The organism is Arthrobacter sp. NPDC093125, assembly GCF_044754225.1.
Lineage (GTDB): Bacteria > Actinomycetota > Actinomycetes > Actinomycetales > Micrococcaceae > Arthrobacter.
In genome coordinates this window covers 1-56,806 of record NZ_JBIVOQ010000002.1, presented here as the reverse complement: position 1 = coordinate 56,806, position 56,806 = coordinate 1, and the positions used below count along the sequence as shown (strand labels likewise).

Genomic DNA, 56,806 nt, shown 5'->3' with positions numbered 1-56,806 from the left:
GACGCGGCTGCCCGGGACATCACGGTTGCCGTGGTGCTTGACCGGGTTCCTGCCGCCGCAGAGGAGGAAGTCAGCACCGATCTGCGGGCCATGCTGTCCCGTGAGGGGCTCGGCGGCGCCCAGCTTTTCATCGTTCCGGAAGTCGCCCTTGACTCCCTGGGCATGCTGCCGGCTGCCGCCGTCGAACCGCTGAAGACCTGGCTGGGAAATCTCGCCGCCGACGCCGCGGCGCGGGCCGACATTGCCCTGCGAACTCTCAACGGGACCGTGAAAGCACTAGGGCAGCGTGTGTGGTCCGCTGCTGAAGCCGCCAGCGGGCAGAGACGGGCCGCCGCGCTGCTTGCCGGTGATGCCCGGAGCGCATATGAGGACGCAGTGTCCCGGATTCTCGATGCCACCAGGGACGGCGCACTCCTGAGGGGCGAAGTGCTGGCCCGCTGGCAGGACTTCGTGGGCACCGGCGAATTCTACCGCAGCGTCGAACAGAACATCGGCCGGTTCAGGGACCGGATGGGCGCGTTTTTCCGGGGAGAGCCCGCCCCCGCCGTCAAGGTGGAAACGGCGATCGAAACGGGGCTGCAGGCGGTCATCATGGACGAAGCGGCGAACGCCGCCGAGGACACAGACCAGCGCTGGCGATCCAACCCGGCCGGTAGGCAGCTGCTCGGCACCGATGATCTCTCCGGAACAGCCCCGGGGTTTGCCGATGACGTTGCCGCCGAAATCCGGGCGTGGCAGGGGAGCCTGATGGAACTGATCCGTACCGAAGGGCAGGGCAAGCGCACCCAGGCCAGATTGCTGTCCTTCGGCATCAACGGTTTGGGCGCGGCCCTCATGATTGTGGTGTTTTCTGCGACGGCGGGCCTGACCGGACTGGAGATCGGCGTGGCAGGCGGCACCGCCGTCGTTGGTCAGAGGCTGCTTGAAGCCTTCTTTGGCGAGGACGCTGTGCGGCGGCTCGCGCAGACCGCCCGTGAGGACCTCCATGCCCGGTGCCAGAAACTGCTGCAGGGCGAGCAGGAGCGGTTCCTGGAACGGCTGGACTTTGATGAAGGCCCGTCGCCCGACGCGCTGGCGGACCATGCGAGGTCGCTGGCCCGGCTGGCGGACGCCGCATGAGCCGCCACAGCCTGGCCCGGGCAGCAACCCGACTGGGAACCAGGCTCGAGGCGCTTAACTCAGCCCGGGAGCTGGCCGAAGGCGTGCTGCCGGGAGAGGCTCTGGACCAGGTCTTCCAGGTCCTGGACCGGGCGAGTGCACGGAGGTCACTGTCCGCGGACCACACTGTGGTGGGTTTTTTCGGTGCCACAGGCAGCGGCAAGTCAACGCTCTTCAACGCGGTCAACGGAGCCGAAATAGCGACGGCGGCGGCGCGGCGGCCCACGACGTCGGAACCCCTGGCCAGCGTCTGGGGAGCAGAGGGCAGCGAGGCACTCCTTGACTGGCTGGAGGTGCGCCAGCGGCACCATGCCGATCCCGTGCCTGGATTCGCAGACGAATCCAGCGGGCTGATCCTGCTGGACCTGCCGGACTTCGATTCGACCAGGTTGGCCAACCGGGAGACGGTGCAGCGGCTCGTTGGGATGGTGGACGTCCTTGTCTGGGTGCTGGATCCGCAGAAGTACGCTGACGCAGCCGTGCACCAGGACTTCCTGGCCCCGCTGGCCTCCCATGGCGCGGTCACGCTGGTGGTACTGAACCAGATTGACAGGCTGCCCGCGGCCGATGTGCCGCTCGTCCTGGAGTCACTGAAGGGAATCCTCGCGCAGGACGGCCTGGGCAAAGTCCAGGTCATCGGCGCTTCGGCGCTTACCGGTACGGGCGTTGACGCTGTCCGCGCTGCAATCCGCCAGGTGGTCGCGCAGCGGGCGGCCCTTTCCTTGCGCCTCTCCGCGGATGTCTCCAGGGCTGCGGCCCTGCTGCATGAGGTCTCCGGTGACGGGGAGGCTGCGGGGGTGAAAGGAAACGCCCGGTCCCGCCTTGCTGAAGAGTTGGCCGTCGCTGCCAATGTTCCTCTGGTGGTGGATGCTGTGGGCCGGTCCTACCGGCAGGAGTCCACGCGCCGTACCGGCTGGCCGGTGACGCGGTGGCTGGTACGGTTCAGGCCGGACCCGCTCAGGCGGCTGAACCTGCGCAGCAGCGCCAGCCCGGAGGTGAACAGAACCTCCCTGCCCGCGGCGGGGGCGCCGGAACGTGCCCGTACGGACGCCGCCGTCCGGGACTTTGCAGACACCGCGAGCGACGGCGCGCCCGGGCCGTGGCGGGCGTCGATCCGCAGTGCCGCCCGGCAGGGCCGGGACCGGCTCCCGGACGCCCTGGACCAGGCCATCGCGGGCACAGACCTGAAGGCCGGAAGGAAATCCTGGTGGTGGGGGCTGTTCAACGTGGTCCAGTGGCTGGCGCTGCTGACCGCGGTGGGCGGCCTGGTGTGGCTCGGCGTGCTCGCCGTCCTCGGTTACCTGCAGCTGCCGGTCCCGGAGGTGCCCCAGGTGGAGGGCTGGCCCATTCCCACACTCATGGTTGCCGGAGGGGCGCTGCTCGGGATACTGCTCGCCATAACCGCGAAGTTCATCACGGCGGGGGTTGCGCATGCACGCGCCACTGCCGCCCGTAAACGGCTCAAGGCGGCCGTCAGCCAGGTCGCGGGGAAACACGTCATTGAGCCCGTGGAAGCGGAAATCGGCCGGATGAAGGCCTTCAGCGAGGCATTGAAGACTGCACGCAAGTAGCAGGTGTGACGCCGTCGGTGAGGCCCCCTGGAGGCTGCTACTTGCCGGCGGGTTCGGCGACCGCGGCATCCCGGACCTTGATCATGGTGCGGAGGTTCCGCGTGGTCGTCGAGGCCTTGTACTTGGGCTTGGCGGAGAGTTTGCTGAAGGGGCTTTCCAGCGTTCCTCCAGCCGGAGCCAGCCATGCTGTCGCTTCAGGCCCCAGCCTTGTCTGCTCGACACCGTCAAGCGCCGCGGCGGCGTCGAAAAGTTCGTCAAGTGCCGCCGGGTCCGAGGCCAGGGTGAGGTACGTGTGGGTGGACTTGTCGTCGGCAGGGTACGGGCATGCGTTCACGAGCTCTGCCACGCGGTCTGCTGTCAGCACCACCACCCAGGCGTCGTAGCCGAAGGAGTCCCGAAGGCAGGCTTCGAACACGTCCTTGACGGCTGCAGGCTCCAGCTCGCTGGCCAGCACGACGTTGCCGCTGGCCAGCAGGGTCTTGACACCCGTGAAGGGGCAGTCCTGGAGGGCCTGCCTGAGGTCGGCCATCTTGATGTTGATGCCGCCGACGTTAATGCCGCGGAGGAACACTGCGTAGCTGGTCATCGGCCCAGAATACTGTGAAGGCCTGGTTTAAGAGGCGCAGGGCAGACGGCAAACGCCCTGGCCGCGGTCCTGCTAGTCGCGGTCCTGCTAGTCGTTGTTCTTGCGCAGCGCCTCTGTCAGGGCCCTGGCGGCGTTGCAGACGACTTCTGCGTGCAGGCGGCCGGGCTGGCGGGTGAGCCGCTCGATGGGGCCGGAGATCGAAACGGCCGCGATAACACGTCCGGAGGGTCCGCGGACCGGCGCGGAAACTGAGGCGACCCCAGGCTCGCGTTCGCCGAGGCTCTGACCCCAGCCCCGCCGTCGTACTCCTGCCAGGACGGTGGGTGTGAAGCGGGCGGCCTGCAGCCCCTCCAGCAGGCGGTCGTGGTCCTCCCAGGCGAGCAGGACCTGGGCCGCGGAACCGGCCTTCATGGACAGTTGGGTGCCGACAGGAATCGTGTCGCGGAGTCCGATGGGCCGTTCCGCTGAGGCAACGCAGACGCGCCAGTCGCCCTGGCGGCGGAAGATCTGGGCGCTCTCGCCGGTGGCATCGCGCAGCTGCATCAGAACCGGACCGGCGGAGGCAATGAGGCGGTCCTCGCCGGCAGCGGAGGCGAGCTCCACCAAGCGGCTGCCGAGCACGAACCTGCCCTGGATGTCGCGGCTGACCAGGCGGTGGTGAACAAGCGCCAGCGCGAGCCGGTGCACTGTGGGTCGTGCCAGCCCTGTTGCCGCAACCAGCTGTGCAAGAGTCGTGGGTCCGGCCTCAAGTGCGTCGAGCACCTGGGCGGCTTTATCAATGACACCGACTCCACTAGAATTGTCCATGTAATGATATTGCCGTCTCATTATCTGAGATGCAAATCTTTGGACTGGCTTATGACAGCAGTCTGCTGTTTCAGTGGAAACCAACAATCGACAGCAGTGAAGGGAGATGGCCATGGCGAACACATTGGCCGAGAAAGTCTGGGACGCGCACGTGGTGCGCAAGGGCGACGGCGACGGTGCCAGCGCTCAGCCTGACCTTCTCTACATCGACCTTCACCTCGTCCACGAGGTGACTTCCCCGCAGGCCTTCGAGGGCCTCCGCCTGGCCGGCCGCAAGCTGCGCCGCCCGGACCTCACCATCGCCACCGAGGACCACAACACTCCCACGCTGGACATCGACAAGCCAATTGCCGACCTGACCAGCCGCACGCAGATTCAGACCCTGCGCAACAACTGCGCCGAATTCGGTGTCCGGCTGCACTCGCTCGGCGACGCCGAGCAGGGCATCGTGCACGTGGTCGGTCCCCAGCTCGGCCTGACCCAGCCCGGCATGACCGTCGTCTGCGGCGACTCCCACACCTCCACCCATGGTGCCTTCGGTGCGCTGGCGATGGGTATCGGCACGTCCGAGGTTGAGCACGTCATGGCCACCCAGACGCTGTCGCTGAAGCCGTTCAAGACGATGGCCATCAACGTTGAGGGAACGCTGCGCCCCGGCGTCACAGCCAAGGACATTATCCTGGCCGTCATTGCCAAGATCGGCACCGGCGGTGGCCAGGGCTACGTCCTCGAGTACCGCGGCTCCGCCATCCGGGCACTGTCCATGGAAGCGCGGATGACCATCTGCAACATGTCCATCGAGGCGGGCGCCCGCGCCGGCCTGGTTGCTCCGGACGAGACCACCTACGCGTACATGAAGGGCCGCCCGCACGCGCCCGAGGGCGCCGAGTGGGATGCCGCCGTCGAGTACTGGAACACGCTGCGCAGCGACGACGACGCCGTCTTCGACGCCCAGGTGGACCTCGACGCCGACACCCTCGAGCCGTTCGTCACGTGGGGCACCAACCCCGGCCAGGGCGTCTCGCTCTCCGCCCAGGTCCCGTCGCCCAATGACTTCGGCGACGAGAACGCCAAGGCCGCCGCCGAACGCGCCCTGCAGTACATGGGGCTTGAGGCCGGCACACCGATGAAGGACATCCGGGTGGACACCGTCTTCCTGGGCTCCTGCACCAACTCCCGCATTGAGGACCTGCGTGCCGCCGCGGACATCATCCGCGGACGCGAGAAGGACCCCAAGGTCCGCATGCTCGTGGTGCCCGGCTCTGCCAGGGTCCGGCTGGAGGCCGAGGCCGAGGGTCTGGACAAGGTGTTCAAGGACTTCGGCGCGGAATGGCGCTTTGCAGGCTGCTCCATGTGCCTGGGGATGAACCCGGACCAGCTCGAGCCGGGGGAGCGCTGCGCCTCCACGTCAAACCGCAACTTCGAAGGACGCCAGGGCAAGGGCGGCCGCACCCACCTGGTATCGCCGGTGGTGGCAGCAGCGACGGCCGTGCGCGGCACGCTGAGCTCGCCGTCGGATCTTGATCCGGCACCGGAATCCGCAGCACTCCAGACCGACGCAGCCTAGGAAGACCTCATGGAAAAGTTCACCACGCACACCGGAATCGGCGTCCCGCTGCGCCAGAGCAACGTCGACACCGACCAGATCATCCCCGCTGTCTACCTCAAACGGATCACCCGCACGGGCTTTGAGGACGCGCTGTTCTCGGCCTGGCGCAAGGACCCCGCCTTCATCCTGAACCAGGAACCGTTCACCGCCGGCTCTGTCCTCGTGGCAGGCCCTGACTTCGGTACCGGCTCCTCCCGGGAACACGCGGTGTGGGCGCTGAAGGACTATGGCTTCAAAACCGTCCTGTCATCCCGGTTCGCCGATATTTTCCGCGGCAACTCCGGCAAGCAGGGACTGCTGGCCGCCGAGGTCGCCCAGGATGACATCGAGCTCATCTGGAAGACCTTGGAGAACGCTCCCGGCACCGAGGTGACCGTCGATCTCGTGTCCAAGACTGTCACGTGCGGCAACGTCGTAGCCCCGTTCTCAATTGACGACTACACGCGCTGGCGCCTGCTCGAAGGCCTGGATGACATCGGGCTGACCCTGCAGCACGAGGGAGACATCACCACCTACGAGGCCACGCGCCCGGTCTTCAAGCCGAAGACGCTGCCGGCCAAACTCTCCTAGGCTCTCCTGGGACATAGGGCGACGGCGCGCCCGGCTAAACCGGCACTAACACGGCCGGCTTAACCGGCACTGAAAGGCGCCGAAAGGCCCGCCACGGGTACAGTTAAAGCCACCGGGGCGGGCCTTTCGCATGCCCCGGCGCCGCCCGTTGCGCCGCTGGCGGAAGAGGCCGTATTTCGGTTCGGTAACGCAAGCTCATATGCTTAGCTGGTGCCTTTGTAAGGATTTGGGGGCGAGTAGTCGTGAGGAAACCGGTAAATGAGTAGTGTTCTGACAATCCGCGGAGGCGTCCCGCTAACAGGCCGAGTAACGGTCCGCGGTGCCAAGAACCTGGTGCCTAAGGCCATGGTGGCCGCACTGCTGGGCAATGAACCCTCAGTGCTCCGGAACGTTCCGGAAATCAAGGACGTCGAGGTAGTCACCAGCCTGCTTCAGCTGCACGGCGTCACTGTCGTCAAAGATCCTGTCAGCGGTGACCTCACCCTGGACCCGAAGGACGCCAAGACGGCCCCCAGCACGGCGATCGACGCCCACGCCGGCGATTCCCGCATCCCGATCCTGCTTTGCGGACCGCTGATCCACGCCATCGGCGAGGCCTTCATTCCGGACCTCGGCGGCTGCAAGATCGGCGACCGCCCCATCGACTACCACCTGGACGTGCTGCGCCAGTTCGGTGCCGTCGTGGAAAAGCGTCCCGGCGGCATCCACATCTCTGCGCCCCGGGGACTGCACGGAGCCAAGATCTCCCTGCCCTACCCGTCGGTCGGCGCCACGGAGCAGGTCCTGCTGAGCGCAACCCGCGCCGAAGGCATCACCGAACTCTCCGGCGCAGCGACCGAGCCCGAGATTGTCGACCTGATCGCCGTGCTGCAGAAGATGGGCGCCATCATCAGCGTCCAGACCGACCGCACCATCCGCATCGAGGGTGTGCGCGATCTTGGCGGCTACAACCACCGTGCACTGTCGGACCGCAATGAGTCCGCTTCATGGGCTTCGGCTGCCCTCGTGACCCGCGGCGACATCTTCGTCGAGGGCGCCTCGCAGCGCGACATGATGACCTTCCTGAACACCTTCCGCAAGGTGGGCGGCGGCATGGACATCGGCGACGACGGCATCCGGTTCTACCACCGCGGGGGCAAGCTCTCCCCGCTGGTGCTTGAGACGGACGTCCACCCCGGCTTCATGACCGACTGGCAGCAGCCGCTCGTCGTCGCGCTCACCCAGGCGGAGGGCGTGTCGATCGTGCACGAGACCGTCTACGAGAACCGCTTCGGGTTCACCGACGCCCTGATCCGCATGGGTGCTTCCATCCAGGTCCACCGCGAATGCCTGGGCAGCGTCCCGTGCCGTTTTGGCCAGCGTAACTTCCTGCACTCGGCCGTCATTTCGGGACCGATGCAGCTCAAGGGAACGGATATCGACGTCCCGGACCTGCGGGGCGGCTTCAGCCACCTCATCGCAGCCCTCGCCGCCACCGGCACTTCGCGGGTGACGGGCATCGACATCATAAACCGCGGCTATGAGCGCTTCACTGAAAAGCTGGCCGGGCTCGGCGCCGACTTCGACATCACTTCTGCGAAGTAGCGTGTCCCTGTGAAGGAATCGGCCAAGAGCCACATCACGTTTGTGATGATCGCCGCAATCGCCCGGCCCCTGCTGAACCTGATGATGAATAAAAAGTGGGCAGGGACCGAAAAGCTCCCTGCCGGCGGATTCATCGCCGCCCCCAACCACTGCACCGAGATCGACCCCATCGTGATCGGGCACCTGCTCTACAACCAGAAGCGGGCTCCGCACTTCCTCGCCAAGGCGGGCCTCTTCAAAGTGCCCGTCCTGGGCAGCGTGCTCCGCGCCGTCAAGCAGATTCCGGTGGAACGCTCGACGGCGGGGGCGAACCGCTCGCTGCAGCTCGCCAAAGAGATCGTGGCAGAGGGCGGGGCGATTGTGATCTACCCGGAGGGAACGCTGACGCGCGATCCCGACCTGTGGCCGATGAAGGGCCACACGGGCGCCGCAAGGCTCGCCCTTGAAGGCGGCATCCCGGTGGTGCCCATGGCCCACTGGGGCGCGCACGAGGTCTTCCCGCGCTACGCAAAGCGCTTCCACCTGTTCCCGCGAAAGACCTCCCGCATCCTGGTCGGTGACCCGGTGGACCTGTCCCGTTTCGAAGGCCGACCCCGGGACAAGGCCACGCTCATCGAGGCGACTGAGGTCATCATGGACGCTGTCACTGCCCTGCTGGCCGAGCTTCGCGGCGAGCAGCCGCCCGCTGCACGCTGGGACCCGACGGCGCACAACCAGACAAAGCACGGCCGCGACGTCAAGCGGGGCGGGAAATGACGCCTGGGCAGCGCCGGACCGGCTCTGCCGTGTCGGTGGCAGTCCTCGGGGCCGGATCCTGGGGGACCACGTTCGCGAAAATCCTCGCCGACGCCGCCACCGCCTCAGACGTTGACCGGCGCATCCGGATCTGGGGCCGGCGCCCGGAGGTCGTGGAGCAGGTCAACAGCCTTCACCGGAACCCCCAGTACCTGGCCGATGTCGATCTGCCTCCGAGCATTTCGGCGTCCACCGACGTCGCCGAGGTACTCTCAGGGGCCGACCTCGTGGTGCTTGCCGTACCGGCACAGTCCCTGCGGCTGCAATTGCGTGAGTGGAAAAACCTGATCGCCGGGGATGCCCTTGTGGTGTCCCTGATGAAGGGCCTCGAGCTGAGTACCGACGCGCGCATGAGCGAAGTGATCCGGGAGGAGCTGGACATCCCGGTCGGGCGCATCGCCGTCGTTTCCGGCCCCAACCTGGCGATGGAAATCGCGAGGGAGGAACCCACGGCTTCCGTTGTAGCGTGCGCCGACCCGGCGGCCGCCGGTTGGCTTGCGCGCAGCTGCACTGCCCCGTATTTCCGCCCGTACACCACCTCCGACGTCGTCGGCGTAGAAATAGGCGGCATCGTCAAGAACGTCATTGCGCTGGCCGTGGGAATCTGCGAGGGAAAGCAGATGGGGGACAACACCAAGGCTTCCGTTATCACGCGGGGCCTCGCCGAAACGTCCCGGCTGGCTCTTGCTTTGGGCGGCGAGGCGCAGACCATGGCCGGGCTGGCCGGCCTCGGGGACCTCGTTGCCACGTGTTCCTCGCCGCTGTCGCGGAACCACACCGCCGGGCGCCTCCTTGGTCAGGGCCTGACCCTGGACGAAGTGGCGGAAAAGATGACCCAAACCGCCGAAGGCATCAAGTCGGGGCACGCCGTGCACGAACTTGCCGGTAAGCTCGGAGTCGAAATGCCCATTACCGCGGCCGTGGTCGCAGTGCTGGCCGGAAAATTGCACGTTGACCAACTGGGGCCGCTACTGCTGGCCCGGGATCTGAAACCCGAAGGCGATAACTGACAGTGTCGGAAGAAAACTTGACCGCAGCGGCCAATGCCACCACGCGCAAGCCCCGCGTTGCGGTGCTTTTCGGGGGCCGTTCCAGCGAACACGCTGTCAGCTGCGTGACTGCAGCCGGCGTGCTCGGGGCGATTGACCGGACGAAGTACGACGTCATTCCCATCGGTATCGCCAAGTCCGGCCAGTGGGTCCTTGCCGGGGAGGACACGGCCCAGTGGTCGCTCTCGGCATCCTCGCTGCCCGAGGTGCCGCCGTCGGCCCAGACGGTCACGCTTGCCGAGATCGGCGGCGAGCACCAGCTCATCGTCGCCTCGCCCAACGAGGTGCCGCACGAACTCGGCACGGTTGACGTGGTCTTTCCCCTGCTGCACGGGCCGTTCGGTGAGGACGGCACCATCCAGGGGCTCCTGGAGCTTTCGGATACGCGGTACGTCGGCGCCGGTGTGCTCGCCTCGGCCGTGGGCATGGACAAACACTTCATGAAAGTGGTTTTCGAGGCGGCCGGTCTGCGGGTGGGACCGTACGTCGCAGTGACCGACCGTCAGTGGCGCAATGACCCCGAATCGGTCCGCAAGCGCGTTGACCTCCTAGGCTTCCCCGTGTTCGTCAAGCCCGCACGCGCCGGCTCATCCATGGGCATCTCCAAGGTCGATTCCCTCGATGACCTTGACGCCGCCATTGAAGCCGCCCGCGAACACGACCCCAAGCTCGTGATCGAGGCCGGCATCGTGGGCCGCGAAATTGAGTGCGCGGTACTTGAAGGCCGCGGTTCCGATGCGCCGCGGACCTCCTTGCCCGGCGAAATCACCGTCGCCGAGGGCGACCACGAGTTCTATGACTTCAACGCCAAGTACGTTGACGACGCCGCTGCGCTGAGCTGTCCGGCCGACATGCCCGAGGAAGCCATCGCCCGGGTCCGCGAGCTCGCCGCCGTGGCATTCGACGCTGTGGGTGCCGAGGGCCTGAGCCGGGTCGACTTTTTCTACACACCCGACGGCGCAGTCATCATCAACGAGATCAACACGATGCCCGGCTTCACCCCGAAGAGCATGTACCCGCAGATGTGGGCGGCCTCTGGCCTGAGCTACCCGGACCTGATCGACGAACTGATCCAGCTGGCACTGACCCGCAAGACCGGCCTGCGCTAGGGACCCTGCCGGCACCCTAACCTCGCTCCGCTTCGGCCAGGGAACCCTGCCGGCGTGGGCCAGCGGGACGTGCCTACTTGCTGGTCGGCAGGTCCTGAAGCTCCTCCTGGCCCACGCAGTTGCGGCTCGCGGGGATTTTCGCGGCCGCCGCTGAAAGGTCGGCCAACACCGTGGCAGAGCTGATCTTTTCCGGGTCCATCAGGATTTCCGTGGCCGGCTCCCGCCCGTAGGTGGTCAGGGTCCAGACCGGATTGCCCTCCTTGATCACCCAGTCGACGTCGTTGACGGTGACGCAGCGGTCTGTGGTGGGTCCAGGCACGTTCACCCCGCAGCGCAGGATCACCCGGGACGGATCTCCCCACGCCGCCGTTGCCTGGCTGTTCGTCTTGCGCAGGCGGGCATCGCCGATGGCATCCGGGAGCGCCACCATCATCGGGGCGCAGTCCGGGTTTGCCGCATCTGCAGCGGGGGCAACATCGACGGCGGGGGAGCAGCCGCCGAGCGCAAACGCGGCGGCCACCACGGCAAGTACAGACCCGGCCCGCCGCCTGTTTCCGGCAGCTGAGGTGTTGCCGGCTGTTTCGTGGGTGGCTAATGGGGAGGCGGAGCGGCAGGGCATGGATTAACCCTATCCCGCAGCCGCAGGGGGTAATGCCCGGACCGTAACCGGCGCATGTTTGCAGACAGGAAGCGCAGACACGAAACAATGTCGGTCCGCCGCGGTAGCGTAGTGGCGTGCCTCAAACTCCACTGACTGTCGCCGAACTTTCCGAAGCCGAACTGCTCACGCGGATCTTCCCCCGGCTGGAGTTGGGTGCTGCGCACAACGCTGCCGTACTCCTCGGACCCGGCGACGATGCTGCCGTCGTCGCCGCGCCGGACGGGCGGACGGTGGTCAGTATCGACACGCAGGTGCAGGACCAAGACTTCCGCCTCCAGTGGCGCAACGGATACCGGACTGCCGGCTATGACGTGGGGTGGAAGGCCGCGGCGCAGAATCTCAGCGACATCAATGCCATGGGCGCCGTCGCCACCTCGCTGATCGTCAGCCTGACCATGCCGTCCGGCACGCCGGTGGAGTGGGTCGAAGACCTCGCCGACGGACTCGCTGCCGCCATCGGAAAACTGGGTGCCGGATCATGTTCCGTGGCGGGCGGAGACATAGGCCGGGGCGGTGAACTTTCCATCACGGCCGCGGTCCTCGGCACCCTCGCGGGAGGACAGCCGGTGCTCCGGTCCGGGGCGGGTGCCGGGGACACCTTGGCCATTGCGGGCAACGCCGGGCAGGCGGCAGCAGGTCTTGCCCTCCTTGAGTCTGAGCGGCATCCACTGGAGTCGCTGACTCCCGAACTGCGGCTGCTGCTGGACCTTCAGTGCCGGCCGGAGCCGCCGCTGGAAGCCGGGCCCCTGGCCAGGCTGTCAGGAGCCACGGCGATGATGGACATCTCGGACGGCCTCGTCAGGGACGGTGCCAGGCTCGCCCGCGCCAGCGGCGTGGTGCTCGACCTGGACGTCCCCGCACTCAGGCTGCTGGCAGCTCCTCTGCAGGCTGCCGCGCAGTTACTGGGCGCCGATCCCCTTGCCTGGGTACTGGGCGGCGGTGAAGACCACGGCCTCCTTGCCACATTCCCTGCGGGAGTCCAGCTGCCGCCGGGGTTCACTGGGATAGGCTCAGTACAGGCCCGCGGCACGACTGAAGCGGCGGGCGTAACCGTAGCGGGACGGCCCGCTGACTCCGTGGGATGGGATCACTTTGCAGACTAAGATTGCCGCCAACGCGCCAGCGATGAAGCGGTGGTTGGGCAAGGCCGAAACGGCGCTGGGCAACCACAGCGACCGCCTCAACGCGATCAACATCTTTCCGGTGGCCGACGGCGACACCGGCACCAACCTCTATCTCACTGTCCGCGCAGCAACGCGCTCCCTTCAGGAGTCCCTGCCGGACGAGGCTGCCCAGAACGACGTCGGCGCAGTCCTCGCCAAGGCGGGCCAGGCCGCAATGGAGCAGGCCCGGGGCAACTCCGGCACCCTGTTTTCGGTCTTTCTCTGTGCGGCCGCCGAACCCTTGACCGGCCAGCCGCGGCTCACCGCCAGCCTGCTTGCCACCGCCCTGAACAGGGCCCAGATCCGGGCATGGTCCGCGCTGAGCGATCCCGTGCCCGGCACCATGCTGTCCGTCATGGAGGCGGCGTCGCGCGCGGCGGCCGCCGTTGATGCTGCCCAGAAGGGGAACGACAGCAACCACGCCCTGGGATTGGTGCTGGACGCCGCCGTCGGTGCAGCCCTGGAGGCGGTAGTGCACACCGAAGAGCAGCTGGATGCCCTCCAGGCTGCGCACGTGGTGGACGCTGGCGGTGTGGGGATGCTGCTCATCCTCGACTGCCTGAGGTCCGCGGTGCTGGGCGAGGAGCTGCAGAGCGAACTGCTCGACGGCCTGCACGGCTACGATGTGCAGGATCCGCATATCCATGCCGACCTGCCGGACGATGACGGTGTGGAGGTCATGTGCACCGTCAGCCTGTCGCCGCTTGACGCCGCCACCCTCAGGCAGCGTCTCGACGAACTCGGCGATTCTGTGATCATGAGCCAAGTGGAGCGTTCACCTGACCCCGAGGGACGGTACCGCTGGCGCGTCCATGCCCATGTCCTCGACGCCGTCCCCGCCTTGGAGCTGATCCGTTCCCTCGGTGAACCCACCGATGTGGCCGTCAGTGAGCTTGCCCGGCCGCGTGACCCCGCCCCGGTGGAGGCTGATGCCGGGAGCAGGGTTGAGGGAAGATGAGCAGGTGCGCAGATGAGCAGGCCGATGGACACGGCAGGCTGGCGAATGCGGAGGAACCATGAACGCCGAGCTTGACCTGGGCCTGGAACGCCGGATCGGCAAGCGCTCTGCTGCTGTGATTGAAAAGCACCTGGGCATCACCACAGTCGGCGGCCTCCTCAACTACTTCCCCCGGCGCTACCTCAACAGGGGTGAGCTCACGCCCATCAGCGAGTTGCCCGTAGACGAAGAAGTAACGATCATCGCGCGGGTCATTTCGAACAGTACCCGGCAAATGCGCGCCCGCCGCGGTTCCCTGACCGACGTCGTGATTTCCGATGACACCGGCGCTTCCGGCGTGCAAGGTGCCGGGCTGCCCGGCACAGGCTCACAGGGGTCCGCGCGCCCTGGGACCCTGAAGATCAGTTTTTTCAACGGTTACCGCGCCAAAGCGGAGCTCCAGCCAGGCCGCCGCGCCCTGTTCTCCGGCAAGGTCACCCGGTACGGCGGCTCCCTGGGGCTGACCAACCCGGATTTTCAGCTGCTTGATGACGACCCCGACACCCCTGGCATGGACCCGGAGAAGCTTGCGGCGATGCCCATCCCGGTCTATCCCGCCACGGCGAAACTGACCAGCTGGTCCATCCAGAAAGTCATCTCCACGCTGCTGGACACCGTGGACCTCGGCGAGCTGGCGGACCCGCTGCCCGCCGCCATTTCCGCCCGTGGGAAGTTCCTGCCGCTGCCGGAAGCCTACAAACTGATCCATACACCTCAGACGCCCCGGGACTGGCGCCGGGCACAGGACCGGTTCCGGTACCAGGAGGCCCTGGTCCTGCAGTCGGCCCTCGCACGCCGCCGTGCCCAGCTGGCTGCGGAGGAAGCGACGGCGCGCCGGCCCGTCGCCGACGGGCTGCTGGCAGCCTTCGACCGGCAGCTTCCCTTCACGCTGACCTCCGGCCAGGCGGCGGTGGGCAAGACGCTCTCGACTGAACTGTCGCAGGATGTCCCCATGAACCGGCTGCTGCAGGGCGAAGTTGGGTCCGGCAAGACCATCGTGGCGCTCCGCGGCATGCTCCAGGTGGTGGATGCGGGGGGACAGGCCGCCCTGCTGGCACCCACCGAAGTCCTGGCGGCGCAGCACTTCGACTCCATCAGGCGGACGCTGGGACCGCTGGCAAGCGACGGCCTGCTGGGCGGGATGGGGGACCACACCGTCCAGGTCAGCCTGCTCACCGGATCCATGCCCACAGCCGCCCGCAAGCAGGCCTTGCTGGACGCCGCTTCAGGCACAGCCGGCATCATCGTCGGCACCCACGCCCTGCTCAGCGACAACGTCTCCTTCTACGACCTCGGCCTCATTGTGGTGGACGAGCAGCACCGCTTTGGTGTTGAACAGCGCGATGCCCTGCGCGCCAAGGCCAGCAGACCGCCGCACCTGCTGGTCATGACCGCCACACCCATTCCCCGCACTGTGGCGATGACGGTGTTCGGCGACCTGGAGACGTCTGTTCTCGACGAGCTTCCGGCCGGCCGGGCGCCCATCACCACACACGTGGTGGGCCTGGCAGAGAACCCCGCCTGGGTTTCCCGGATCTGGTCCCGGTCACGCGAAGAGATAGATGCCGGCCACCAGGTCTATGTCGTGTGCCCGAAGATCGGAACGGACGACGACGGCGACTTCAGTCCGGGGGAAGCGGAACCGGTCCCCGGGGAACCGGAGGGCGACGGTTCCGCCCGCGAGCTGGCTTCGGTGACCGCCGTCGTCGAGCACCTCCGCGAGGAGCCGTCCCTGGCCGGAGTGCCCCTGGCACCGCTGCACGGGCGCCAGGATCCCCTTGTGAAATCCGAGACCATGGCCTCGTTCACGGCCAATGAAACAAAGCTCCTGGTATCCACCACGGTCATCGAAGTGGGCGTGGACGTGCACAATGCCACGCTGATGGTCATCCTCGACGCCGACAGGTTCGGCATCTCGCAGCTTCACCAGCTGCGTGGCCGCGTGGGCCGCGGAGGGCTGCCGGGAACCTGCCTGCTGGTAACCACGCTGGAGCCGGGACATCCGAGCCGCCGGCGCCTGGACGCGGTGGCCGCCACGACCGACGGCTTCGAGCTGTCCCAGGAGGACCTGAAGCTGCGCCGTGAAGGTGACATCCTCGGTGCCTCCCAGTCCGGCGGCAGGTCCACTCTGAAGCTCCTGCGGGTGCTCGAGCATGAGGAGATCATTGCCCGTGCCCGCCAGGATGCCCAGGACATCGTGGGCCGCGATCCGTCGCTGACCGCCCATCCGGCACTGGCGGAAGCCATCGACGAGTACCTGAACCCCGAAAAGGAGGCGTTCCTTGAACGCGGTTAGCAGCACGGAAGCGGCGGAACTTGTAGCGGCAGAACGTGTGACGGCGGAACTTGTGACGGCGGACGCGGAGCCGGCAGCATGAGCCGGATCGTGGCGGGGGCCGCCGGAGGTACGCCCCTGGTAAACGTTCCGGGCTCGTTGACGCGCCCCACGACTGACCGGGTCAAGGAAGCTTTGTTCTCCCGGCTCGACGCCTTCGACGTGCTGGCAGGTTCACGCGTGCTGGATCTCTACGCCGGCTCCGGCTCGCTGGGCGTCGAGAGCGCCAGCAGGGGAGCGGACACCGTTGACCTGGTGGAGTTCGACGCCAAGGCCAGCGCTGTCTGCCAGCGGAACGCGGACCTGATCAACAGCGTGCTGGGCCGTAAGGCGGTCACGGTGCACCGTTCCCGGGTGGAGTCATTCCTGGAGCGGACCGGGGAGGACGCACAGTGGGACGTTGCTTTCCTTGACCCGCCGTACCCGCTGGACGAACAGGCGCTGGGGGCTGTTCTTGAGAAGCTCGGCCGGCATCTGGCCGTGGGAGCGGTTGTCGTGGTCGAGAGGTCGTCGAGGTCTCCCGAGCCTTCCTGGCCGCCCGCCATGGAGCGGTTCACGGAGAAGAAATACGGTGAGACCCGGCTGTGGTTCGCCGAGCCCGCCAGTGAAACGGACGTTGACGTCGACCTGGAGGCGGAGGACTGAGCCGTCAGCCGGAGAGCTGGTCCAGTTCGACGCCCGCCAGCACCTTGGCCGGGTGCGGTCCGCGGGCAGTCAGGGCAGCGGTCCACGGTGCAGGCCAGGGTTTTTGGGTGCCCGCCAGGATAATGTTCCCCGGATACCGTCCGGAAAACATCCCGGCTTCGGCGAATGCGGCCACGTCGGCCATGACCCGCCGGAGCGCACCGACCTGGCTGCGGACCAGGGTCAAACCAGGTTCGTCACCGACATTGACGATCAGCACGCCCCGCCCGGACAGGCGCGCCGCTGCTTCCTGGTAGAACTCCGCGCAGGCAATGTGGGCCGGGGCGTCAGGGCCGGAGAAGATGTCCAGGATCACGACGTCGAAGCGCAGATCCGCGGGCAGTTCCGCGAGCGACTCCCGGGCGTCGCCGATGAGCGTGTGCAGTTCAGTTCCTTCGGGCAGCGGGAGGTGTTCGAGCACAAAGTCCAGCAGCTCCCTTTCCAGCTCCACGGCGTACTGCGCCGAGCCCGGCCGGGTCGCCTGGATATACCGGGCCAGAGTCAGTGCCCCGGCCCCGAGATGCAGCGCCGTGATGGGTTCGCCCCATGGGGCGGCGAGATCCACCATGTGCCCGATCCTGCGCAGGTACTCGTAGAAGATATCCTCGGGCTCGGTGAGGTCGACGTGCGACTGTTCCGCTCCGCCGATGCTGAGGACGAAGCCGCCGTCGGTGTACGCATCAGGCTCGATTACCGCATGCTGGCCGGTCATACGCAGATACCGGGACACCCGCTGCGGACTTTGCCCCGCTGTCAGAGCTGCTCCCGCAGGGTTGCCAGCCGGGCGGCTGCCTCTTCCAGGACTGCCGTTTGCTTGCAGAAGGCAAACCTCAGCAGGCTTTTCGTCCGTTCCGCTCCCTCGGCGTGGCAGAACACGGGGACGGGGATCGCGGCCACTCCGACGAGGGCAGGCAGGCGCCGGGCGAGCTCCACGGAATCGCTGATGCCCAGGGGTGACGTGTCCACGTTGATGAAATACGTGCCCTGCGGCGTGAACACGTCCAACCCTGCGGCCCGGAGGCCGTCGCTCAGGATGTCACGCTTCTTCCTGAGCGTGAGGGCGATGTCCTCATAGAACGTGTCCGGCAACCCCAGGCCGGTGGCAATGGCGCTCTGGAAGGGCGTGCCGGAACTGTACGTGAGGAACTGCTTGACGGTGCGGACTGCGGAGACCAGGTCCTCCGGCCCGCTCAGCCAGCCCACCTTCCATCCGGTGAAGGAAAAGGTCTTCCCCGCCGACGAGATGGTGACGGTGCGCCCGGCCGCGCCGGGAAGGGTGGCCACCGGGATGTGGCGCACACCGAACGTGAGGTGCTCGTAGACCTCGTCGGTGATGATGAGGGCATCGTGCTGCCGGGCAAGGTCAACCACACGCTGGAGGACCTCCGCCGGGAACACGGCACCCGTGGGGTTGTGCGGGTTGTTGATGAGCACAATCCTCGTCCGCGGACTGAAGGCTTCTTCCAGCGCCGCCAAGTCGGGCATGAAATCGGGTGCGAGGAGAGGGGCTGTGACGTGCGTGGCGCCGGACAGGCCGATGATCGCGCCGTATGAGTCGTAGAACGGCTCGAAAGTCAGGACTTCGTCGCCGGGACCCACGAATGCCATCAGGGACGCGGCGATCGCTTCGGTGGCGCCTGTGGTGACGATGACCTCGGTATCGGGGTCCGGGGCCAGGCCGTAGAAGCGCTGCTGATGTGCCGAGATCGCGTGCCGAAGTTCGGGGATGCCCTTGCCCGGTGCGTACTGGTTCGAGCCCTGCGCGATGGCTTCCTGGGCCGCCGCCTTGATCTCCGCCGGACCGTCTTCGTCGGGGAAGCCCTGCCCGAGGTTGATGGCGCCGGTGCGGACGGCCAGCGTGGTCATCTCCTCGAAGATCGTCACACCCAGGGTGCCGTCCGAACCCAGGAGGTTAGCCCCCGTAGCCGCGCGATGCCAAGGCGCCGGTAGTGTCTCTGTCATTGCCGTCCTGCCTGTCCGTTTCCGCCGGGTTTCCCGCGCGGCCGCTGCATCAAGTCATGGTATCCCGGCTCGCGGATGCGGTAGGTTCGGAGCATGAGACGTGCCGTATGCCCAGGGTCCTTCGACCCCATCCACAACGGACACCTTGAGGTGATCGCCCGAGCCGCGAGCCTCTTCGACGAAGTGATCGTGGCCGTGTCCACCAACTACGCCAAGAAATACCGTTTTCCCCTGGAGGAGCGGATCGAGATGGCCAAGGAAACGCTCGCATCGTTGCGCGGCATTGTCGTGGAGCCTGTGGGCGAGGGCCTCCTTGCCGAGTACTGCCGCCAGCGGGGCGTCTCTGCCATCGTCAAGGGGCTGCGCTCCTCGTCTGATTTCGACTACGAACTGCCCATGGCCACAATGAACCGCCAGCTCAGCGGTGTTGAGACGGTGTTCCTGCCGGCGGAGGCGCACTACATCCACTTGTCCTCGACGCTGATCAAGGAAGTGTTCACACTTGGCGGCAATGTGTCGGACTTTGTTCCGAGGTCCGTCCTGAAGCGGCTGCTTGCGGGCGCGCCTGCCTCCGGCCAGCCACCAAGAGGGTAGGCTTGAGCGGTAGTTTCCCCGGTTACAGTTCTTGGTTTGAGTCGTGAAGGACTTCGGGCTAAGATAATACGTCGGTCATATGTTCAACAGGAGTTCTCATTAAGCGAGATGCTAGTTCGCCCTTGATGCTGGATGTCAAGGACCTCGGACGCAGTCCGGGGAGCATGCGTACACTGACGGAACATGTACCCGCGCCAAGTGACCTTGGCGTGGCGCTCATTGGCGTTCAGGAAGGCTCGGACATCGAGCTCGACCTGAGGCTTGAGGCCGTACACGAAGGAATTCTGGTATCAGGAACCGCATTTGCCGAAGTAACCGGTGAATGCGGCCGATGCCTGGATCCCCTTGCGTATGACCTCGAAGTCAATGTGCAAGAACTTTTCTTCTACGAAGGCGCCTTGCCTTCCGACGAGGAAGACGACGAAGAGCAACGTCGAGTCGAGCACGATCTGATCGATCTTGAGCCGGTGTTGCGGGACGCGGTTGTCACCATGCTGCCGTTCCAGCCGGTGTGCCGGGAAGACTGCCAGGGCCTGTGCTCCGAATGCGGGGTGCGCCTGGAAGACGAGCCGGGGCACCACCACGAGGTCGTAGATCCTCGCTGGGCTGCCCTGGCTGATCTGACCAAGCCTGACCGGCAAAACTGATGTGTAAGTGTTTTTCTAGAGAGAAATGAGTTAGCCGTGGCTGTTCCCAAGCGGAAAATGTCTCGCTCGAATACCCGCGCCCGCCGCTCCCAGTGGAAGGCGACTGCCCCCCACCTGGTGAAGACTGTTGAGAACGGCCAGGTTACTTACAGCCTGCCGCACCAGGCAAAGGTCGTTACCGACTCGGCTGGCACTGCGCTGTTCCTTGAGTACAAGGGCCGCAAGGTCGCAGACGTCTAATCGGCCCACAGGCTGAAAAGAATGTCTTCAACTGAAGAGCTTCTGAAGCGTCTCGGTGTCTTTATTGACGCCGAGACGCTTCGTCTTGCTCTGACACACCGTTCCTACGCCTACGAAAACGGCGGCATTCCCACCAACGAGCGGCTTGAGTTCCTGGGCGACTCCATACTGGGGTTCTCCGTGACGGACGCCCTGTACCGCGACAACCCGACGCTTCCTGAAGGCGACCTTGCCAAACGGCGGTCGGCAGTGGTCAGCACCCGGGCGCTGGCGGGCATCGGACGCAGCCTCGGGATTGGCGAGTACATCTACCTTGGGCAGGGCGAGAAGCTCACCGAAGGAAAGAACAAGGCCTCGATCCTGGCTGACACGATGGAAGCGCTCATTGGCGCCACCTACGTCTCCAATGACATCGAGACCGCCCGGCAGCTGGTCATGCGCCTGATTGGTCCCCTCTTGAAGGACGCCGCGGCCCTCGGCGCCGGCACCGACTGGAAGACAAGCATCCAGGAACTGGCAGCCGGCCGTCAGCTCGGCAGCATCTACTACGCGGTGGAAGGCTCAGGGCCGGACCACGCCCGGACGTTCATGGCGGAGCTGCAGATCGGCGGCAAGGCCTACGGCAAGGGAACCGGGCACTCGAAGAAGGAAGCGGAGCAGGAAGCCGCAGCCGATGCCTGGCGTGCCCTCTCCGGCACCGGCTCGGGCGCTGCCGCCGCGGCGACGGACGCGTCCACGGAATCCGCTGCCAGCAACTAAGGTGACGCGTGCCTGAACTTCCCGAAGTGGAGGTGGTCCGCCGGGGCCTGGTCAGCTGGGTTCTCGGCCGGACCATCACCGGCGTCGACATCATCGACCCCAGATCCTTGCGGCGTCATGCCCTGGGACCCGAGGATTTCGCGGGAAACCTCCAGGGTGCCACAGTCCTGGACGTGGTCCGCCGCGGAAAGTTCCTGTGGATGCCGCTGCAGGGTGAAGGCGCCGCTGCCGCGTCCGCAGAGCCTCCAAAGGTGGCGCTGATGGCGCACCTCGGCATGAGCGGACAGCTCCTGATGCAGGACTCTTCCGTCCCCGACGAGAAGCACCTGAAGGTCCGTCTCCAGCTGAGTCCGCGCAGCGGAATGCCCGCTGAGCTGCGGTTCGTCGACCAAAGGATCTTCGGCGGCCTCTTCGTGACGTCGCTCGTACCCACGAGCGACGCCGGACCCGGTGGCCTGGCGGAAAATCCTCTGCCGCTGATCGCCGAGGAGGCTTCACACATCGCGCGAGACCCCCTGGACCCGCACTTTTCCTTTGCGGACTTCTACCGCAGGCTGCGGAACCGCAAAACCGGACTGAAGCGCGCTCTGCTGGACCAGGGACTGGTATCCGGCATCGGCAACATCTATGCGGACGAGGCCCTGTGGCGGGCCAGGCTCCATTACGCCCGGCCGACGGACACCCTCCGGCGGGCGGAAGCTGAGCGGGTGCTCACCGCAGCCCGGGAAGTCATGATCGACGCCCTCGACGCCGGCGGGACGAGCTTTGACTCGTTGTACGTCAACGTCAATGGTGCTTCGGGGTACTTCGAACGCTCCCTGAACGCCTACGGGCGCGCGGGGGAGCAGTGCCGCCGTTGTGCCGAATCCGGGCGGCTCACCATGATGAAGCGCGAGATGTTCATGAACCGTTCCTCCTACACCTGCCCCGTGTGCCAGCCGCGGCCCCGCAACGGCCGGTGGTGACCTTCGCCTCCCCGCCGGGAGGCCCGGAAATCCGCGGGTTCCGTGCCGCATGGCAGTAGATTTAGGGCAGGGAAAGCAGCCGCTGCAGCCACTCAGGAGATCAGAAACACCTTGCACCTCAAAAGTCTGACCGTCCGGGGCTTCAAGTCCTTTGCCTCGGCGACGACCTTCGACTTTGAGCCCGGCGTCACCGCCGTGGTGGGACCCAACGGTTCCGGCAAGTCCAATGTGGTCGATGCACTGTCCTGGGTCATGGGCGAGCAGGGCGCCAAAACCCTGCGCGGCGGAAAAATGGAAGACGTCATTTTCGCGGGCACCTCCGGACGGCCGCCGCTGGGACGCGCCCACGTTTCGCTGACCATCGACAACACCGACGGTGCCCTCCCCATCGAGTACAGCGAAGTGACCATCTCCCGGACGCTGTTCCGCACCGGGGGCTCCGAGTATGCGATCAACGGTGCGGCCTGCCGCCTGCTGGACATCCAGGAGCTTCTCTCCGATTCGGGCCTGGGGCGGGAGATGCACGTCATTGTGGGCCAGGGGCAGCTGGACAAGGTGCTGCATGCGACCCCGGAAGACCGGCGCGGCTTCATCGAAGAGGCGGCCGGAATCCTCAAGCACCGCCGCCGCAAGGAAAAGACGGTCCGTAAACTTGAGGCCATGCAGGCCAACCTGCAACGGCTCAGCGACCTCACAGCCGAGATCCGCCGCCAGCTGACGCCGCTGGGCAAGCAGGCGGAAGTGGCGCGCCGGGCACAAACAGTCCAGTTCGAGGTGCGCGATGCCCGCGCACGGCTGCTCGCCGACGACCTTGTCCGGCTCCGGACAGACCTTGCCCAGGACATCGCCGACGAAACTGCCGTGAAAGCCAGGCGTGCCGCCGTCGAACGCGAACTCGAGGCCGGCCGGCAGCGCCAGGCTGCGCTGGAACAGCTTGCGGCGGAAGCCACCCCCAGGCTCAATGCTGGCCGGGACACGTGGTACCAGCTGACCGCCGGACGCGAACGGCTGCGCTCCCTGAGCTCACTGGCGCAGGAACGGTGCCGGCTGCTCGGCTCGGCGGACGCGGCACCAGAGCCGGGCCGCGACCCCGACCAGCTTGAAAAGCAGGCAGCCCGCGTCCGCGCCGAACAGGCAGACCTCGAGCAGCAGATCGTGTCACGGCGCAGCGCCCTGGAAGCGGCCAGCGCCGCCAAAAGCGAAGCGGAAATCGCTGCGGCCGCGGAGGAGAAGCGGCTCACTGCCGCCTTGCGCGCCGCCGCCGACCGGCGGGAAGGCCTGGCCAGGCTGGCCGGCCAGGTCGCGGCCGCGCGGTCCAGGGTTGAAGCCGCCCAGGCCGAAATCGGCAGGCTGCGCGAATCTCAGGCTGCCGGCGAGGAACGGCGGAAGCAGGCCCAGTCAGAGTTCACGGCGCTGGAATCCCAGGTTGCCGGCGTCGAGGACGGTGAAGAGTCCCTCGACGCCGAGTATGAGGATGCCAGTGCGGACCTCGACGCCGTTCTTGCCGAAATAGAATCCCTCCGGGCCGCCGAGCGGGAAGCGGTGCGGGAGCGAGACGCGCTCAAGGCCCGCCGCGATGCGCTCCTCCTGGGCCTGCAGCGGAAGGACGGATCCGGGCACGCCCTCGGCGCCGGACTGCCGGGGATTATGGGAACCCTCGCATCGGTGCTGACGGTGGAACCAGGCTGCGAAACCGCAATCGCCGCCGCCCTCGGCACTGCCTCGGACGCGGTGGTGGTCCGGGACGGCGGCACTGCCGCCGCCGTCTTGCAGCTCCTTAAGGACGACGAGGCCGGCCGAGCCACGCTGCTGCTGGAAACCCTGCCCGAAGCCGACGGCTCGGCCGCGCCGCCGGCAGGGGCTCTGCCGGAGGGTGCCCGCTGGGCTCTGCCGGAGGGTGCCCGCTGGGCAACTCACCTCGTGTCCGCGGGGGGCGCCGCGGAGCAGGCGGTGCAGTGCCTGCTGGCGGGGACCGCCGTCGTGGACGATCTGGAAGCCGCCGCCGCGCTGATCAGCGAGCAGCCCGCCCTGACCGCCGTCACGCTGGCGGGCGACGTCTTTACCGCTGCGACCGTCAGCGGCGGCTCGGCCAACGCGCCGTCGCTGCTCGAGGTGCAGGCTGCCGTCGACGACGCCGCCTCCCGGCTGGCCGCGGTGACCGCCGGACTCGAGCAGGGCCGTTTCGCGCTGGCTGGTGCGGAGTCGCGCCGGGCCGAGGCGCAGGACAGAACGGACGCCGCCCTCGAACGGCTCCATGACTCCGACGCACGGCTGGCCGCAGTCGCTGAACGGCTGGGCCATCTTAATTCGGTACTCCGCAGCGCAGTGGGGGAGAGCGAGCGGCTGGCCGCCTCACTGGCGCGTGCTGAGGCCAACATGGTGACCGAACAGGAAGCACTGACCGCGGTCGCGGCGCGGCTGGCCGCTGCCCAGGAAGCCCCGGCGGAGGAGGAACCGTCAACCGCGGAGCGGGACGGGCTCGCGGCCGCGGCAGCCCAGGCGCGCTCCGCCGAAATGGAGGCCCGGCTCGCGCTGCGCAGCGCGGAGGAGCAGCTCTCCGCGATCTCCAACAGGGCGGCTTCGCTGGAACGGGCAGCAGCGTCGGAACGCCGGGCGCGGGAGGCCGCTGCCGAACGTGCCCGCCGCCGCAGGATCCAGGCCCGCCGGGCTGCCGCGGTCGCGCAAGCTGCGGAGCACATCATCAGGTTCAGCGACGCCTCGGTGGAACTGGCCGGCCGGGAGCGCGACATCGCCGAACAGAACCGCGAACAGCGGGACCGGGAACTGGCCGACATCCGGACCGCCAACGACGCCCTGGCCCGGGAGCTCGCGGAACTAACGGACTCGGTGCACCGGGACGAACTTGCCCGCACCCAGCAGAAACTCCGGATCGACGCGCTGGAAGTCAGGTCGGTCGAGGAGCTGGGCCTGACCGCCGACCAGCTGGTGGCAGACTACGGACCGGACCGGCCGGTTCCGCTGCCCGCCACAGGATCCGCCGACAAATGGGCCGAGCTCCGGGCACCCGTCGACGGGGACGGCAGACCGATTGTGGAGGGCAAGCCCTTTGTCCGCGAAGAGCAGGAAAAACGGCTCCGCAAAGCCGAGCGTGACCTCTCCTCGCTGGGCAAGGTCAACCCGCTGGCGCTGGAGGAATTTGCCGCGCTGGAGGAGCGGCACCAGTTCCTGAGCACGCAGCTCGAAGACCTCAGATCCAGCCGCAAGGACCTGCTGGACATCATCAAGGAAGTTGATGACCGGGTACAGCGGGTCTTCGCGGAGGCCTTCGCTGACACCGCAGCACAGTTCGTCCACGTCTTTTCGCGGCTCTTTCCAGGCGGCGAGGGCCGGCTGGTCCTCACGGACCCCGACGACATGCTGACCACCGGGATCGAGGTCGAAGCACGGCCCGCCGGAAAGAAGATCAAGCGCCTGTCCCTGCTGTCCGGCGGCGAACGGTCCCTGACGGCGGTGGCGCTGCTCGTGGCCATCTTCAAAGCCAGGCCTTCACCCTTCTACGTCATGGACGAAGTGGAGGCCGCGCTTGACGACACCAACCTGGGGCGCCTCATCACCATCTTCGAGGAGCTGCGTGAATCGAGCCAGCTCATCGTCATCACGCACCAGAAGCGCACCATGGAGGTCGCGGACGCCCTGTACGGGGTGACGATGCGCGGTGACGGCGTCTCCACCGTGATCAGCCAGCGCCTGAGCGCCGAGGTGTAGCGCGGGGCCGCAGGGGCTGTTGTGAGAAGCTAGGAGATGTGAACGACATCCTTCCAATTCTTCTGCCCATCCTCGCTGCCCTGGCGGTCATCGGCGGGCTGATTCCGGTGCTGCTCAAGTCACGGAAGTCCGGAAAGCAGTACCCCGGAACCCGTGATGCCAACGATCCCGTGCAGCCGCCCGCAGGCGGTGCCACGCTCCTCGAGGACCGCCCGGTGACGACTCCCGGGCGGACGGCCCCTGACCTGGCCGACGTGGAAGGCCTGGAAACAGAGGTTCCCGACGACGTTGCCGGCCTGGAAACGATCCCGGTCGAGACTCCGCTGCCGGTCGCCGGGCGCCTCACCCGCCTCCGGGAGCGCCTCGTTCGGTCGAACAACGTCCTTGGCAAGGGCCTCCTTGCGCTGCTGTCCAGCGACAGGATCGACGAGGACGTATGGGATGAAGTCGAGGAGACGCTGCTCCTGGCGGATCTCGGCACCGAGCCCACCATGCAGCTCGTGGACGCCCTCCGCGAACGTGTGAAGGTCCTCGGCACCCGGTCGCCGGAGCAGGTCAAGGCCCTGCTCCGCGAGGAACTCATCAAGCTCGTCGATCCCACCATGGACCGCAGCCTCCGCGTCGAACGGCATCCGGACAGGCCTGCCGTGATGATGGTGGTGGGCGTCAACGGCGTCGGGAAGACCACCACGGTGGGCAAGCTCGCCCGCGTCCTCGTCGCCGAGGACAAGGATGTCCTGCTCGGCGCGGCAGACACCTTCCGTGCTGCCGCCGCGGAGCAGCTGGCCACCTGGGGCCAGCGCGTCGGCGTTCCCACCGTAAAGTCCGACATCGACGGGGCGGACCCGGCGTCAGTCGCCTATGAGGCGGTCAAGGCGGGCATCGAGCAGGAGGTCGACGTCGTCATGATCGACACGGCCGGACGCCTGCAGAACAAGGTCGGCCTGATGGACGAGCTCGGCAAGGTCAAGCGCGTCATCGAGAAACTGGCCGAGGTTGACGAAGTCCTCCTCGTGCTCGACGCCACGACCGGACAGAACGGCCTCAACCAGGCGCGTGTATTCTCCGAGGTCGTCAACATCACCGGAATCGTCCTGACCAAGCTGGACGGCACCGCCAAGGGCGGCATCGTGGTCGCCATCCAGAGGGCCCTCGGCGTTCCCGTCAAGCTCATCGGGCTCGGTGAAGGAGCCGACGATCTCGCCCCGTTCGAAACCGAAGGCTTCGTCGACGCCCTCCTGAACTGACACCTCTCCCAACTGAGTAGCAGAAGAGGCCGTTCCCAACCCTGGGAACGGCCTCTTCTGCTACCGGGTTGGGTTGGCAGCCTACGTTGCTGCCTGGTCGGGTTGGCGCAGCACGGTCTCCCGGGCAAGGAGCCATCCGGCGGCCGCGAGCAGCAGCACTGCGCCCGTTGCCGCGAACGCCCAGCCGTATCCGAATGCGTCTGCCACCAGCCCGGTGAACACCGGACCGAGGATCGCTCCGATATCGGCGGTCATCTGGTAAACCGCCAGCACCCGCCCGCCGGACCGTTCCCGTCCGATCACATCCGCCACCGCGGCCTGCTGCGCCGGGCCAAGGAGGCCCGCACCGACTCCCGCCAGCAGCGATGCGGCAAGGAACAAGGCCAGTCCCTGGGTGAGGCCGATGCCGCCGGTGGCCGCGCCTGTCAGCACGAGACCGGCGACCATCATGGGCTTGCGGCCGAGACTGTCGGCCAGCCTCCCGGAGAAGGTCAGGGCCAGGGCGTTCCCGGCGGCAAAGACGGCCAGTGCCCAGCCTGCTGCCTCCGGTCCGGCGCCGAGCGCGGCCACTGCGAACAAGGGCACTGTGGCCATCCTCACCCCGAACGTGGCCCAGCCGTTGGCGAAGCTCGAGAGCAGCGACGCCCGGTAGGCGGAGTCGCCCAGGGCCTCTCCCAGCTTCATCGCCGGCGCCGCCGAACCGTCGCGGCCGCCCGAAACCGGGGCATGGCTCAGTTGCGTCTGCACCACGAGCGCTGCCAGAACAAGAGCGCCGGCATAGGCGAGGAACGGAACCCGCAGCCCGAACCCGGCCAGCAGTCCGCCCACAATCGGCCCGCAGACGTTGCCGATCAGGAACGCCGAGGCGTAGGCGCCTGACACCCTGCCGCGGGCCTCGGGAGGGGCCAGCCTGATGACCAGTGCCATCGACGCCACCGTGAACATGACCGACCCGGCACCGCCGAGGCCACGGAAGATCAGGAGCTGCCAGTAATCCTGCGCGAAGGCGCAGGCCGCCGTGGACGCAGCCACAATCAGCAGTCCGGTCACGTAGACGGGCCGCTCGCCGAGCCTGCCAATCAGCGCACCTCCTGCCGGCGCGAACAGCAGCCGCATGAACGCGAAGATGCTGACGATCACGGCGGCCGCCGTGGCACCGACATCGAATGTGGTGGCGAACTGGGGGAGCACCGGCGCCACCAGTCCAAATCCGAGGGCTATCAGGAACGCCGCAACGAGCATCACCTTGATGTCGCGGGGGAGCGGCGCGCCCGCATTTCGCCTGCCGGCTGGGAAGCGCAGCCTTCCGGTGGCGGGACGGGGATGTGGCGTCATGAAGCAGTGATCCTTGCAGAGCGGGCCGAAAAGGGGGAATGGGAAGGGTGAAACATAACCGTAACAAGCCAGATATGCACCATTTACTTCCGGGAGGTTCTTGTAACAGACCGGCAATCTAAATCCTTCGCCAGCGAAACACGCCGGGGCAAAACTTTATGTAGGACGCAAAAGGCGTTGGTCAAGCGGATATCTCCGCGGCATCGATCACAGGGAGGACGTGCACCATGGAACTTACCGCAGGTCACGTATGGCTCATGGTGGCGGCGGCACTCGTGCTGTTCATGACACCAGGGCTGGCATTTTTCTACGGCGGCATGACGCGCGCCAAGGCAGCACTCAACATGATGATGATGAGCTTCATCTCCATCGGCATGGTCGGTGTCGTATGGGTGCTCTGGGGCGCTTCAATGAGCTCCGGTGACGGATTCCTGCAGATTGTCGGGAACCCGTTCGCTACGTTCGGCCTCGAGGGCATCGACACCCCGGACGGCCTCATCAAGGTCGGCTACGCCTCCACCTTCGCAATCATCACCGTCGCCCTGATCAGCGGCGCCATCGCGGACCGCGCAAAGTTCGGCGCCTGGAGCGTCTTTGTGCCTGTCTGGGTAACTCTGGTCTACTGCCCGCTGGCCTACATGGTGTGGGGAGGCGGACTGTTCGGCCCCGAAGGCGCGGTTGGACAGGCGCTTGGCCCGGCCATTGACTTCGCCGGCGGTACCGTGGTTCACATCAACGCGGGTGTAGCGGCGCTCATCCTGGTGCTCATCATCGGCAACCGGAAGGGCTTCGGTAAGGACCCGAACCACCGCCCGCACAACGTTCCGTTCGTCATGCTCGGCGCAGCCATCCTCTGGTTCGGCTGGTTCGGCTTCAACGGCGGTGCAGCCACAACTGCCGAGCAAGGCGGCCTGATCTGGGTCAACACCCTGGCCGCTCCGGCAGCTGCCATGCTCGGCTGGCTCATCACCGAACGTATCCGCGACGGCCACCCCACCTCGCTGGGTGCAGCGTCCGGCGTGGTCGCCGGCCTGGTGGCCATCACCCCGGCCTGCGCCAACGTCAGCCCGGTAGGTGCCCTCGGACTCGGTGTGGTCGCAGGTGTGGCTTCCGCCCTGGCCGTCGGCCTGAAGTTCCGCTGGGGCTTCGATGACTCCCTCGACGTCGTGGGCGTCCACCTGGTCTCGGGCATCATCGGCACCGTGGCTCTGGGCTTCATCGCCCTCCCCGCGGACGGTGTGGGCGGCGGCCTGTTCTACGGCGGCGGACTGGCTCAGCTCTGGGCACAGCTCGCAGCGGCCGGCATCGCCATCGCCTACTCGGCCATCCTGACGGTGATCATCGCACTGGCCATCCACAAGACCATGGGCTTCCGGGTTTCCCAGGAGCAGGAAGTTGTTGGCGTGGACCTCAGCCTGCACGCCGAGACCGCCTACGAGTTCGGTGTTGGCGGCCACGGCGGAAGCTTCCAGCCGCTGCATGACCTGATCACTGGCAATGCTCCGACCAGCGGCACGGACACTCCGCCGGCAGCAGGCGCACCTGCAAAGGGCGCGCCGGAAGAGAAGAAGGAAACAGCATCAGGCAAGGAAAGCGTGGGGGCATGAAACTGATTACGGCGATCGTCCGGCCGGAGAAGCTGGAAACCATCCGGGAAGGCCTGGAGGCCTACGGGGTCCAGGGGCTCACGGTCAGCGCCGCCAGCGGCTACGGCCGCCAGCGGGGCTACACCGAGGTCTACCGCGGCGCGGAGTACAACGTGGACCTGCTGCCCAAGATCCGGGTGGAGGTCCTGGCCACGGACGAACAGGCCGACGACATCCTGGACGTCATCATCGCCAGCTCCAACACCGGACGCGCAGGCGACGGCAAGGTCTGGACCGTGGATGTCTTCGAAGCAGTCAGGGTGCGGACAGGTGAACGTGGCGTAGCAGCCATCTGATACCTGCCCCCGCAGCCGCAGGGAATGCTGAAGGGCCGGTCACCGAAAGGTGACCGGCCCTTTTGCCTGCCCGGAACCTGTCCGTCCGTACGGAACCTGGCCGTTCCGAACGGAGTCAGCCTTTTTGCCCAGAACCTGACGGTGCCTCAGGGCCCCGTGGACCCGGCGTCGTACTCCTCAAGCGGAACCGCGTCGCCCGCCCAGGCCTGGAGCACCGGCTCAACTATCCGCCAGCACTCCTCGGCGGTGTCGCCGCGGACGGACAGCAGGGGATCGCCGGTGAGAACGCCCTCCAGGACTTCCCCGTATGGCAGGAGGTCAGAGGCGCTCAGCTCTGCAACGAGGGAGGCGCGGTCCAGCGTGAAGATGTCGCCGGGACCGTTGACGTCCACATCCAGCTCCAGCGTGTCCGGTCCAAAGCCGATCCTCAGCTGGTTCGGGACGTCCCTGCCCCGGAATCCCTTGGGCAGGTGCGGCACAGGCCGGAAGGTCACCACCGCTTCCTTCCGTTTCTTTCCCAAGGCTTTGCCCGACCTCAGGATGAACGGCACGCCATTCCAGCGCCAGTTATCGATCTCCACGCGGACTTCGGCGAACGTTTCGGTGTTGAGTGCAGCGTCCACGCCTTCTTCATCCGCGTAGTTGGGGACCGGCCTGCCGCCGATGCTGCCGGCCGTGTAGCGCGCACGGCGCGCGGCGGCTTCGTAGGGAGGTTTGATGCTGCTGGCCCGCAGCACCGTGGCCACCGCGTCCCGCAGGTCACGCTCGCCGATCGTGGCCGGGGGATCAATGGCCATCAGCGCCATGATCTGCAGGAGGTGGCTCTGGATCATGTCGCGCAGGGCACCGGCGCTGTCGTAATAGCGGGCACGGCCCTCCAGGGCCAGGTCCTCATCGAAGATGATCTCCACCTTTTCGATGTGCTGCCGGTTCCAGACCGGCTCCAGGAAATTGTTGGCGAAGCGCAGGCCCAGGATGTTCAGGACCGTGGCCTTGCCGAGGAAGTGGTCCACGCGGTGAATGTGGTCTTCCGGGACGAGACCGAGCAGGGTCCGGTTGAGTTCGCGGGCCGATACTTCGCCAGAGCCGAACGGCTTCTCCATGACAAGCCGGGTACCGGCCGGAACCTGGCCTGGCTGCAAAATCTCACAGGCTTTCTGGCTCACCTGCGGAGGCAGGGCGAAATAGACAGCCACCGGGCCTTCGAGTTCTGAGAGCAGGGACGCCAAAGGGCCGTCCGCCGTGACGTCCAGCTGGTGGTAGGCCGAGTACTGTTCCAGCGTTTCAAGGGCTTGCCGGCCGGCAGCGTCTGCCTTCCCCGCGGCGTCGGCGAATGCGGTATGGACGCGCTCCCGCCATTGTTCCTGCGGCCAGGGATCGGAGCCTGCCCCCACGAGCCGGAGGCCCGCCGCCCGTCCCGCGGCTGCCAGGCGGGCAAGCCCTGGGAGCAGGAGCCGGCCCGTCAGGTCACCGGAGGCGCCAAGGATGAGCAGGGTTTTTACAGTTGTTTGGCTCGTCACTGTGCCAGCATGCCATCTTGGAGGCCCGTCTTGGTACCCTAGATAGTCGAGTCCCGTCGTCGACGCAGCTGGTAACAGCAGCCGAGGCGCTGGTGTGCCGCAGGGCCGCCATCCGTACATCCACTGAAAGAAGTGCACGGCGCGTGTTCAATTCACTCTCTGACCGGTTGACAGCAACCTTCAAGAACCTCCGTGGCAAGGGCCGCCTCACGGAGGCTGATGTCGACGCCACAGTCCGCGAAATCCGCCGCGCGCTGCTGGACGCCGACGTTGCTGTGCCCGTGGTCCGCGAGTTCACCGGACAGGTCCGGGAGCGCGCCCTTGGAGCCGAGGTTTCCGCGGCACTGAATCCGGGCCAGCAGATCGTGAAGATCGTCAACGAGGAGCTCGTTGAGATCCTCGGCGGCGAGACGCGCCGGATCCGCCTGGCCAAGACCGGCCCCACCATCATCATGCTCGCCGGCCTGCAGGGCGCGGGTAAGACCACCCTCGCCGGCAAGCTCTCCAAGTGGCTCAAGTCACAGGGCCACAGCCCCATCCTTGTGGCATGTGACCTCCAGCGTCCCAACGCCGTCACCCAGCTGCAGGTCGTCGGCCAGCGCGCCGGCGTGCCCGTCTTCGCCCCGCACCCGGGAGCCACCTCCGAGCTGGAGCACCCCGCGGGTGACCCTGTCGCCGTCGCACGCGCCGGTGTGGAGGAAGCGCGCCAGAAGCTTCACGACGTCGTCATCGTGGACACCGCCGGCCGTCTCGGCGTCGACGCCGACATGATGGAACAGGCACGCCAGATCCGCAAGGCCATCGTCCCCAACGAAGTCCTCTTCGTGATCGACGCGATGATCGGCCAGGACGCCGTCAACACGGCAATGGCCTTCGATGAAGGCGTCAACTTCACCGGCGTCGTGCTGTCAAAGCTCGACGGCGACGCCCGCGGCGGTGCCGCGCTCTCCGTCGCGTCCGTCACCGGCAAGCCCGTCATGTTCGCCTCCACCGGCGAAGGCCTGGACGACTTCGAGCTCTTCCACCCGGACCGCATGGCGTCCCGCATCCTCGACATGGGCGACATCCTCACCCTGATCGAGCAGGCGGAGAAGTCCTGGGACAAGGAGGAAGCCGCCCGGATGGCGAAGAAATTCGCCGACCAGGAGGACTTCACCCTGGATGACTTCCTCGCCCAGATGCAGCAGATCCGCAACATGGGCTCCATGAAGAAGATGCTCATGATGATGCCGGGCGCGCAGAACATCCGCCAGCAGCTGGAGCAGTTCGACGAGCGCGAGATCGACCGGGTCGAAGCAATCGTCCGGTCCATGACGCCGCACGAAAGACTTGCCCCCAAGATCATCAACGGCTCCCGGCGTGCCCGTATCGCCAAGGGCTCGGGCGTTCACGTGTCCGAGGTCAACGGCCTGCTGGAGCGCTTTGCCCAGGCGCAGAAGATGATGAAGAAAATGGCCCAGGGCGGCGGGATGCCCGGAATGCCCGGCATGGGCGGTGGCGGCGGCGGCGCCCGCAAGGGTGCCAAGAACGCGCCCAAGAAGAAGGCCCGGTCAGGCAACCCGGCCAAGGCTGCGCAGGAACTGCGCGAGGCTGAGGCCCGGCGCGCCAACGCTGCGAAGGCGCTGCCGACAGGTGCCTCCTTCGGCCAGCAGAGCGGCGACTTCGATCCGTCGCAGCTGAATCTCCCCAAGGGCTTCGATAAGTTCCTGGGCAAGTAGGCACGTCGCGGTCATGTCGGCCTGCGCCGATGTCGCACCGCTGCCATAAGGTTGGGTCATGTTTAAGCAGCGGGTAGTGTTCGTCCACGGCGCCGGAAGCTTCGGCTCCGCCGCCTGGCCGCGCCAGCACGGCATGGCCCTGCAGTACGACGCCCTGTTCCTGCGGCGCCACGGCTTTGATGCCGAGGCCGAGCCCCTCGAGACCGATTTCGCCGAGGACGCCCGCATTGTGCTCCGGTCCCTGGCCGACGACGGGCGCGGCGCTGCCGGCGGCCACATCGTCGCCCACTCCCAGGGCGCGATCGCAGCGATGATGGCCGCCGTCGAACGGCCCGACCTTGTCTTCTCGCTGGCGCTTGTGGAGCCGGCCTGCCTGTCGCTGACTGCTGAACTGCCGGCCACCGCGGCCCACCGGGCGCTCATGGAGCCGCTGTTCGAGGTCCGCCACCAGCTCGGCGACGACGACTACGAACGGGAATTCGTGCGGAGGGCCTTCGCCGCCGAGGCGACCGGACCCAGCACGCCCGAGGCGAAGCGCGCAGCCAGGAGGCTGCGGCTGCAGGCACCTCCCTGGCAGGCGCCGCTGGAGATCGTTCCCGGCGTGCCAACCCTCGTCCTCACCGGCGGGTGGGAGCCGCTGTACGAGGAGATTGCCGGATATCTTCAGGAGACCGGCGCCCGGCACCGCATCGCGCCGGGAGGGCACCGGCCCCAGGATTCTGCCGAAGGCGACCAGCTGATCCGGTCATTCATCGCAGAGGTCAGCCGCGGTCAGCAGCTCCAGGCCTCCTGACCCCGGCCCTACTTCCTGCACCCGCCGCGCCTCCGGCCTTACTCCGGGCCCCCGTCCGGCCGGCCCCCAACGCCCGCCGGACGAAGGCCCGAAACCATCGCTACTGCCGGGCGTTTTCCGGGAGCTTCAGCTCGGGCAGGTAGACCTTCCCGCCGGCCGCCAGGAACTCCTGGCTTTTCTCCCGCATCCCTTCGGCCATCTCAGCCAGTGCGGCCTGCGCCTCCGCGGACCCGTATTCGTTCCGGATGTCCTGGCTGATGCGCATGGAGCAGAACTTAGGCCCGCACATGGAGCAGAAATGGGCCGTCTTCGCCGGTTCGGCCGGCAGCGTCTCGTCGTGGAAAGCCTCGGCCGTGACCGGGTCAAGGGACAGGGCGAACTGGTCCCGCCAGCGGAACTCAAAGCGCGCCTTGGACAGGGCGTCATCGCGCTCATTCGCCCCCGGGTGGCCCTTGGCGAGGTCTGCGGCGTGGGCGGCGATCTTGTACGTGATCACACCGGTTTTCACGTCGTCCTTGTTCGGCAGGCCGAGGTGTTCCTTCGGTGTCACGTAGCAGAGCATCGCCGTGCCGTAGCGGGCGATCTCCGTGGCGCCGATGGCCGAGGTGATGTGATCGTATCCGGGGGCCACGTCCGTGACGAGCGGGCCGAGGGTGTAGAAGGGGGCGCCCTTGCACAGTTCCTGCTGGCGCTCCACGTTCTCCCGCACCAAGTGGAAGGGAATGTGGCCGGGGCCCTCGACCATGACCTGGACGTCGTATTCCCACGCCCGCTGGGTCAGCTCAGCCAGGGTGTCGAGCTCCGCGAACTGGGCGGCGTCGTTGGCGTCTGCGGTGGCACCGGGCCGCAGGCCGTCGCCCAGCGAAAAGGCGACGTCGTACTTCGCGAAGATCTCGCACAGTTCGTCGAAGTGCGTGTAGAGGAAGTTCTCCCGGTGGTGTGCCAGGCACCATCCCGCCATGATGGACCCGCCGCGGGAAACAATGCCGGTGACGCGGTTGGCGGTCAGGGGCACATAGCGCAGCAGGACGCCGGCGTGGATGGTCATGTAGTCCACACCCTGTTCGCACTGTTCGATCACAGTGTCCCGGAAGATGTCCCAGGTCAGGGCGTTGGCTTCGCCGTTGACCTTTTCCAGTGCCTGGTAGATCGGAACCGTGCCGATCGGGACAGGGGAATTCCGGATCAGCCACTCGCGGGTGGTGTGGATGTCGTCGCCCGTGGAGAGGTCCATGACCGTGTCCGCGCCCCATTGGGTGGCCCACTGCAGCTTGTCCACCTCTTCAGCGATGGAGCTCGTCACCGCCGAGTTGCCGATGTTGGCGTTGATCTTCACCAGGAAGGCCTTGCCGATAATCATCGGCTCGGACTCGGGGTGGTTGATGTTGTTGGGGATGATAGCCCGGCCGGCCGCCAGCTCGCTGCGCACCAGTTCGACGTCGCAGTTCTCGCGCAGCGCCACGAAGCGCATCTCCGGGGTGATAATGCCCTGCCGGGCGTAGTGCATCTGCGTCACCGTCTTACCGCCGACGGCGCGGCGGGGCACCGGCTGTGCTCCCTTCCACTCCGCGGAGGCGGCGCCGCGGCGCACGGCCGACCGGCCGTCGTCGAGCAGGTTCCGTTCCCGGCCGCTGTAGGGCTCGGTGTCGCCGCGGGCTTCAATCCATTCCGAGCGGAACGGGGCGAGGCCCACCACGGGATCGCTGCCCGGGCCTGCCGTCCGGTAGACCCGGAAGGGCTCGTTCCGCTCCCCGCTGGGCGACGGCTCCAGGGCGATTTCCGTTACCGGAACGCGCAGGCCGTCCCCCTCGATGTAGGCCAGGGAGTGTGACTTCAGCGACTGTGTAACGGGGACGGCTTCATCCTTCGCTTCATCTTGGGCAGGGCTATTTTTGGCAGGCTTGTTTTGGGCAGGGATCAGCTGTGTTTTCTGGGTGCTCATTTAAGGCTCACTTCCTTCGCCGGCATTACCCGGACAGGTTCAACGGTCGCAGGCTGCGTCAGCCCGATCTCAGCCCCTGCAGGGGCACCCGTGTGGTCGTAAACGAAGCTACCACATGGGCCGCAGGATTAGGCTGGAGCCGTGTCGCACATCATCGAATTCACCGGGACCGTGCTCACCGGCCCGGACCAGGAACGGACCGGGCTCTGGGCCGTGGACGGCAATCTGACCTTCCACCGGCCGCACCGCAGCCCGGACGTGGTCCTGGACGGGTGGGTGCTGCCTGGTTTCGTGGACGCGCATTGCCACATCGGGCTTGGGCCTGCAGGGGCGGTGGATGACGAGATTGCCTACGCGCAGGTGATGGCCGACCGGGACGCCGGCACGTTGCTGGTGCGCGACGCCGGCGTGGTGAGCGACACCCGGTGGCTGCAGCAAACCCCGGAAGCGCCGCGGATCATCCGGGCCGGGCGGCACATTGCGCGCGCCCGCCGGTACCTGAGGAACTTCGCTGTGGAGGTTGAGCCGGAAGGCCTTGTTGAGGCGGTGCGGAAGCAGGCACGTTCCGGCGACGGCTGGGTCAAACTCGTGGGGGACTGGATTGACCGCGGCATCGGCGACCTTGCACCGTCCTTTCCCGCAGGGACTGTCCGGGACGCTGTCCGCGCCGCTCATGATGAAGGGGCGAGAGTCACGGCGCACTGCTTCGGCGAGGACACCCTGGACGACATGCTGGACGCCGGCATTGACTGCATCGAACACGCCACGGGACTGCTGCCGCGTCACATTCCCCGGTTCGTGGAGCAGGGTGTGCCGATCGTGCCGACGCTGATCAACATCGCCACCTTCCCGGACATCGCCGCGCAGGCGGAGTCAAAGTTTCCGCGCTACGCCGCCCACATGCGGGCGCTGTGGGAACGCCGCAACGAACGGGTGCGGGAGGCGTACGAGGCCGGCGTGCAGATCTTCGCCGGAACGGACGCGGGCAGTGTGATCCGGCACGGCAGGATCGCGGACGAAATCCTGGCACTGCACGGTGCCGGCCTTCCCTCCGCCGCTGCCCTGGATGCCGCCTGCTGGGCGGCGCGCCGGTGGCTGCGGACCGGCGGTGTCGCCGAGGGTGCCAGCGCGGATGTTGTCGTGTGCCGGCATGATCCGCGGGACGTTCCCGGAACCATCAGGGAGTTGCGGGCGGTGGTTCTGCGCGGAAGAGTCGTCCATTAGGAATAAATTGAAGCTTCAAGTAATTTAGAGGTGTAGGGACCATCGAAATCCGGTGGCCAGTGAGTCCGGGAGTATTCACATGACACCAGCAGCCAGCAGCCAGGACCTTCTTCCAGCCGACCTCACCATGGGCACCGTCATGCTCAAGGTCGGGGACATGAAACTCATGGCCGACTACTACCAGCGGGCACTCGGGCTTGACGTTGTGGCCGAGCAGGACGGCGGCGTCTACCTCGGCCGGCTCAACACGCCCCTGGTGCATCTCGCACCCGCGCCGGGGCTGAGCGTCCCGGGACGGGGTGAAGCCGGCCTCTTCCACACTGCGCTTCTCTTTGACAACCAGGCCGCACTCGCAGCCACCATCGCCACCGCGGCGCAGTACGATCCGCAGCTCTTCGCCGGTAGCGCCGACCACCTGGTCAGCGAAGCTTTCTACTTCAGCGACCCTGAAGGCAACGGCATCGAGCTTTACTGGGACCGCCCCCGCGAAGCGTGGTCCTGGGACGGGAAGAATGTGGTCATGGACAGCCTCGCGCTGCCCCCGCAGCAGTACCTGCAGGAGCACCTGACCGAGAGTGCGGTGCAAGGCCAGCGCGGCACAGAGGCCGGAGTGGGCCACGTGCACCTGCAGGTGGGCGACGTCCAGACGGCCCACGACTTCTACGTCGGGACGCTCGGATTCGAAAAGACAGCAGGCTGGCACGGCCAGGCCCTGTTCGTCTCGGCCGGCGGCTACCACCACCACATGGCCATGAACGTCTGGAACAGCCGGGGCGCCGGGCCGCGCCGCGACACCCTCGGACTGGGTGAAGTGCTCATTGAGGTTCCGGCCGGGGACGACGTCGGTGCGCTCGCTGACCGGCTGAGCGTCGCCGGAGTCGCTGCGCACCACACCGGAGCGGAACTTCGGTTCGAGGACCCCTGGCGCAACCGCATCCGCGTCGCCGTCCGCTGAGCGCTTCCCTCCGGCCAGCAGGCTGGCCGCTCCTGGTGGGCGCGTCCCCGGACTGTCGTCATCCGCTCAGTCCGCGGCGCGGCTGTGGGTTAGGCTGAAGTCGATCATTCCGGGCGGCGGTACCGCCGTCCGGGGTACCCGCCGTCGACGGAACGAGGCCGAATTTCCCATGGGTTTCACCGAAATCTTTGTTGCCACCCACAGTGAAGCCCTCAAGCGGGCCGCCGCCCTCGAGTCCGGCGGGGCGGCCCCTTCCGGCGGTGTCCGTATTCCGGGGATCAGCGACTTTGAGTTCGAACAGCTCGGCGACCTGGCGGGAGCGGCCGTGCACGCAGCCGGGGCCGACTACGAACTGGCCATGGTGGACGTTGCCAGTGATTCGCTGCTGGGCGTGCCCCCGGCCATGGTGCGTGCCCTTGCGGAACTGCTCAGCTATGAATCCGAGGGCGAGGGCAACGTGCTGGATGACGTCGCAGAACGGTGGGCGGCCGGGGAGGATATGCCCTTCGCCGCCGACGATGCGCGGAAGTACGTCCAGCAGGTGGCTGAACTCGCCCGCGGCGTCGACGAAAACAGCCGCACCGGCCTCTACGTCTGGTCTTCCTGACAGGCTCTTCCTGACAGGCCGCACGCGTCTTCGCTGTTGTCCTCGGCTTTTGCCCTGCGGTTTTGTCCTCGGAAGGCGCCACGCCCGCCTCAAGTCGAAATCGTGCCGCTGATCTGGCACAATAAACAGGTACTCGATCTGCGTGGCCCCTCTCTCCGCGTCTGGATCTTGTCCTTTCGAACCCCCAAGTATGGCCCGCCCCACGGGTGCAGAAACATGGGTTCAGCCCGTTTCAGAAACAGGAGTGACCACAAAAGTGGCCGTAAAGATTCGCCTTAAGCGCTTCGGTAAGATGCGCGCACCGTACTACCGTATCGTCGTCGCCGACTCCCGCACCAAGCGTGATGGCCGTGCGATCGAAGAGATCGGCAAGTACCACCCCACCGAAGAGCCCTCATACATCGAGGTCAACTCTGAGCGTGCCCAGTACTGGCTGTCCGTCGGCGCCCAGCCGTCCGAGCAGGTTGCTGCGATCCTCAAGATCACCGGCGACTGGCAGAAGTTCAAGGGCCTCCCGGGTCAGGAAGGCACCTTGAAGACCAAGGCCGAGAAGGAAGCTTTCGTTGCCCCGGAAAAGGGTTCCGTGATCATCCCGGAAGCCATCACCAAGAAGGCCAAGGCAGAAGCTCCCGCCGAGGCTGAAGCAGAGACCACCGAGGCTGAGTAAGTTGCTGGCAGAAGCGCTCGAACACCTGGTCCGCGGAATCGTTGACTCCCCGGAAGATGTCAAGGTCAGCCAGAAGAGCAACCGCCGCGGGGATACCCTCGAGGTGCGCGTTCATCAGGAAGACCTTGGACGGGTAATCGGACGCCAGGGCCGGACCGCCCGTGCATTGCGCACGGTTGTGGCGGCGCTGGCAGACGGCGAGCAGGTCAGGGTCGACGTCGTCGACACGGACCGCCGCCGGTAACGCGCCTGCAACACTTGCCTTAAAGTCCGGCCCCTCCACCAGCAACGGTGGAGGGGCCGTACTGCTTTCCCGGCAAGCTCACCTCCTGCCGACCGCCTCGGCCACGTCGCAGAGCGGGACGGCCGCAAACAACAACAGCCAGCTCTTACAAAACGCACTCCCGAACAGAGGAACACATGCAGCTCCAGGTGGCACGAATCGGCAAGCCCCACGGAATCCGCGGCGAGGTGACCGTCCAGGTACTCACCGACGCCCCAGAGGACCGGTTTGTCCCCGGCACGGAATTCGTGGTGGAGCCGGCGTCGGCAGGGCCGCTGACCGTGCAGAGCGCCCGCTGGAACAAGGACATCCTTCTCCTCGGCTTCGACGAGATTGCGACACGGAACGAGGCCGAGACCCTCCGCGGCGCGAAGCTGTTCATCGAGACCGAGGAACTCGACGAGGACGATGACGAAGGCTGGTACGAGCACGAGCTTGTGGGCCTCGACGTGCGCGTCGGTTCAGCGGTCGTTGGCAAGATCTCGGCGCTGAACACGATGCCGGTCCAGGATCTGCTGGTGGTGGAGACTCCGGACGGCAAGGAGATCCTGATCCCGTTCGTGGAGCAGATCGTTCCCGAGGTGAACATTGAGGACGGCTATGTCCTGGTGATTCCGCCGGCCGGACTGTTTGAGCTCAACGAAGAGGGCGGCGGTTCTGAAAGCGACGGCGTCGAAGATGACGGCGAACCTCAGCCGGGAGTCAAAGCCTAGATGAGAATCGACGTCGTCAGTATCTTTCCCGAGTACCTGGCACCGCTGGACCTGTCGCTGATCGGCAAGGCGCGCCAGGACGGGCTGCTGGAGCTCAACGTCCACGACCTCCGGACCTTCACCACCGACCGCCACCGCACCGTGGATGACACCCCGTACGGCGGCGGCGCCGGAATGGTCATGAAGGCGGAGCCATGGGCCCAGGCATTGGCGTCGGTGGCGGAGGCGCGTCCTGCCGGCGCGGGAAAGCCGGTGCTGATCGTACCGTCGCCGGCGGGGGAGCGGTTCAACCAGGCGCTGGCCTACGAACTGGCCGAGGAGGACCAGCTGGTCTTCGCCTGCGGCCGCTACGAAGGGATCGACGAGCGGGTCATCGAATGGGCGGAGGAGCACTTCACGGTGCGTCCGGTCAGCCTTGGCGACTACGTGCTGAACGGCGGCGAAGTGGCCGTGCTGGCGATGGTCGAGGCCATCGGCCGGCTGCTGCCCGGGGTAGTGGGGAATCCGGAGTCCCTCGTGGAGGAATCGCACTCGGACGGGCTGCTCGAGTACCCCGTCTACACCAAGCCCTCCGTGTGGCGGGACCGGGAGGTCCCGGCCGTCCTGCTCAGCGGAAACCACGGAAAGATCGCCCAGTGGCGGCGCCACGAACAGTACCGGCGGACGGCGGAACGCCGCCCCGACCTGCTGGAGGAGTTCGACGCCGGAAAACTGTCCCGCCCGGACCGCGCCGCACTCGCGGACCTGGGTTACGACGTCGTCGACGGGCGCCTCAAGCGGCGGCCGGACGCCTAAGCTGCTCAGCAGCGCACTTCTCAGTGCTGGTGTCGCAAATGGCGCGAACTGGTCAAAAATCAAGCCTTCGTTCCATTTGGCACAAATCGTTGCAAATTAACCAATCCGTTCCATATGGGGCATAATTAACCCTTGTGTCTGCTGGGTCCGCACCTGCCACAGGGGGAGCGCAACCAACAGCGGGACACCCCGGGGCCGCCAAAGGGTGGCGGGACCGGACCTCAACACTTCGGCAGCGATTCCCGGACATTGTCCGGGCTTGGCCGCCGTGACCCAAAGTGAATGACCTGTGGCGTTCACCAGGAGTGGATCAATGCATATCCTCGATTCCGTAGATGCAGCCTCGCTGCGTACCGATGTTCCCGAGTTCCGCGCGGGTGACACCCTCAAGGTGCACGTGAACATCATCGAAGGCAAGAACTCCCGTGTCCAGGTCTTCCAGGGCTTCGTCCTGGGCCGCCAGGGCGACGGCATCCGCGAGACCTTCACGGTCCGCAAGGTTTCCTTCGGTGTTGGCGTGGAGCGTACCTTCCCGGTGCACTCCCCGATCATCGAAAAGATCGAGCTCGTCACCAAGGGTGACGTGCGCCGCGCCAAGCTTTACTACATGCGCGCACTGCGCGGTAAGGCTGCGAAGATCAAGGAAAAGCGCGACTTCAGCACCGCCAAGTAGGTCCCTTCCGGACTTGCACGGCGGGTCCAGAACCCGTATCCGGCCAGCGCCGGAGCCATCCGCAACAGCGCCACAGGATACGGATCATGGACACCACAAAACGCCAGCCAGGGAGACCGGGCTGGCGTTTTGTGTTTCTTGCGTTCGCCCTGGCCGTGCTCCTCAGCGGCATTGTCCGTTCACTGTGGCTGGACGTCTACTACATCCCCTCGGCCTCCATGGAGCCGCTCTTCAGCGCCGGTGACCGTATCCTGGTGTCGCGCACAGACTTCCAATCCGAGCCAATCCGCCGCGGCGATGTCGTGGTGTTCGACGGCCGCGGATCATTTGCCCCGCTCAGCTCCGGCGCGGGTCCGTTGCAGGAGGCACTGGTCTCCGCCGGGCACTGGCTGGGACTGACGGGCAGCGACACCACCTACGTCAAGCGCGTCATCGGCCTGCCGGGGGACAAAGTCGTATGTTGTGACGCCCAGCAGCGGCTCACAGTAAACGGCCAGCCGATCGTGGAACCCTATGTCCATGCCGGCGACGCGCCCAGTAACTACAAGTTCAGTGTCTCCGTGCCGGCCGGCCGGCTCTGGCTGCTGGGGGATCACCGCTCGGTGTCCGCCGACTCCCGGAGCCTCCTTGGCGCACCCGGTGGCGGCATGGTCCGCGTCGACCGGGTGATTGGCAGACCGGTACAGATCATCTGGCCGCTTGATAGATTTGGCTCAGTGGTGCGGCCGACCAAGGCGGCCACTTCAACGACTAAGGACGGACAGTAAATGCCCGAGACAGACCCCGGGACTTCCGAGCCGCAGCAGGCTGCTGCCAGGCCTGGAAGGCGCGCTTTGGGCGAGCCCGTTTCGGCGCCGGCCGTCCCCGACGGCGGCGCACAGCCGGATGACCGGGCTGATCAGGCTGCTCCAGTGGAGGGCCGGGAAGAACCGTTTACGGTCAGCCCTATCGAACCTGCCACGTCCACCGGGCCTGCCACGTCGACCGGCCCTGCCACGTCCGCCGAACCTGCCACGCGCGGTGGCAACGGTGCGCCAGCCGCTGAAGACGGGGCCGCTTCACTGCAAGGGAAGCGTCCCCGCGCCGATGCCCGGCTTGCCGGGGGTGACCGGAAGAAGCAGGCTCCTGCCCGCAACCCCTATTTGGTGTGGCTGAAGGAGATCGCCACGGTGGTGATCATCGCCGTCGTCCTCTCCTTCCTCATCAAAACGTTCCTGTTCCGTGCCTTCTACATTCCTTCGGAGTCCATGGTGAGTACCCTGGACGTCAACGACCGCATCTTCGTCAATCTGCTGGTTCCGGAACCTTTCGCCCTCGAGCGCGGCGACGTGGTGGTGTTCAAGGACACCAAGGGGTGGCTGCCGCCCACACCCCAGAAGGTTGACGGCCCGTTCACCTTCGTTGAAGACGGACTGACGTTTGTGGGCCTGCTTCCTGACAACTCGGAGCAGCACCTCGTCAAGCGCGTCATCGGCCTGCCCGGTGACCACGTGGTGTGCTGCGACGCCGACGGCAAGGTGACCGTCAACGGAGCCCCGCTGGACGAAAAGTACGTCAATCCTGCCGAAGTGCCGATGGTGCGCAACTTCGACGTGGTGGTCCCGGAAGGCAAGGTCTGGGTCATGGGCGACAACCGGAACCACTCTGCGGATTCCCGGGCCCACACGGATTCCAACGGCGGTTTCGTCGACATTGCTGATATTGAGGGCCGTGCAGCAGTCATCGCCTGGCCGCTGAGCCGCTGGTCGGGCCTGGACAATTATCCGGACGTGTTCAAGAGCGTTCCTCCGGCAGGTTAGTGATGTCCGTTGCCCCAACGCTTGACTACGAGAAGCGCTTCCTCCCGCGGGGTGCGCGCTTCCTCGCAGGTGTCGATGAAGTAGGCCGCGGTGCCCTGGCCGGCCCGGTCAGTGTGGGAATCGCCGTTGTGGACCTGCACCGCATGGAACTGCTGGCGGACGTCCGGGACAGCAAGCTGCTGAAAGCAGCAGAGCGTGAGCGCCTGGATCCACTGGTGCGGGCCTGGAGTGTCGCATCAGCAGTGGGGCATGCCACCGCCCGCGAAATTGATGAACTGGGCATCATGGGGGCGCTCCGGACGGCAGGCAACCGGGCATGGTTCCAGATACTGGGCACGGGAATCACTCCGGATGTCGTGCTGCTGGACGGGAGCCACAACTGGCTGTCTCCTGACATGCAGCCCTCATTGTTTGACGAGGTCGTGGTGGATCCGGGCTGCGACGCCCCGGTGCACACGCTGGTCAAGGCGGACATGCAGTGCCTGAGCGTCGCCGCGGCCAGCGTCCTGGCCAAGGTGGAGCGGGACCGCACCATGCAGGAGCTGCATGTCGAGTATCCCGCCTTCGGCTGGGACGTCAACAAGGGGTACGGGACCGCGGCGCACCGGGAGGCAATCCGGACTGCCGGACCCAGCCCTTACCACCGCGTGAGCTGGAACCTGCTGTCCGAATAATCTCTTTGCCCACGTAATCTCTTTGCCCACGGAGCCCGTGCTCCGGCCGCTGCCGCGCGGGTGCTGGCTGCCGGTGACCGGTGCGCTTGCTGTTGGTGCGCGGGGGGGCCGCTCCATGGTGCAAGATGGAACCATGAGTGCCGAGGATCTTGAAAACTACGAAACCGACATGGAGCTCCAGCTCTACCGCGAATACCGCGATGTCGTGGGGCTGTTCAGCTACGTGGTCGAGACCGAGCGCCGCTTCTACCTCGCCAACCACGTGGACCTGCAGGCACGCAGTGCCGACGGCGAGGTCTACTTCGACCTGACCCTGCAGGACGCCTGGGTCTGGGACGTCTACCGCTCCGCCCGCTTCGTCAAGAGCGTCCGCGTCATCACCTTCAAGGACGTCAACGTCGAGGAACTCCCGCGCAACGAGGAGCTTGCATTGCCCAAGGACGTCGACCTCGGCAACTGATCCGGCCTGGGTGGTCCCTGAGGTCTTAGTGGCGGGCCGACTTTCCCTCCACAGCAGCACGTTCAGCCGCTTTTCCCACATAGCCCAACAGCTCCGTATCCCGTTCTGACGCTGCCCCCGCACTCTGGATGCGGAGGTAGATATGAAAGCCAAAGACGTGCTGGGCCGGCGTGGGGAAGAGCTCGCGACGGCGTACCTGGAATCGCTGGGCATGCTGATCGTGGAGCGCAACTGGCGCTGCCCCGATGGGGAAATCGACATTGTTGCCCTCGACGGCGATGCGCTGGTTATTGCCGAGGTGAAAACCCGCCGGTCCCTTGCCTACGGCCACCCCTTCGAGGCGGTGGGCCGCGAGAAGCTGGCCCGGCTGCACCGGCTGGGAGCGGCCTGGTGCGGCCACCGGGGGCTGCGCATCCCGCTGCGCCGCGTGGATGTGATTGCGGTGCTGGACGACGGCGTGTGCGAGCCGACCCTTGAGCATCTCAAGGGGGTGGGGTAATGGCCCTGGGAAGGACCTATTCGGTGGCCTTGGTGGGGCTGAACGGGTACATCGTGGAGGTCGAGGCCGACATTGGCCAAACCTTGCCGGCCTTCATCATCCTCGGCCTTCCGGACGCCTCGCTCAATGAGGCCAAGGAGCGGATCAGGTCTGCCGCACAAAACTCCGGGATTCCGCTGAGCCGGCGGAAAATCACGGCCAACCTCATTCCGGCTTCCCTGCCCAAGAGCGGCTCTGGTTTTGATCTTGCCATCACCGTGGCAGCTTTGCGCGCCGCCGGTGACATCCGGACCACCGGCCGCACCGTCTTCATCGCCGAACTGGGTCTGGACGGCCGGCTGCGCCCGGTCCGCGGTGTCCTCCCTGCCGTCATGGCCGCAGTGCAGGCAGGATATGCAGACGTTGTCGTAGCGCAGGCCAACGCCGCTGAGGCAGCGCTGGTGCCCGGTGCCCGGGTCAAGGGCTACAGAACCCTTGCGCGGCTTGCCTTCGATTGTGGCGCCGACCCCCAGGAACTGGCGATGGACTTCGACCCGAACGACGAACCACCGGGGGAAGAAGTCTCGTTGGTGCCGGGCAGCATTCCCGACATGTGTGATGTGTCAGGCCAGGGCGACGCCCGGCGGGCCCTTGAGGTTGCTGCCGCCGGTGCCCACCATGTGCTCCTCACCGGACCGCCGGGAGCAGGCAAGACGATGCTCGCCGAGCGGCTGCCGGGACTCCTGCCCGATCTGGGCGACACGGAGGCAATGGAGGTAACGGCCATCCACTCCCTGTGCCAGCTACCGTCCTCCGCACTGCAGCTGGTGCGGCGGCCGCCGTTCGAGAATCCGCACCACACCGCAACCTCTGCTGCCATCATCGGCGGCGGCTCGGGCCTGCCCCGGCCCGGGGCTGCATCCCGGGCACACCGAGGCGTTCTTTTCCTTGACGAGGCCCCGGAGTACGAACGCAGGGTTCTTGATGCGCTCCGCCAGCCCCTGGAAAGCGGTGAGCTCGTCATTCACCGTTCTGCCGGCACGGCTGCCTATCCTGCCCGCTTCCAGCTGGTGCTGGCTGCCAATCCGTGTCCCTGTGGCAAGGCGTCAGGCAAAGGCATCGACTGCACCTGCACGCCTACGATGCGCCGGCGGTACCTGGGGCGCCTGTCGGGACCGCTCCTTGACCGGGTGGACATCCAGCTGGAGGTGGAACGTGTCTCACTGGCCAACTTCGGCCAGTCCGGCGGCGAGGAGGACAGTGCCACCGTCGCCAGGCGGGTCCGGGCAGCGCGGGTGCGGCAACTGCAGCGACTTGGGCCCTTGGGGATGGAGACCAACTCTCAGGTTCCGGGGCGCGTCCTGCGCGGGGAGCTGAGGCTGGCGTCCGGGACCACCGGCATTCTGGACCGCTCCCTCGAACGGGGAGTGCTGACGGCGCGCGGGTACGACCGCGTGCTGCGCCTGGCTTGGACTCTCGCGGACCTGGGCTGCCGGGAACGGCCGGACACCAATGACATCGGACAGGCCCTGAGCCTCCGGCAGGCGGCTTCGGCCGCGGCGTGAAAGGAACTGATTTTGTACAACGAGAGAACCGCACGGGCCGCCCTTTCCAGACTGATGGAGCCGCAGGACTCGGCCGGCCTTGCGCTGGTGCAGAAAGTGGGCGCACAGGATGCACTCCGGATCGCCACAGGAGAGATCAGTTTCAGTCCCGCCCTGGAAAAGGAACTGACGGGTGTTCTCGCCGAACACGGCGCAGCGACGTCCTGGGCGGGAGTGGCAGCCGCGCTGAAGCGGTGGGCCCCGAGGATCCCTGATCTGGCGCCTGAACGGGACTTAGTGATGATGCAGCGGATTGGCGGCCGACTGATCGTTCCGGGAGACGATCTGTGGCCGCAGCAACTGGGCGACCTCGGTATTCATGAACCGATCTGCCTATGGTGGCGCGGCGTTGAGCAGGAGCTTCCCCCGGCGCGGAAATCCATTGCACTGGTCGGCTCCCGGGACAGCACGAGTTACGGAGCAGCCGTGACCGGCGACCTTGCCTATTCCCTGGCGCAGCGGGGCTTCACAGTGGTGTCGGGAGGGGCTTACGGCATAGACGCCCACGCGCACAGAGCCGCGCTGGCGGGCGTGTCGGAAGCCCTGCCCACCATCGCTGTGATGGCCGGGGGAGTTGACCGTTTCTACCCGTCCGGGAACGAGGACCTGCTGCGGGCTGTTGTGAACCAGGGAGCCGTCCTGGCCGAAGTGCCCCCTGGGTCGGCACCCACGCGCTACCGTTTCCTCCAGCGGAACAGGCTTATCGCGGCACTGGCATCGGTCACAGTGGTCGTGGAGGCCCGGTGGCGGTCCGGCGCGCTGAACACCGCCCACCACGGAGAGATGCTGGGCAGGGCCGTTGGAGCCGTACCGGGATCAGTTCACAGCGCCAACTCCGCCGGCTGCCACCGGCTCCTCCGCGAGGGCGGCGCCGTCTGCGTGACGGACGCCGCCGAGATTGCAGAGCTGGCAGCGCCAAGTGGTGAATTCCTGACGGAAACGCGCGACGGCGGAAGCGCCGTCCACGACGGCTTGACCCTGGAAGACCTGATTCTGTTGGATGCCTTGCCGCTGCGGTCCACCACTTCCGTGGAGAAACTCTGCACCGTGGCAGGACTAGGGGCCGAATCGGTGAGGGCCGGACTCGGCAGGCTGGGTCTGCTCGGGTTGGCAGAATCCCGCGGCGGCGGATGGAAGCGGTCCAAGAATGCGGATTGAATGGCAGGCAGGGAGCAGCCTCGGGGATGACGGACGGCGCGCCGGAAGCGATCCTTGACCGTCAGAGGATTACTGGGAAAGTGAGAGCGTGGAAAACAAGGAACTGCCGCCTGCGCTGGCGGACGCTGTCACCAGCTTTGGCCGCTACCTGGAGGGCGAGAGGGCACGTTCCGTGCACACTGTTCGGGCATACCTTTCGGATGTGGGCAGCCTGCTTGAACACGCGGCACAAGAGGGTGTCGGCGAACTCAGCGGAATCGAGCTGGGTACAATCAGGCGCTGGCTGGGCAGCCAGAGCGAGGCAGGCGTCTCCCGATCCACCCTGGCCCGCCGCTCTGCCACCGCCCGCAGCTTCATGGCATGGGCGCTGCGCGAGGAACTCATCGAGTCGGATCCCGCCCTGCGCCTGAGGGCACCGAAGAAGGAAGGCTCACTGCCGGGGGTGCTTCAGCAACAGCAGCTTGTCCGGGTGCTCACGGACCTGGGCCTTGCGGCAAAGGACGGGGCGCCCATGGCATTGCGCGACCGGGCCATGGTCGAGCTGCTGTACGCCACCGGGATCCGCGTCGGCGAACTGGCCGGCTTGGACATCGACGACCTCGACCCGGACCGTCGGACGCTGCGGGTCGTCGGCAAGGGCAACAAGGAACGCACGGTTCCCTACGGGCTGCCAGCCGCGCTCGCCGTCGACGATTGGCTGCGCCGGGGGCGCGGAAAACTTGTCACCTCCGGCAGCGGCCCCGCACTGTTTCTGGGTGTGAGGGGAGGCCGCGTGGACCAGCGCCAAGTCCGGAGTGTGGTCAGGGGCCTCTTCGAAGCGTTGGGGGACACCGCCGCCACCGGCCCGCACGCCCTGCGCCACTCTGCCGCAACCCATCTGCTGGACGGCGGTGCTGACCTGCGGGCCGTGCAGGAAATCCTCGGGCACAGCAGCCTGGCAACGACCCAGATCTACACGCACGTTTCCGTGGACCGGCTGCGGCAGAGCTACCAGCAAGCCCATCCGCGGGCTTAAAGCGGCGCGCCTTCACGGCGCGCCGAATCCCACTGGCGTAATTAGGCAGGGTACGGCACAATAAGAGCCAAGTCCGGCAACTTTCAAGCAGTGCTTTAAGCCTTTGGCCATCTTGCAAGCCCGGTAACAGTTTCATAGATTGGCAGGAATAGCAGGCACCACGCGGCGCCCGGAGCACCAGAGATCCATCCATGCAGGTCGTTGGGGAAGACGTACCTACAGCTATGGAGGATGGAATGTCTGTTGCAATGACCCGCGGTGTGCTGTTTATTCATTCGGCGCCTACTGCGCTGTGCCCCCACGTGGAGTGGGCCATCGGATCTGTCGTGGACAAGCGGACAGATCTTGAGTGGACCCCTCAACCGGCCGCGCCCGGAATGTTCCGTTCGGAACTGTCCTGGACCGGCCCTCAGGGCACAGGTGCGCAGCTGGCGTCTGCCCTCCGGGGCTGGGCGCATCTGCGCTTTGAGGTGACCGAGGAACCCAGCCAGGGTGTGGACGGCGGCCGCTGGTCGCACACGCCCGAACTGGGAATTTTCCATGCCGTGACGGATGTCCACGGCAATATCATGGTGTCCGAGGACCGCATCCGGTACGCCTACGAGTCCGGCGCCGGCGATCCCTCCGCCGTCTACCACGAGCTGTCGCTTGCCCTCGGTGAGGCATGGGATGAGGAACTGGAGCCGTTCCGCCATGCAGCAGAGGGCGCCCCCGTCCGCTGGCTGCACCAGGTGGGCTAAAAACGCCAAGCGGGCTAAGTTGCCCATCCCCCATAGCAACGCAAGAAGCCCCCGCCATCCGGCGGGGGCTTCCTGGCACTTCAGCCAATAGCTGGCTCAGTCAGTGATCACACGCTTCGTACGGCAATGACGGCGTTGTGGCCGCCAAAGCCGAACGAGTTGCTCAGTGCCACAATGTCTCCGGCGGGCAGGACGCGCTCGGAGGTGACGACGTCGAGCGGGATCTCCGGATCCTGGTTTTCCAGGTTGATGGTCAGAGGCGCCTTGCGCTCGTAGACGGCCAGCACGGTGAGCACGGCTTCAACCGCACCGGACGCGCCCAGCAGGTGGCCCATCTGCGACTTGGTGGCGGAGACCGCCACCGTATCGACCTGAGCACCCAGCGCGGCCTTCAGCGCCGTGTACTCCGGCTTATCACCCACGGGAGTGGACGTGGCGTGGGCATTGACGTGGACAACGTCCTCGGCCTGAATGCGGCCGTCGAACATCGCGGCTTTGAGGGCACGGGTGGCGCCGAGTCCCTGCGGATCCGGAGCGGTGATGTGGTACGAGTCGGACGTCACGGAGGTGCCGGCGAGTTCGCCGTAGATCCGGGCGCCGCGTGCCAGTGCGTGTTCCTCCGCTTCGAGGACGAGGGCGCCGGCGCCTTCACCCATGACGAAGCCGTCGCGGTCCATGTCATAGGGCCGGGATGCACGTTCGGGCTCGTCGTTGCGGCGGGAGAGGGCCTGCATGGACGCGAAGGCGGCCAGCGGCATCGGGTGGATGGCAGCTTCCGCGCCGCCGCACATGACGATGTCGGCCTTGCCCGAGCGGATCAGGTCCAGGCCCAGGTGCAGGGCTTCGGTGCCGGAGGCGCAGGCGGAGACGGGGGTGTGGGCACCGGCCCGGGCACCAAGGTCAAGGCTGACTGCAGCGGCCACGCCATTGGGCATGAGCATGGGGACCGTCATCGGCAGGACCCGGCGGGGGCCCTTCTCCTTCAGCGTGTCCCAGGCGTCGAGCAGGGTCCAGACGCCGCCGATGCCGGTGGCGAAGGCCACCGCAAGGCGGTCATGGTCGAATTCGGTGATGCCCGCGTCTGCCCACGCTTCGCGGGCGGCGATAACACCGAACTGCGTGGAGGGGTCCATGCGCTTGGCTTCAACGCGGCTCAAAACCTCGAGGGCCGGCGTCGAGCAACGTGCTGCGAAGTGCACCGGGAGTTCGTACTTGCCAACCCAGTCATCCTCCAGCGTCCGTGCGCCGGAAACCCCCTTCAGCGCGTTATTCCACATTGTGGGTACGTCGCCGCCGATGGGCGTGGTGGCACCCAGACCGGTAATGACTACTTTGCGTGTCATGGGATCACTCTCTGTCGGTGCACCTGCCTGTCCCGTGCTGCGGCCGGAGGGCCTGCATCGGTGGCGTGCGAGGGGTCTGCTAAAAGTCTGTGGCGAGAAAAAGTCTCTGGTGATGCATCGGCTGGCCGGCCCGGGCAGCGAACTGCGGGCCGGCCAGCCGGTTTTCAGCCGCTATACGGCCGGTCCTGCTTAGGCCTGGGCGCTGGAGATGAAGTCCACGGCGTCGCCAACGGTCTTGAGGTTCTTGACCTCTTCGTCGGGGATGCGCACGCCGAACTTCTCTTCAGCGTTGACCACGATGGTCATCATGGAGATGGAGTCGATGTCCAGGTCCTCGGTGAAGGACTTGTCCAGCTCGACAGCCTCGGGGGCCAGGCCCGTCTCTTCGTTGACGATTTCAGCCAGTCCGGCCAGGATCTCTTCGTTGCTAGCCATTGGTGGCTCCTTTTCTTGTATTGCCGGCAGGGGCTGCCGGAAACGGGGCAAACCGCGGTTGCGGTTTGATGTGGTGATTTCCTACGGAAGGACTACAACCTGTGCGCCGAAAACCAGACCGGCGCCGAAGCCGATCTGAAGCGCCAGGCCGCCGCTGAGCTGCGGGTGCTCCTGCAGCAGCCGGTGCGTGGCCAGCGGGATGGACGCAGCCGAGGTGTTGCCGGCGTCTGCGATGTCCCGCGCCACTGTAACGGTTTCGGGCAGCTTTAGCTTTTTGACCATCTCGTCGATGATGCGCATGTTGGCCTGGTGCGGGATGAAAGCCACAAGGTCCTCGGCCTGGATGCCGGCGGCGTCCAGCGCCTGCTGGGCAACCTTCGCCATTTCCCAGACGGCCCAGCGGAAGACGGTCTGGCCGTCCTGGCGCAGGGTAGGCCAGAGGGCGCCGTCCGCGAGGGCGGTTTCTTCCGAAGTAAGCGCACCTCCCTGTGAGGATCCGGCATGGGCCAGCGCACCTGAACGCGCAGCAGAGAAGTCGCGCACATCAACCAGGGAGTGGGTCATGCCAATCGCATCCCACTTGCTGCCATCGGAACCCCAGACGGAGGGGCCGATGCCCGGTGTCTCAGACGGGCCGATGATGACCGCGCCGGCACCGTCGCCGAGGAGGAAGGAGATGGTGCGTTCCGTGTTGTCGATGACGTCGGAAAGCTTCTCGGCGCCGACCACCAGCACGTACTGGGCAGCACCGGAGCGGACCAGCGCATCGCCCTGGGCGATGCCGTAGCAGTACCCGGCGCATGCGGCAGAGATGTCGAACGCCGGGGCCGGCGTAGCGCCGAGCCGGTCGGCTAGGCTGGCTGCCGCCGACGGTGTGGCATAGGGGTGGGTCACCGTGGAGACGATGACGGCTCCCAGCTGCGACGCCTCGATGCCGGCTTTGGCCAGGGCCTCGCGGGAGGCGCCCTCTGCCATGTCGATGACGCTGACGTCGGCCGGGGCCCGGTGGCGGGTAATGATGCCGGTACGCTGCCGGATCCACTCATCGGAGGAATCGATCCACTGGCAGACGTCTCCGTTGGTCACCACGACGTCCGGCCGGTAGGCGCCGAGGCCCAGAATGCGGGTGTGCTCGTTGACGGGCGCCTGCTTCAGTGTGGGAGTGCTCATGCCTGTCCCTCCAGTTCTGCGAAAAGTGCAAGGGCTGCGGACAGGTCATCGGGGGTCTTGACGGCCACGGTCTTGACGCCGGGCATGCCGCGCTTCGCCAGGCCCGCCAGGGTGCCGGCCGGGGCCAGTTCGATGACGCCGGTGACGCCGCGCTGAACGAGGGTTTCCATGCAGAGGTCCCACCGGACGGGGCGGGAAACCTGGGCGATCAGGCTGTTCACTGCTGCTGCTCCGTCCGTGACTTCCTTGCCGTCGAAGTTGGACAGCAGGGGAACGGCGGGGGCCTGCGGCTGAAGCTCGGGGCGGAGGGCCTCCAGAGCGCTTACGGCCGGCGCCATGTGCGAGGTGTGGAACGCTCCGGCAACCTTCAGCGGAATGACGCGGGCCTTAGCCGGCGGGTTCTCCGCGAGGGCCTTGAGCTGTTCGAAGGTCCCGGCGGCGACGGTCTGGCCTGCACCGTTGACGTTCGCGGGGGTGGCGCCTGCCGCCTCAATGGCTGACAGTACTTCGGCGGGATCGCCGCCCACGACGGCGCTCATGCCGGTGGGGGTCACAGCAGCGGCCGCGGCCATACTGTTGGCGCGTTCCCGCACGAAGGTCATCGCTTCTTTCTCGGTCAGCACGCCGGCCAGCGCCGAGGCCGTGATCTCACCCACGGAGTGTCCGGCGAGGATGACCGGCAGCGTGTTGAGCTCGACGTCGAACAGTGACTTTGCGGCCACCAGGCCGGCTGCGACGATCAGGGGCTGCGCGACGGCAGTGTCCTTGATGGTCTCCTCATCCGAGGTGGTCCCGTGGGCAGTGAGGTCAATGCCTGCGATTTCGCTCAGGGAGGCCAGATGGCCCGCTACGGAGGGCAGTTCCAGCCAAGGGGCCAGAAAACCGGGGGTCTGTGAGCCCTGTCCAGGGCAGACGATTGCAAGCACGTATCCAGCTTTCCAAATTGCCGCGTGAACCAAGGGTGTTTGCGTACACCAAGCTCACTGGGTCAGTTTGTAGGAAGTCTACAACGGTTCAGTTCTGGTTCCGCGCAGGCTGGCGCTCCACGGGGGCCTTTGGCGGGGTCGAGAGCCGCCCCACCACCAGGGCTGCCTGCAGCACAAAGGCCTCCCTCGGGAGCAGGGGATCCCACCCTGTCACGTCACAAACCCGCTTGAGCCGGTAACGCACGGTGTTGGCGTGGACAAAGAGTTCACGCGCGGTTGCCTCGAGCGAATGCCCGAGTTCCAGGTAGGTGCCCAGGGTCTCCACGAGCCCGTTGGAGGCGGCAAGGAGGGGCCGGTAGATGTTCTTGACGAGCGACCTGCGCGCTGCGTCATCCCCGGAGATCACCCGTTCGGGCAGCAAATCATCCGCAGCCACTGGGCGCGGCGCCGAGGGCCATGCGCGCGCGGCGGTGAGGCCGGCGAAAGCGGACTGTGCGGATCCGCTGGCTTCCAGCAGCGAACTCGCCTCGGCGCCGTACACCACAGGGCCGGGCGCAAACATCTCACTAAGCTTCATGTAGGCCGTTTCGCGGTCATGGACACCGCCGAGGATCAGGATGAGGCGGTCCCCCTGGATTCCCACGAGGGCGTCCTCTGCATACCGGCCGGCCATGCGCCGCAACTCGCTCACGTAGCTGGCACTGGGTTCCGACGGCGAATTTCCCACCATCACCGTGAACCGCTCCTGCGCTTTCCAGCCGAGGGCAGCGATCCTGGACCGCAGTGCGTCGGTGTTTTCACCGCGCAGGATGGCGTCCACGATCAGGGCTTCGAGGCGTGTGTCCCATGAACCCCGTGACTCGGCGGCGCGGGCGTAGACGTCAGCGGCCGCAAAGGCCACTTCACGTGAGTACCTGAGCACGGCCTCGCGCAGCGACGGCTGGTCTGCTTCGGGGGCGATCACCGGGACCTGGTCCTCCACCACCTCCACCACGATCCGGATGAGCTGGAGTGCTTTCTGGAGGCTGATCGAGCGGGTGAGCTCCGTCGGGGCGGTGCCAAAAACGTCCGTGAGAATCCAGGACGGGGAGCTGGGACGCTCATACCACGTAACAAAGGCGGCGATGCCGTTTTGGGCCACCAGTCCCAGCGCCGAACGTTCGTCGGAACTGAGCCTGCTGTACCACGGCAGTGACTTTTCCAGCTCGCGCATGGTGGTAGTGGACAACTGGCCAACGCTTGCCCTGAGCTTCTTCAGGGTCTCCGTCTTTTCCGGTGTCAGACGGGACGCCGGAGGGCGCTTTGCGGGGGCGGGCGTTGGCTGGGGCATGCATCGAGCATACGGGGCGCGCCCTGCAAGCTCCATTTTGTGCGAAGGCTACAACTCCGGTTGTGCTGAATCACACCAGGCCCGCGGCAGGAGAACGACGACGGCGGCCCCCACCTTCCGGTGAGGGCCGCCGTTGCTGGGTGAGCGAACCAAGCCTGCCGACAAGCAGCGTTGTTACGCTTCGCCGCCAGCGTTGCCGGTGGTCCCGGCGTTGACGTTGTGCAGACGGTACTTCTCGATAGCCTGGGCCGGAGCCTGGACATCAACCTCACCGCGACGCGCGAGCAGCTGCAGGGTTTTCGCGACGATGGAGTGGGTGTCGTTTTTGAAGAACCGGCGGGCTGCTGCGCGGGTGTCGGAGAAGCCGAAGCCGTCGGCGCCGAGGGAGGCGAACTCGTTCGGGACGAACTGGCGGATCTGGTCCGGGACGGCCTTCATGTAGTCCGAGACGGCGATGACCGGTCCGGTGGCTCCGGCGAGCTGCTGGGCCACGAACGGCACCCGTGCCTGTTCGCCGGGGTTCAGGAACGCTTCTTCCTCGGCGGCCAGGCCGTCGCGGCGCAGTTCGTTCCAAGAGGTCACGGACCAGACGTCCGCGGACACGCCCCAGTCCTCGGCCAGGATCCGCTGGGCATCGAGTGCCCACGGCACCGAAACGCCGGAGGCCAGCAGCTGCGCGCGCGGGCCGTCGGTCTTGGCCGGTGCGAGCAGGTAGATGCCCTTCAGCACACCTTCGACGTCCAGCTCATCAGGCTCGGCGGGCTGAACGATCGGCTCGTTGTAGACGGTGATGTAGTACATCAGGTTCCGGTCTGCGTCTTTGCCGTCGGCTCCGGAGGGGCCGTACATGCGTTCGATGCCGTCGCGGACGATGTGGCCCATTTCGTAGCCGTAGGCGGGGTCGTAGGTGACCACGGCGGGGTTGGTGGAGGCCAGGATCGGGGAGTGCCCGTCGGCGTGCTGGAGGCCTTCGCCGGTGAGGGTGGTCCGTCCTGCGGTGGCGCCGATAATGAAGCCGCGGGTCATTTGGTCCGCTGCTGCCCAGAAGGCGTCGCCGGTGCGCTGGAAACCGAACATGGAGTAGAACACGTAGACCGGGATCAGCGGTACGCCGTGGGTGGCGTAGGCGGTGCCGGCGGCGGTGAACGCTGCGACGGCGCCGGCTTCGTTGATGCCGGGGTGGATCAGCTGGCCCTGGGCGGATTCCTTGTAGGCCAGGACCAGGTCCCGGTCCACGGACAGGTAGTTCTGGCCCTTGGGGTTGTAGATCTTCGCCGTCGGGAAGAACGCATCCATGCCGAAGGTACGGGCCTCGTCCGGAATGATCGGGGCGATGTGCTTGCCGAATTCCTTGTCCCGCATCAGGTCCTTGAGCAGCCGCACGAACGCCATGGTGGTGGCGGCCTGCTGCTTGCCCGAACCGCGCTTGGCGACCTCGAAGGACTTCGCGTCCGGCATGGTCATGTCCGCGTGCTTGGACCGGCGCTCCGGAACAGCACCGCCTAGCGCCGCGCGGCGTTCGAGCAGGTACTTGATTTCCGGCGCGTCGGTGCCGGGGTGGAAGTAGGGCGGCCGGTACGGGTCCTGCTCCAGCTGCTCGTCCGTGACCGGGATCCGCAGGTGGTCGCGGAACTTCTTCAGGTCATCCAGGGTGAGTTTCTTCATCTGGTGGGTCGCGTTGCGGCCCTC

The 56,806-nt window shown here is 66.5% G+C and carries 54 protein-coding genes and 1 riboswitch (1 of these 55 cut by a window edge); of the genes, 40 read left to right on the top strand and 14 right to left on the bottom strand.

Annotation, left to right across the window (positions count from 1 at the left end):
* Positions 1–1,119 carry the 3' portion of a dynamin family protein gene (locus tag ACIP9X_RS04750; protein ID WP_400479039.1) on the top strand. It extends 639 nt beyond the left edge of the window, so only the last 1,119 of its 1,758 coding nucleotides appear in the window; its start codon lies off the left edge, out of view; its stop codon occupies positions 1,117–1,119.
* Positions 1,116–2,729, top strand: coding sequence for a GTPase (locus ACIP9X_RS04745; RefSeq protein WP_400478588.1), 1,614 nt, complete (start codon positions 1,116–1,118; stop codon positions 2,727–2,729). The genes ACIP9X_RS04750 and ACIP9X_RS04745 overlap by 4 nt, the downstream gene beginning before the upstream one ends.
* A 37-nt stretch (positions 2,730–2,766) precedes the next feature.
* Here the strand turns inward: ACIP9X_RS04745 and ACIP9X_RS04740 are convergent, their stop codons facing one another.
* Entirely contained in the window at positions 2,767–3,315 is a 549-nt protein-coding gene (locus ACIP9X_RS04740) for a DUF1697 domain-containing protein (protein WP_400478587.1), read from the bottom strand.
* Between the two features lie 87 nt (positions 3,316–3,402).
* A complete protein-coding gene (locus ACIP9X_RS04735; protein WP_400478586.1) occupies positions 3,403–4,122 on the bottom strand; it encodes an IclR family transcriptional regulator in 720 nt (239 codons plus the stop codon).
* 112 nt (positions 4,123–4,234) lie between these two features.
* Between ACIP9X_RS04735 and leuC the strand changes: the two genes are divergently transcribed.
* The 6 genes from leuC to ACIP9X_RS04705 all read left to right on the top strand — a co-directional run bounded on the left by leuC (position 4,235) and on the right by ACIP9X_RS04705 (position 10,838).
* Positions 4,235–5,689 carry a 3-isopropylmalate dehydratase large subunit gene (gene leuC, locus ACIP9X_RS04730; protein WP_400478585.1) on the top strand — a complete coding sequence of 485 codons (1,455 nt, stop codon included), beginning with the start codon at positions 4,235–4,237 and terminating at the stop codon, positions 5,687–5,689.
* A gap of 9 nt (positions 5,690–5,698) precedes the next feature.
* A complete protein-coding gene (gene leuD, locus ACIP9X_RS04725) occupies positions 5,699–6,301 on the top strand; it encodes a 3-isopropylmalate dehydratase small subunit (protein WP_400478584.1) in 603 nt (200 codons plus the stop codon).
* Between the two features lie 258 nt (positions 6,302–6,559).
* The gene (murA, locus tag ACIP9X_RS04720) at positions 6,560–7,885 is read left to right on the top strand and encodes a UDP-N-acetylglucosamine 1-carboxyvinyltransferase (RefSeq protein ID WP_400478583.1); all 1,326 of its coding nucleotides are present in this window, start codon (positions 6,560–6,562) and stop codon (positions 7,883–7,885) included.
* A gap of 9 nt (positions 7,886–7,894) precedes the next feature.
* A complete protein-coding gene (locus ACIP9X_RS04715) occupies positions 7,895–8,641 on the top strand; it encodes a lysophospholipid acyltransferase family protein (RefSeq protein ID WP_400478582.1) in 747 nt (248 codons plus the stop codon).
* Entirely contained in the window at positions 8,638–9,690 is a 1,053-nt protein-coding gene (locus ACIP9X_RS04710) for an NAD(P)H-dependent glycerol-3-phosphate dehydrogenase (RefSeq protein WP_400478581.1), read from the top strand. Before ACIP9X_RS04715 ends, ACIP9X_RS04710 begins: the two co-directional genes overlap by 4 nt.
* Positions 9,691–9,692: 2 nt before the next feature.
* Positions 9,693–10,838, top strand: a complete 1,146-nt coding sequence (locus tag ACIP9X_RS04705) for a D-alanine--D-alanine ligase family protein (protein ID WP_400478580.1) — start codon at positions 9,693–9,695, stop codon at positions 10,836–10,838.
* A 73-nt stretch (positions 10,839–10,911) separates the two neighbouring features.
* Here the strand turns inward: ACIP9X_RS04705 and ACIP9X_RS04700 are convergent, their stop codons facing one another.
* The gene (locus tag ACIP9X_RS04700) at positions 10,912–11,457 is read right to left on the bottom strand and encodes a DUF3515 domain-containing protein (RefSeq protein ID WP_400478579.1); all 546 of its coding nucleotides are present in this window, start codon (positions 11,455–11,457) and stop codon (positions 10,912–10,914) included.
* A 116-nt stretch (positions 11,458–11,573) separates the two neighbouring features.
* Here ACIP9X_RS04700 and thiL point away from each other — a divergent pair, with 116 nt between their 5' ends.
* From thiL to rsmD, 4 genes are all read left to right on the top strand, one after another.
* The gene (gene thiL / locus ACIP9X_RS04695) at positions 11,574–12,602 is read left to right on the top strand and encodes a thiamine-phosphate kinase (protein ID WP_400478578.1); all 1,029 of its coding nucleotides are present in this window, start codon (positions 11,574–11,576) and stop codon (positions 12,600–12,602) included.
* A gap of 22 nt (positions 12,603–12,624) precedes the next feature.
* Positions 12,625–13,620 carry a DAK2 domain-containing protein gene (locus ACIP9X_RS04690; RefSeq protein ID WP_400479038.1) on the top strand — a complete coding sequence of 332 codons (996 nt, stop codon included), beginning with the start codon at positions 12,625–12,627 and terminating at the stop codon, positions 13,618–13,620.
* 58 nt (positions 13,621–13,678) lie between these two features.
* The gene (locus ACIP9X_RS04685) at positions 13,679–15,955 is read left to right on the top strand and encodes an ATP-dependent DNA helicase RecG (RefSeq protein WP_400478577.1); all 2,277 of its coding nucleotides are present in this window, start codon (positions 13,679–13,681) and stop codon (positions 15,953–15,955) included.
* A gap of 78 nt (positions 15,956–16,033) precedes the next feature.
* A complete protein-coding gene (gene rsmD / locus ACIP9X_RS04680) occupies positions 16,034–16,639 on the top strand; it encodes a 16S rRNA (guanine(966)-N(2))-methyltransferase RsmD (protein WP_400478576.1) in 606 nt (201 codons plus the stop codon).
* A 4-nt stretch (positions 16,640–16,643) separates the two neighbouring features.
* Here rsmD and ACIP9X_RS04675 read toward each other — a convergent pair whose 3' ends face one another.
* Entirely contained in the window at positions 16,644–17,390 is a 747-nt protein-coding gene (locus ACIP9X_RS04675) for a spermidine synthase (protein ID WP_400478575.1), read from the bottom strand.
* 41 nt (positions 17,391–17,431) lie between these two features.
* A complete protein-coding gene (locus ACIP9X_RS04670; protein WP_400478574.1) occupies positions 17,432–18,640 on the bottom strand; it encodes an aminotransferase class I/II-fold pyridoxal phosphate-dependent enzyme in 1,209 nt (402 codons plus the stop codon).
* Between the two features lie 93 nt (positions 18,641–18,733).
* On the opposite strand from ACIP9X_RS04670, the gene coaD reads away from it, so the two are divergent.
* From coaD to ftsY, 7 genes are all read left to right on the top strand, one after another.
* Entirely contained in the window at positions 18,734–19,234 is a 501-nt protein-coding gene (coaD, locus tag ACIP9X_RS04665) for a pantetheine-phosphate adenylyltransferase (RefSeq protein WP_400478573.1), read from the top strand.
* A 122-nt stretch (positions 19,235–19,356) separates the two neighbouring features.
* Positions 19,357–19,881, top strand: coding sequence for a YceD family protein (locus ACIP9X_RS04660; RefSeq protein ID WP_400478572.1), 525 nt, complete (start codon positions 19,357–19,359; stop codon positions 19,879–19,881).
* A gap of 36 nt (positions 19,882–19,917) precedes the next feature.
* The gene (gene rpmF / locus ACIP9X_RS04655) at positions 19,918–20,121 is read left to right on the top strand and encodes a 50S ribosomal protein L32 (RefSeq protein WP_009356569.1); all 204 of its coding nucleotides are present in this window, start codon (positions 19,918–19,920) and stop codon (positions 20,119–20,121) included.
* Between the two features lie 21 nt (positions 20,122–20,142).
* Positions 20,143–20,880, top strand: coding sequence for a ribonuclease III (gene rnc / locus ACIP9X_RS04650; RefSeq protein WP_400478571.1), 738 nt, complete (start codon positions 20,143–20,145; stop codon positions 20,878–20,880).
* A gap of 8 nt (positions 20,881–20,888) precedes the next feature.
* Positions 20,889–21,845 (top strand): bifunctional DNA-formamidopyrimidine glycosylase/DNA-(apurinic or apyrimidinic site) lyase, encoded by a 957-nt coding sequence (mutM, locus tag ACIP9X_RS04645; RefSeq protein ID WP_400478570.1) that lies wholly within the window; start codon positions 20,889–20,891, stop codon positions 21,843–21,845.
* A 111-nt stretch (positions 21,846–21,956) separates the two neighbouring features.
* Positions 21,957–25,571 carry a chromosome segregation protein SMC gene (gene smc, locus ACIP9X_RS04640; RefSeq protein ID WP_400478569.1) on the top strand — a complete coding sequence of 1,205 codons (3,615 nt, stop codon included), beginning with the start codon at positions 21,957–21,959 and terminating at the stop codon, positions 25,569–25,571.
* 38 nt (positions 25,572–25,609) lie between these two features.
* Positions 25,610–26,818 carry a signal recognition particle-docking protein FtsY gene (gene ftsY, locus ACIP9X_RS04635; RefSeq protein WP_400478568.1) on the top strand — a complete coding sequence of 403 codons (1,209 nt, stop codon included), beginning with the start codon at positions 25,610–25,612 and terminating at the stop codon, positions 26,816–26,818.
* Positions 26,819–26,899: 81 nt separating this feature from the next.
* On the opposite strand, the gene ACIP9X_RS04630 is transcribed toward ftsY, so the two are convergent.
* The gene (locus ACIP9X_RS04630) at positions 26,900–28,153 is read right to left on the bottom strand and encodes an MFS transporter (protein WP_400478567.1); all 1,254 of its coding nucleotides are present in this window, start codon (positions 28,151–28,153) and stop codon (positions 26,900–26,902) included.
* 227 nt (positions 28,154–28,380) lie between these two features.
* Between ACIP9X_RS04630 and ACIP9X_RS04625 the strand changes: the two genes are divergently transcribed.
* Both ACIP9X_RS04625 and ACIP9X_RS04620 read left to right on the top strand, forming a co-directional pair.
* The gene (locus ACIP9X_RS04625) at positions 28,381–29,760 is read left to right on the top strand and encodes an ammonium transporter (protein ID WP_400478566.1); all 1,380 of its coding nucleotides are present in this window, start codon (positions 28,381–28,383) and stop codon (positions 29,758–29,760) included.
* Positions 29,757–30,095 (top strand): P-II family nitrogen regulator, encoded by a 339-nt coding sequence (locus ACIP9X_RS04620; RefSeq protein WP_009356573.1) that lies wholly within the window; start codon positions 29,757–29,759, stop codon positions 30,093–30,095. Before ACIP9X_RS04625 ends, ACIP9X_RS04620 begins: the two co-directional genes overlap by 4 nt.
* Before the next feature lie 146 nt (positions 30,096–30,241).
* Here the strand turns inward: ACIP9X_RS04620 and ACIP9X_RS04615 are convergent, their stop codons facing one another.
* A complete protein-coding gene (locus ACIP9X_RS04615; RefSeq protein WP_400478565.1) occupies positions 30,242–31,615 on the bottom strand; it encodes a glucose-6-phosphate dehydrogenase in 1,374 nt (457 codons plus the stop codon).
* A gap of 143 nt (positions 31,616–31,758) precedes the next feature.
* Between ACIP9X_RS04615 and ffh the strand changes: the two genes are divergently transcribed.
* The gene (ffh, locus tag ACIP9X_RS04610) at positions 31,759–33,333 is read left to right on the top strand and encodes a signal recognition particle protein (protein WP_400478564.1); all 1,575 of its coding nucleotides are present in this window, start codon (positions 31,759–31,761) and stop codon (positions 33,331–33,333) included.
* Positions 33,334–33,391: 58 nt separating this feature from the next.
* The gene (locus ACIP9X_RS04605) at positions 33,392–34,126 is read left to right on the top strand and encodes an alpha/beta fold hydrolase (RefSeq protein ID WP_400478563.1); all 735 of its coding nucleotides are present in this window, start codon (positions 33,392–33,394) and stop codon (positions 34,124–34,126) included.
* A gap of 100 nt (positions 34,127–34,226) precedes the next feature.
* Here ACIP9X_RS04605 and thiC read toward each other — a convergent pair whose 3' ends face one another.
* Complete coding sequence (gene thiC, locus ACIP9X_RS04600; protein ID WP_400478562.1) at positions 34,227–36,068, bottom strand: phosphomethylpyrimidine synthase ThiC; 1,842 nt, start codon at positions 36,066–36,068, stop codon at positions 34,227–34,229.
* Positions 36,063–36,170: riboswitch (TPP riboswitch) on the bottom strand. Its footprint overlaps the gene before it by 6 nt.
* 39 nt (positions 36,171–36,209) lie before the next feature.
* Between thiC and ACIP9X_RS04595 the strand changes: the two genes are divergently transcribed.
* The 17 genes from ACIP9X_RS04595 to ACIP9X_RS04515 all read left to right on the top strand — a co-directional run bounded on the left by ACIP9X_RS04595 (position 36,210) and on the right by ACIP9X_RS04515 (position 49,913).
* Entirely contained in the window at positions 36,210–37,292 is a 1,083-nt protein-coding gene (locus ACIP9X_RS04595) for an amidohydrolase family protein (RefSeq protein ID WP_400478561.1), read from the top strand.
* A gap of 79 nt (positions 37,293–37,371) precedes the next feature.
* A complete protein-coding gene (locus ACIP9X_RS04590) occupies positions 37,372–38,247 on the top strand; it encodes a VOC family protein (RefSeq protein WP_400478560.1) in 876 nt (291 codons plus the stop codon).
* A 169-nt stretch (positions 38,248–38,416) separates the two neighbouring features.
* Positions 38,417–38,854 (top strand): hypothetical protein, encoded by a 438-nt coding sequence (locus ACIP9X_RS04585; RefSeq protein ID WP_400478559.1) that lies wholly within the window; start codon positions 38,417–38,419, stop codon positions 38,852–38,854.
* A gap of 256 nt (positions 38,855–39,110) precedes the next feature.
* Complete coding sequence (gene rpsP, locus ACIP9X_RS04580) at positions 39,111–39,521, top strand: 30S ribosomal protein S16 (protein WP_400478558.1); 411 nt, start codon at positions 39,111–39,113, stop codon at positions 39,519–39,521.
* Position 39,522: 1 nt separating this feature from the next.
* On the top strand, positions 39,523–39,765 hold the full coding sequence (locus ACIP9X_RS04575; RefSeq protein ID WP_400478557.1) for an RNA-binding protein: 243 nt from the start codon (positions 39,523–39,525) through the stop codon (positions 39,763–39,765).
* A gap of 176 nt (positions 39,766–39,941) precedes the next feature.
* Positions 39,942–40,517 (top strand): ribosome maturation factor RimM, encoded by a 576-nt coding sequence (rimM, locus tag ACIP9X_RS04570; protein WP_400478556.1) that lies wholly within the window; start codon positions 39,942–39,944, stop codon positions 40,515–40,517.
* Positions 40,518–41,312: a tRNA (guanosine(37)-N1)-methyltransferase TrmD gene (gene trmD, locus ACIP9X_RS04565; RefSeq protein WP_400478555.1), complete on the top strand. Its 795-nt coding sequence runs from the start codon at positions 40,518–40,520 to the stop codon at positions 41,310–41,312.
* A 313-nt stretch (positions 41,313–41,625) separates the two neighbouring features.
* Positions 41,626–41,985 carry a 50S ribosomal protein L19 gene (gene rplS / locus ACIP9X_RS04560; RefSeq protein ID WP_003806064.1) on the top strand — a complete coding sequence of 120 codons (360 nt, stop codon included), beginning with the start codon at positions 41,626–41,628 and terminating at the stop codon, positions 41,983–41,985.
* Positions 41,986–42,071: 86 nt separating this feature from the next.
* Positions 42,072–42,752, top strand: coding sequence for a signal peptidase I (gene lepB, locus ACIP9X_RS04555; RefSeq protein WP_400478554.1), 681 nt, complete (start codon positions 42,072–42,074; stop codon positions 42,750–42,752).
* A 180-nt stretch (positions 42,753–42,932) separates the two neighbouring features.
* The gene (gene lepB, locus ACIP9X_RS04550; protein WP_400479037.1) at positions 42,933–43,784 is read left to right on the top strand and encodes a signal peptidase I; all 852 of its coding nucleotides are present in this window, start codon (positions 42,933–42,935) and stop codon (positions 43,782–43,784) included.
* A gap of 2 nt (positions 43,785–43,786) precedes the next feature.
* Positions 43,787–44,458 (top strand): ribonuclease HII, encoded by a 672-nt coding sequence (locus ACIP9X_RS04545; protein WP_400478553.1) that lies wholly within the window; start codon positions 43,787–43,789, stop codon positions 44,456–44,458.
* 133 nt (positions 44,459–44,591) lie between these two features.
* Positions 44,592–44,918, top strand: coding sequence for a DUF2469 domain-containing protein (locus tag ACIP9X_RS04540; RefSeq protein ID WP_003806068.1), 327 nt, complete (start codon positions 44,592–44,594; stop codon positions 44,916–44,918).
* Positions 44,919–45,060: 142 nt separating this feature from the next.
* The gene (locus ACIP9X_RS04535; RefSeq protein WP_400478552.1) at positions 45,061–45,417 is read left to right on the top strand and encodes a YraN family protein; all 357 of its coding nucleotides are present in this window, start codon (positions 45,061–45,063) and stop codon (positions 45,415–45,417) included.
* Positions 45,417–46,961, top strand: coding sequence for a YifB family Mg chelatase-like AAA ATPase (locus ACIP9X_RS04530; protein WP_400478551.1), 1,545 nt, complete (start codon positions 45,417–45,419; stop codon positions 46,959–46,961). The genes ACIP9X_RS04535 and ACIP9X_RS04530 overlap by 1 nt, the downstream gene beginning before the upstream one ends.
* A gap of 54 nt (positions 46,962–47,015) precedes the next feature.
* Positions 47,016–48,158, top strand: coding sequence for a DNA-processing protein DprA (gene dprA, locus ACIP9X_RS04525; RefSeq protein ID WP_400479036.1), 1,143 nt, complete (start codon positions 47,016–47,018; stop codon positions 48,156–48,158).
* 88 nt (positions 48,159–48,246) lie between these two features.
* Entirely contained in the window at positions 48,247–49,173 is a 927-nt protein-coding gene (locus ACIP9X_RS04520) for a tyrosine recombinase XerC (RefSeq protein WP_400478550.1), read from the top strand.
* 236 nt (positions 49,174–49,409) lie between these two features.
* Complete coding sequence (locus tag ACIP9X_RS04515) at positions 49,410–49,913, top strand: DUF3145 domain-containing protein (RefSeq protein WP_400478549.1); 504 nt, start codon at positions 49,410–49,412, stop codon at positions 49,911–49,913.
* 107 nt (positions 49,914–50,020) lie between these two features.
* Here the strand turns inward: ACIP9X_RS04515 and ACIP9X_RS04510 are convergent, their stop codons facing one another.
* From ACIP9X_RS04510 to ACIP9X_RS04485, 6 genes are all read right to left on the bottom strand, one after another.
* Complete coding sequence (locus ACIP9X_RS04510) at positions 50,021–51,256, bottom strand: beta-ketoacyl-[acyl-carrier-protein] synthase family protein (RefSeq protein WP_400478548.1); 1,236 nt, start codon at positions 51,254–51,256, stop codon at positions 50,021–50,023.
* Between the two features lie 189 nt (positions 51,257–51,445).
* A complete protein-coding gene (locus ACIP9X_RS04505; RefSeq protein ID WP_076802402.1) occupies positions 51,446–51,691 on the bottom strand; it encodes an acyl carrier protein in 246 nt (81 codons plus the stop codon).
* Between the two features lie 81 nt (positions 51,692–51,772).
* Entirely contained in the window at positions 51,773–52,861 is a 1,089-nt protein-coding gene (locus tag ACIP9X_RS04500) for a beta-ketoacyl-ACP synthase III (protein WP_400478547.1), read from the bottom strand.
* The gene (locus ACIP9X_RS04495) at positions 52,858–53,787 is read right to left on the bottom strand and encodes an ACP S-malonyltransferase (protein WP_400478546.1); all 930 of its coding nucleotides are present in this window, start codon (positions 53,785–53,787) and stop codon (positions 52,858–52,860) included. Before ACIP9X_RS04495 ends, ACIP9X_RS04500 begins: the two co-directional genes overlap by 4 nt.
* A gap of 88 nt (positions 53,788–53,875) precedes the next feature.
* Positions 53,876–55,117: a PucR family transcriptional regulator gene (locus ACIP9X_RS04490; protein WP_400478545.1), complete on the bottom strand. Its 1,242-nt coding sequence runs from the start codon at positions 55,115–55,117 to the stop codon at positions 53,876–53,878.
* Between the two features lie 174 nt (positions 55,118–55,291).
* On the bottom strand, positions 55,292–56,806 hold a 1,515-nt coding region (locus ACIP9X_RS04485), incomplete at its 5' end, for a transketolase-like TK C-terminal-containing protein (RefSeq protein ID WP_400478544.1).

What these genes read in the sequence shown, in the direction of transcription:
- ACIP9X_RS04745 (WP_400478588.1), top strand. Translation starts at nt 1,116, where the DNA reads ATGAGCCGCCACAGCCTGGCCCGGGCAGCAACCCGACTGGGAACCAGG.
- ACIP9X_RS04740 (WP_400478587.1), bottom strand. Translation starts at nt 3,315, where the DNA reads ATGACCAGCTACGCAGTGTTCCTCCGCGGCATTAACGTCGGCGGCATC.
- ACIP9X_RS04735 (WP_400478586.1), bottom strand. Translation starts at nt 4,122, where the DNA reads ATGGACAATTCTAGTGGAGTCGGTGTCATTGATAAAGCCGCCCAGGTG.
- leuC (WP_400478585.1), top strand. Translation starts at nt 4,235, where the DNA reads ATGGCGAACACATTGGCCGAGAAAGTCTGGGACGCGCACGTGGTGCGC.
- leuD (WP_400478584.1), top strand. Translation starts at nt 5,699, where the DNA reads ATGGAAAAGTTCACCACGCACACCGGAATCGGCGTCCCGCTGCGCCAG.
- murA (WP_400478583.1), top strand. Translation starts at nt 6,560, where the DNA reads ATGAGTAGTGTTCTGACAATCCGCGGAGGCGTCCCGCTAACAGGCCGA.
- ACIP9X_RS04710 (WP_400478581.1), top strand. Translation starts at nt 8,638, where the DNA reads ATGACGCCTGGGCAGCGCCGGACCGGCTCTGCCGTGTCGGTGGCAGTC.
- ACIP9X_RS04700 (WP_400478579.1), bottom strand. Translation starts at nt 11,457, where the DNA reads ATGCCCTGCCGCTCCGCCTCCCCATTAGCCACCCACGAAACAGCCGGC.
- ACIP9X_RS04690 (WP_400479038.1), top strand. Translation starts at nt 12,625, where the DNA reads ATGAAGCGGTGGTTGGGCAAGGCCGAAACGGCGCTGGGCAACCACAGC.
- ACIP9X_RS04685 (WP_400478577.1), top strand. Translation starts at nt 13,679, where the DNA reads ATGAACGCCGAGCTTGACCTGGGCCTGGAACGCCGGATCGGCAAGCGC.
- rsmD (WP_400478576.1), top strand. Translation starts at nt 16,034, where the DNA reads ATGAGCCGGATCGTGGCGGGGGCCGCCGGAGGTACGCCCCTGGTAAAC.
- ACIP9X_RS04675 (WP_400478575.1), bottom strand. Translation starts at nt 17,390, where the DNA reads ATGACCGGCCAGCATGCGGTAATCGAGCCTGATGCGTACACCGACGGC.
- ACIP9X_RS04670 (WP_400478574.1), bottom strand. Translation starts at nt 18,640, where the DNA reads ATGACAGAGACACTACCGGCGCCTTGGCATCGCGCGGCTACGGGGGCT.
- coaD (WP_400478573.1), top strand. Translation starts at nt 18,734, where the DNA reads ATGAGACGTGCCGTATGCCCAGGGTCCTTCGACCCCATCCACAACGGA.
- rnc (WP_400478571.1), top strand. Translation starts at nt 20,143, where the DNA reads ATGTCTTCAACTGAAGAGCTTCTGAAGCGTCTCGGTGTCTTTATTGAC.
- ACIP9X_RS04630 (WP_400478567.1), bottom strand. Translation starts at nt 28,153, where the DNA reads ATGACGCCACATCCCCGTCCCGCCACCGGAAGGCTGCGCTTCCCAGCC.
- ACIP9X_RS04625 (WP_400478566.1), top strand. Translation starts at nt 28,381, where the DNA reads ATGGAACTTACCGCAGGTCACGTATGGCTCATGGTGGCGGCGGCACTC.
- ACIP9X_RS04620 (WP_009356573.1), top strand. Translation starts at nt 29,757, where the DNA reads ATGAAACTGATTACGGCGATCGTCCGGCCGGAGAAGCTGGAAACCATC.
- ACIP9X_RS04605 (WP_400478563.1), top strand. Translation starts at nt 33,392, where the DNA reads ATGTTTAAGCAGCGGGTAGTGTTCGTCCACGGCGCCGGAAGCTTCGGC.
- thiC (WP_400478562.1), bottom strand. Translation starts at nt 36,068, where the DNA reads ATGAGCACCCAGAAAACACAGCTGATCCCTGCCCAAAACAAGCCTGCC.
- ACIP9X_RS04590 (WP_400478560.1), top strand. Translation starts at nt 37,372, where the DNA reads ATGACACCAGCAGCCAGCAGCCAGGACCTTCTTCCAGCCGACCTCACC.
- ACIP9X_RS04585 (WP_400478559.1), top strand. Translation starts at nt 38,417, where the DNA reads ATGGGTTTCACCGAAATCTTTGTTGCCACCCACAGTGAAGCCCTCAAG.
- rimM (WP_400478556.1), top strand. Translation starts at nt 39,942, where the DNA reads ATGCAGCTCCAGGTGGCACGAATCGGCAAGCCCCACGGAATCCGCGGC.
- trmD (WP_400478555.1), top strand. Translation starts at nt 40,518, where the DNA reads ATGAGAATCGACGTCGTCAGTATCTTTCCCGAGTACCTGGCACCGCTG.
- rplS (WP_003806064.1), top strand. Translation starts at nt 41,626, where the DNA reads ATGCATATCCTCGATTCCGTAGATGCAGCCTCGCTGCGTACCGATGTT.
- lepB (WP_400478554.1), top strand. Translation starts at nt 42,072, where the DNA reads ATGGACACCACAAAACGCCAGCCAGGGAGACCGGGCTGGCGTTTTGTG.
- ACIP9X_RS04545 (WP_400478553.1), top strand. Translation starts at nt 43,787, where the DNA reads ATGTCCGTTGCCCCAACGCTTGACTACGAGAAGCGCTTCCTCCCGCGG.
- ACIP9X_RS04540 (WP_003806068.1), top strand. Translation starts at nt 44,592, where the DNA reads ATGAGTGCCGAGGATCTTGAAAACTACGAAACCGACATGGAGCTCCAG.
- ACIP9X_RS04535 (WP_400478552.1), top strand. Translation starts at nt 45,061, where the DNA reads ATGAAAGCCAAAGACGTGCTGGGCCGGCGTGGGGAAGAGCTCGCGACG.
- ACIP9X_RS04530 (WP_400478551.1), top strand. Translation starts at nt 45,417, where the DNA reads ATGGCCCTGGGAAGGACCTATTCGGTGGCCTTGGTGGGGCTGAACGGG.
- dprA (WP_400479036.1), top strand. Translation starts at nt 47,016, where the DNA reads ATGGAGCCGCAGGACTCGGCCGGCCTTGCGCTGGTGCAGAAAGTGGGC.
- ACIP9X_RS04515 (WP_400478549.1), top strand. Translation starts at nt 49,410, where the DNA reads ATGTCTGTTGCAATGACCCGCGGTGTGCTGTTTATTCATTCGGCGCCT.
- ACIP9X_RS04510 (WP_400478548.1), bottom strand. Translation starts at nt 51,256, where the DNA reads ATGACACGCAAAGTAGTCATTACCGGTCTGGGTGCCACCACGCCCATC.
- ACIP9X_RS04505 (WP_076802402.1), bottom strand. Translation starts at nt 51,691, where the DNA reads ATGGCTAGCAACGAAGAGATCCTGGCCGGACTGGCTGAAATCGTCAAC.
- ACIP9X_RS04500 (WP_400478547.1), bottom strand. Translation starts at nt 52,861, where the DNA reads ATGAGCACTCCCACACTGAAGCAGGCGCCCGTCAACGAGCACACCCGC.
- ACIP9X_RS04490 (WP_400478545.1), bottom strand. Translation starts at nt 55,117, where the DNA reads ATGCCCCAGCCAACGCCCGCCCCCGCAAAGCGCCCTCCGGCGTCCCGT.